Here is a 57671-nt window from a genome sequence, read left to right as displayed (position 1 = left end):
TCAGCAGACCTCCGGCGCTGGCGAACAGAGCCGCGCCGACCATCGGGGCCGTTTTCTTGGCGATCTGGAACACGGGATTGACGCCGAAAAGGATCATCCCCATGGCGAAAAGCCCGGGCAGCTGAAGGTTCAGATAATGGCCGAAGGGGCCGCGATACTGGCTCGGCACGATCAAGAGCTCGATCGAGGGCATCACCAGATAGACCCCGGCGCAGGCCGGCAGCAGAAAGGCTAGCACCACGGCCATGTTGCGGCCGACCTGCCGCCGCGCCCTGTAGTCGCCGTAGTTTTCATGCGCCGCCACGGCGATCTGGAACAGCAGGACGTCCAGAGCCTGCCCCAGCGCCAGAACGGCGCGCATGCCGAGGTCGAAGGCGAGGGCGAATTGCCCCGTCTCGGCGAGGTCGTAGACGCTGGCGACGACCGAACGCGTCGCCAGGGGAATGGCCTGATAGATCAGATGAGCCGCGACGATCGGCGCGCTATAGGCCGCCAGCGTCCTGGCGGTCTTGAAACGGGCGGCGACGAGCGAGGCCCCCGTGTCCGTCAACGAGGCGCGCGCGGCGACGACGGTCCCGAGCAGGCTGAGGATCGCGCCGCCCATCGCCACCGCTGCGGAATGGAACAACAGGGCCCCCCCTCCGGTGAGGATCAGGGACAGCAGGTTCTTGCCGAGCACGAGCCGGCCGTAGAGTTCGTCCTCGAAGCGCGCCCTGACCAAAGCGGTGGAATAATCGAACAGCCCGTTCACAACTGCGGCCAGCAGGGCGAGCAGGATCAGTTCGCTTTCGAAATCGAGGGCGGGGCCGAAAAATCCGAACAGGAAGGTGGAAAGCCCCAGCGCTCCCGTCACCGCGATGAAGGACACGTCGAGGCTCGCGCGCACCACCGGCTGATTGTCCCGCACGCGCTCCGAATAGAAGCGCGTCGCGGAGAGGCGCAGCCAGTCGAACAGCGCGGTCTGAACCACCGCGGTGATCGAGAAGGCGATGGCGAACCGGCCGTATTCCTCGGGGCCGAGATATTTGGCGACCATGAGGCCGATCACGAAATTCGCGACCGAGTTCGTCAAGAATGCAAACAGGACCTTCACTGCGCCGGCGTCCCTGCCGGCGCGGCCTCAGACGCGCCGCTCAAGGCCAAAGCCCCGCCTCTGCGAGTTCGCGCAGCGCCTCGGCGTCGCGCGGAGTGACGTCGGGGTAAGCGGGGTCGGCGGCGGCGGGATCGAAATAGCGCCATGAGCGCGCGCATTTGACCCCCGCCGCCGGCGCAAAGGCGACCGCCACGCCCCTGGTCTCTTCGAGCCGGAAGGCGTCGGCGGGCGCTTCGGATTCGGTATCGAGGACGATGTCGGAAGTGATGCAGACTTCCGCGAAATCGACGCCGTCGAGCGCGAGTCGCAGCTTGGGGTCGGCGATATAGACCACAGGCGCCGCCTCCAGCGAGGAGCCGATGCGTTTTTGCGCCCGCTCCAGCTCCAGCGCGCCGGTGACGACGGCGCGGATCGCGCGAATGTCGCTCCATTTTTGCGCCAGGGCCTCGTCGCGCCAATGCGACGGAACGTCGGGGAAGAGCTCGAGGTGCACGGAGCCGGCGCCGGGATAACGCGACAGCCAGGCTTCTTCCGCAGTGAAGACGAGGATCGGGGCGAGCCAGGTCGTCAGGCAGCGGAAGATCTGTTCGATCGTCGCGAGCGCCGCACGGCGCTTGGCGCTGGATGGCGGATCGCAATAAAGCGCATCCTTGCGGATGTCGAAGTAGAAAGCCGAGAGATCGCTGGTCATGAACGGGGTCAGCAGCGCTACGATCTTCTTGAAATCATAGGCGGCATAGGCGGTGCGGACCTGTTCGTCGAGTTCGACCAGCCGATGCAGCATGAGCCGCTCGAGCTCCGGCGCGTGGAGCAGGTCGCGCTCGCCGGGCGCGTAATGCGCCAGCGTGCCCAGCATCCAGCGAATGGTGTTGCGCAGCTTGCGGTAGGTTTCCACGAAAGTCTTCAGGATTTCCGGCCCGACCCGGAGGTCGTCGGCGTAGTCGAAGGCGCAGACCCAAAGACGCAAGATGTCGGCTCCCGAATCTGAAATCACCTTTTGCGGGGCGACCACATTGCCGAGAGATTTGGACATTTTGCGGCCCTTCTCGTCCAGCACGAAGCCATGGGTGAGAACGGCGTCATAGGGCGCGCGATGGCGCGTGCCGCAGGATTCGAGCAGCGAGGAATGAAACCAGCCGCGATGCTGGTCCGAGCCTTCGAGATACATGATCTCGTCCTCGCCGCCGTCGCGCTTGCGATGGATGCCTTTCAGCGTCGGGAAGGCTTCCGGGTCTTCCAGCACGAAAGCATGGGTGGAGCCGGAATCGAACCACACGTCGAGTACGTCGGAGACTTTTTCATAGTCCGCCGGATCGTGCTCGGGCGCAAGAAAACGCTGCGCCGCGCCGGCTTCGAACCAGGCGTCGGCGCCCTCTTTTTCGAAGGCGGCGACGATACGGGCGTTTACGCGCGGGTCGATGAGCGGTTCGTGGGTTCCTTTCTTCACGAACAGCGCGATCGGCACGCCCCAGGCGCGCTGGCGCGAGACCACCCAATCGGGTCGATTGGCGATCATGCCGGTGATGCGGTTCTCGCCCGCCCGCGGCGTCCATTGCGTGCGCGCGATCTCCGAAAGCGCGAGATGGCGCAGCGTCGGGGCGTTGTGCCCCATCGTAGCCGTCGCCTCACCCCACCCCGCGCTTGCAGCGCGACCCTCCCCCTCGAGGGGAGGGTGGGAAGGGCCGAGCGGCTTGTCCATGGCGATGAACCACTGCGGCGTATTGCGGAAGATCACCGGCTTCTTGGAGCGCCAGCTGTGCGGATATTGGTGCTTGAGCCGCCCGCGGGAGAGGATATTGCCGGCCTCGACCAGCGCCGCGATGACGGCCTCGTTGGCGTCGCCCTTGTCGCCCTTTTCAGTCAGCACGCGTTTGCCCGCAAAACCCGGCGCGTCGGCGGTGTAGAAGCCGTCCTCGTCGACCGTATAGGGAATGCGCGTCTCTATTCCGCGGTCGGCCAGCATGCGCCCGCTGGCCATCCAGATATCGAAGTCCTCGCGGCCGTGGCCGGGGGCGGTGTGGACGAAACCCGTGCCGGTGTCGTCGGTGACATGGTCGCCGTCGAGCAGGGGGACTGGGAAATCATAGCCCAGATGCGCGAGGGGATGAGAACAGGTCAGGCCGGCGAGCTCCGCGGCGGCCACGTCCCGAACGCGCTCGAAGCTTTCGACCCTGGCCGCCTTGAACGCGCCCTCGGCGAGCTTGTCCGCTAAGATATATTCCGCGCCGGTCTTGGTCCAATTGCCCTCGGGGGCCTGGGTCACCCGATAAAGCCCATAGGCGATCTTGTGCGAAAAAGAGATCGCCCGGTTGCCGGGCAGCGTCCAGGGCGTCGTTGTCCAGATGACCACCGAAGGACCCTGGCCCGTGGGAAACGCCACGAACACCGTGTCGCTGACATGGTCCTCATATTCGACTTCGGCCTCGGCGAGGGCGGTTTTCTCCACCACCGACCACATCACCGGCTTGGAGCCGCGATAGAGCAGGCCATTCTCGGCGAATTTCAGGATCTCCGCGGCGATGCGCGCCTCGGCCGGATAGGCCATGGTGGTGTAGGGGCGCTCCCATTCGCCGGCGACGCCGAGCCGCTTGAACTCCTCGCGCTGCTGGATAAGCCATTTTTCGGCATAGGCGCGGCATTCCCGGCGGAAGGCGACCATGGCCTCGGGGTCGGAGAAGTCGGGCTTCTTCTTGCCCTTGGCGCGGTAGTTTTCTTCCTCGATCTTCCATTCGATCGGCAGGCCGTGGCAGTCCCAGCCCGGCACATAGGCGCAATCCTTCCCGGTCATGCGCTGGCTGCGGGTCACGACATCCTTGAGAATCTTGTTCAGCGCGTGGCCGATATGGATGTTGCCGTTGGCGTAAGGGGGCCCGTCGTGCAGCACGAATTTGGGGCGGCCCTCGCCGGCCTCGCGCATCTGCTCGTTAAGGCCGATCTCCTCCCAGCGGGCGAGGATCTTGGGCTCCTGCTGCGGCAGGCCGGCGCGCATCGGAAAATCCGTGCGCGGCAGATAGAGGCTCGTGGAATAATCGACGGCGGCCTTGGAATCGGTGTCGTTCATTGAGGAAACCGGGCTGTTGCGCGCGGCGCGACTAGGACAACGCGCTTAGAATTGCGATGAGCTGGCGAGGAGGCGCTTTTCAAGCGCGAAAACCCGACCCCGCGCGAGTCGTCAACTGCGAGCGCGGGCCGGGCCGGTAATTCGAATGAAGGCGCGTAGCGTCATCCAAAAGCCTTAGCAGGCCAGGGCCGGCGCGAAAAGGGGGAATCGACGAAGCTTAACGCAGCCGCTTGAATTGATTGCCAAAGAGGCCGTAGAGCGCGGCTCCCGCGGCGAGCAGGCCGGCGATCGGCAGAATGAAAAGAAGCGCTCCCCCGATAAAGACGAGGCCCAGCGCCATCGCCAGACAGATGGCGGCGAATACGGCGAGGCTGGAGAGGGGGCCGAGCCTGACGATCTTCACCCGCCCGAAGCCGCTCGAATATTCGAAACCGTCGCCGATGGGGCGGTCTCGCTCCTCGGGGGGAAGTATCTCGATCTGGCCCTTCGGGGTCTCGAAAGGCGATCCGTTATCGCTCGCCACGCGCATTCTCCGGTCTTTGCGGACTGGCTATCATATGGCGGTTGCAAGAGCTTCTGCAAAGGGAGGCGGCGGCTCGCAATCACCCCCTCGCGAGGATTTCCTTCGCCTCCGCCGCGTCGAGCTTCATGCGCGCGACGAGTTCATCCACGCCGGCGAATTTCTCCTCGCCCCGGATGAAGCCGTAAAATACGACCTCGACCCGCTGGTCATAAAGATCGCCGGAAAAATCGAACACGAAAACCTCGAGCAGCGGGGCGCCGTCGTCGAAGGTCGGCCGGCGACCGAAGCTCGCCACGCCCTGATGCACGACGCCGCGCGCCTCCAGCGTCACGGCATAGACGCCAAAACGCAGCCGGTTGGAGGGATCGAGCGCTATATTGGCGGTGGGAAAGCCCAGCTTGCGGCCGCGCTTCTCGCCATGGATGACGTCGCCCTCGATGAAATAGGGGTTTCCAAGCAGACTGCGGGCAAGCCCGACATCCCCCCGCTCCAGCGCTTCGCGAGTCGCGGTGGAAGAAACCGCGTCGAGACTGCCGGCTTCGTCATTGGAGATGCGCTCCACGATCTCGACCGCAAAGCCGAGACGGGCGCCTTCGCGCTGCAGAAACTCCGCGTCGCCCCGCCTCTTGGCCCCGAAACGGAAATCGTAGCCCGCGACCACGGCGGACGCCCCAAGGCGCTGCGACAATATGTCGCAGGTGAATTGCTCGGCCGTCAGCGCCGCAAAGCCGGCGTCGAAACTCATGATGATCATGCCGTCGAGCCCGAGGCGGAACAACAGGGCGGCTTTGGCGTCGAGCGGGGTCAGGCGGAATATGACGCGCCTGCCGGCGAAGAAATCGGCCGGATGCGGCTCGAAGGTGAGGACGGCGCAGGGTTTGCCGAGCCTCCGGGCCAGCGCTTTGGCCCTCGCGATGACCCCTTTGTGCCCGCGATGCAGGCCGTCGAAATTGCCGAGCGCCAGCACCGCCCCTTCGAGGCCGGGCGGCGGCGACGCGGGATCGCGAGCGACAATGAACTGATGCGCGGCGTCGGGCACGGCGTCTTCCCGGAAAGACTAAAGGTTCCGATTTCCCGCGTCCGGACGGAACCGTGCGCGCGGGCAGGCTGATTGCGCGAGGCCGCAGCGCGCCTCGGCCTCGACGAGGCTCAGGCGGAAGCCGGGACCGCCGGGCGGCTGGCCTGTTCGCGGCTCGGAACCATGACGATGGCTTCGCCGTCGAGCACGACCTTGCCGTCGACCAGACATTCGCATTTCAGCTTGGCGCGCCGTCCCTTTTCGACCAGCTCGACCACTTCCACCACCACATTGATGACGTCGCCGATCTTGACCGGGGCGCGAAAATTCAAGGTCTGGGAAAGATAGACCGAGCCGGGGCCCGGCAGATACATGCCGATCACGGTTGAAATGAGCGCCGCCGTGTAGAGGCCGTGAACGATGCGTTCGCCGAAACGGGTCTTGCTGGCGAAATGGTCCGAAAGGTGGATCGGGTTGCGGTCTCCGGAAAGATCCGCGAAAGCGATAACGTCGTCGTCCATCACGGCCTTCATCAGGGTCTCGCGCATCCCGAGGCTGAGATCCTCGAAATAGTAAATCTTGAACGGCGTGGACATGGTTTCACCGGTGGGGTTGGCCAGGATGGGCGGTTGCTTTTATTTTTCCTATTACCACACAACGCGGCGCGCCAAAGCCGCCGGCTTGGTTTTTGCGGCGGCGATCAGCCGCTCGAGAGCCGCGCAGTCGAGAGCGCCGTCGGTGCGATAGAGTTCTTCGCGGTGGACGCCCTGCGTGATGAAGAGACAATCAAGACCGGCGCCGCCCGCTCCCGCAAGATCGGTTTCGGCTCCGTCTCCGATCGCGAGAACGCGTGATTTGTCGATTTTTCCCTTCAAAGCTGCGATACGATCGAGGGCAGCCCGATAAATCGGCGCATGGGGCTTGCCGAACATGACGGCTTCCCCGCCCATCTCCTCGTATCGCCGGGCCAGCGCGCCTGCGCACCAGTAGAGGCGGCCGCCCACGCCCACGACAATGTCGGGATTGGCGCAAAGCATGGGGATGCCGCGGCGCCTGAATGTCGCGAGTCGATCATCGTAATCCTGCGGCGTTTCATGGTCTTCGTCGACGAGGCCGGTGCAGACGACATAATCGGCCTCCTCCGGGCCGACCAGCCGCAGCGCGCCGCGTAGCCGCCTGTTCGCCTCTTTGAACAGGCCGTCGTCGCGAGGCGGGCCGAGATGACAGCAGGCCTGATTTTTACGCGCGACGATCTCCTGCAGGGTCAGCTCTCCCGCCGAGACGAGATCGTCGAAGCAATCCTGCGGCAGGCCGAGGCCAAACAGCTGGCGCCGCACTTCGTCGTTGGGGCGCGAAGCGTTGGTGACGAGGACGACGGTTCCGCCACCGGCCCGAAAGCGCTTCAGCGCGTGGGCCGCCGAGGCGAAATGAGAAATCCCGTCGATCAGCACGCCCCAGACGTCGCATAGAATGGCGTCGTAGCGGGAGGCCATCTCGGAAAGACCCGCCGCCATGGGAATCGGGTTCACGGCCGATCCTTTGGTTGGAGAGTTCAAAATCTCGCGCTTCCTATCGCTGCGGCATGGGCCGCGCTCGCCACCGGCTCGAAAGCCCCGCTCGTCTCGTCGAGCGCGAGCAGCCGGCCGTCCATCACGCCGAAATAGGCGCCGTGGAGCTGCAGCCGGCCGCTTTCTTCGACGGCGCGAATCCAGGGGAAGCTGCGCAGATTGCGCAAGCCCTGCTTGATCGCCTCGCATTCCAGGCGCTCGAGATAGGCGCGGCCGGGGGCGGCAGGCGGCTGCCCGGCGCGTTCCGCAGCCGGGGCGAGAAGCTTGATCCAGCGGCCGATGAAATCGCCCTCCGACAAGGGCGGGCCGCCGGGATTGGCGAGGCTCTCGGCGAAAGCCGCCACGCCGCCGCACTGGGCGTGGCCGAGAACCACGATATGCTGCACTTTGAGCGACATCACCGCATATTCCAGGGCCGCCGACGCGCCGTGATAATGGTCGTCGGGCTCGAAAGGCGGGATGAGATTGGCGACATTGCGCAGCACGAAGAGCTCGCCCGGCCCCGCGTCGAAAATCACCTCGGGGGAGACCCGCGAGTCGCAGCAGCCGATGACCATGGTGGCGGGGCGCTGCCCTTTTTCGGCGAGATCGCGGAAGCGCTCGTGCTCGCCCGGAAAACGTCCGGAAAGAAAAGTTTCGTAGCCCGCCACGAGATGGCTCGGCAGGGGCGCGGCGCGGGATCCGCCGGCGTTCTTGTCATGGGTCTGCAAAAGCTCAACAACCTCCGCCGCGCCGCGGCTCCTCGAAGACGATGCGCCCCGCGCAAACCCATGTTGGCGTCGAGGCGGCGGCTACCTTATTGTGGAGCGAGCGCCCGCAGGCAAGAGAAGAATCCATCGCCTTCGTCGGGCCATTGAAAAGACGCGCCGTTCGAAAGCCGGAGCGCTCCAGCGAGCGATACGCCGGCGGGCGCGAAAGGGGAGGGGCATGATTTCGAGGTTGAAACGCAGCATGCTGGCGATGCCGGCGTCCAACGCGCGCGCTCTGGAAAAAGGCAAGACGCTGAAAGCCGACGTCCTGATGTTCGAGCTCGAAGACGGCGTGGCCGAGAACATGAAGTCTCTGGCCCGGGAACAGGCCGTCGCGGCGGTGAGGGACGGCGGCTATGGCGAGCGTCTGGTCGTGATCCGGGTGAACGCCAGGGGCTCGGAATGGTATGCCGAGGACATGGCGGCGGTCGCGCCGGCGGGGCCGGCCGCGATCGTGATCCCCAAGGTCAATTCTCGCGAGGACGTGCTCGCCGCCGCCGCGGACGCCGCCGCCGCCGGGGCGCCCGCGCATACGCGCATATGGGCGATGATCGAGACCCCCCGGGCTTTGTTCGATATCGAGAAAATCGCGAGCGCGGCCGACGACCCCGCCTCCCGGCTGGAGGTTCTGGTGCTGGGGCCGAACGACATCGCCAAATCCACCCGGGCGCGGCTCACGCCGGGCCGGCCGGCGCTTTTGTCCTGGCTTTCGGCCGGCGTTCTGGCGGTGCGGGTTCACGGCATCGAGATCATCGACGGCATATACAACGATTTCAACGACGAAGCCGGCCTGCGCCGCGAGGCCGAGCAGGGCCGCGATCTCGGCATGGATGGAAAAATGCTGATCCATCCGTCGCAGATCGGGCCGGTGAACGAGATTTTCGCGCCCGACGCGGAGGAGGTCGAATTCGCCAGAAAAATCCTGGCCGCATTCGATTTGCCGGAAAACGCCGACAAGGGCGTCGTGCAAATCGACGGGCGGATGGTCGAGCGGCTTCACCTCGAAGGCGCGCGCCGCACTCTCGCCCTGATGGCCGCCGCCGGCTGATCCCAAACGTTGGGAAGCCGACAAGAGCGCTCTGAAAATCCCGTTCAATGCGGGCCCCGCGACCGTTTCAACCGGGGCCCGGCTCGTTTATAAGGAGCGCAGGCGAGGAAACGATAATGTCTAAAAACGAACATATTGATCCGAACGCCCCGCACGGGGTCGAGGATGCTGCGCCCCTGGAGCCGCATCGCGAGGAGCGCGGCGACGACCATGAGCTGTTCGCAGAGGAGAGCCTGAGCGCGCTGCCCGAGGCGGCCGAGGCCCCGCCCGCCGTCGCCGAGCCTGAGCCGGAGCCGGCGATCGCCCCTCCGCCGCGTAAAGGCGGAGGATTCCTCCGGAAACTGTTCGTTTCGACGGCGGCCGTCGCGCTGCTGCTGGGCGGCGTCGGCGCTGCGGCTGTCGCGTTCAAGGACAAGGACGCGCGGCTCCGCGCCATCAGCGACATGATCGACGACGCGGTCAAGGATCCGCGCGCCTTCGCGATCGGAGCCGACGTTAAATTCTCGGCCCTGATCAGGAAGCTCCGCGGCCAGGAGGAGGCCGAGCCCGTCCGCGTCGCGAGCTTGAAAAGCGACCTCAAGTCGGCCGAAGCCCAAAAGGCTCCCGCAGCCGAAAAGGCCGCGCCCGAGCCGCCCGCCCCCGCCAAGGCGGCGCCGGGATGGGCCGCTCCCCAGGACATGAAGCCGGTCCCGGGCCCCAGGGCGGAGCGCGCCGCGCCGCCCGCGACATCGCCCTCCACGCCGGCTACGCCTTACGTATCGGGGCCGGGCGCGGAACCGCCGGCTCACGACGCTCAAACCCAGGGCCTCCTGAAAAGGATCGAACAGCTGGAGGCGGCCGTGCGCGACGCGGCCGAGACGGCGCGCCAGGCCCAGGAGCGCGTGGGCAAGCCTGCGACCGAGAAGTCTTCGTCCGAAATCGACGCCGCCGGCTATTACGCCGCGCTGGAGGGGCGCATAGACGAACTCGCAAGCGAGATAAAAGAATTGCGGGAGCGGCTCGACCAGCCCAAGAGCGAAAGCCGGGTCGCGCCCGAAGCGGCCGAGGCGGCTGCGCCGCCGCCGGCGAAAAACGCGGTCGGGGTCGAGGTGCTCTCGCTCGCTCACTCGCTGCAGCAATCCTTCGAGCGCGGCCGTCCCTATGCGGCGCAGCTTTCGGCGCTCGGCGAGCGCGGCGTCGATCCGCAGCTGCTCACGCCGCTTTCCCCCTATGCCGAGAAAGGCGCCCCCACGGCGGCTCATCTGCTGGCGGAGTTCAAGGGCGCGGCGCAGCGTCTGCGCGCGGAGGAAAGCCATCCCGCGCCTTCGGGATCCCTCGCCGGCCAGCTCCTGCACGACGCCGAGAAACTGGTCCGGGTGCGCCCGGTCGGCGAGGCCCAGGTCGCCGCGGCCGTCAATGAAGTCCTGCAGAAGGTGGAGAGCGCGCTTGCGCGGGGAGATTTCGACGCCGCAAGCGAAGCCCTGGCCAAGCTCCCGGAGAAGGAGCGCGCCGAGACGCAGGATTTCGCCGAAGCTCTGAACAAGCGCCGGGATGCGGAAGAAGCCGTCGCCTCTCTCGTCGCCGGAGCGGTCGCAGGGCTCGGACACAACAAGAATTAAAGCGGGAAACGCTCGATCATGTGGTTCATTCTGCTTTTCATCGTCGCGCTCGCGGCCCTGGCCTACGGGCTCGAATGGGTCATCGATCAGCCGGGCTCCCTGACGCTCGACTGGGGCGCTTATCACATCGACACCTCAATTCCGGTCGCGGTCGGAGCCGTTCTGCTTCTCGCCGCCGGACTGATTCTCGGCTGGACGATACTTTCTGCGGTGTTCCGGCTCCCCTTCCGCCTGCGTGAAGGTTCGATCGGACGCCGGCGCGAGAAAGGGTTCCGGGCGCTTTCGCGCGGCATCATCGCCGTCGGCGTCGGCGACGCCGCTTCGGCCCGCAAGGCCGCCGCCGAAGCCGAACGCCAGCTGCCCGACGAGCCGCTTGCGCAATATCTCAAGGCCCAGGCGGCCCAGCTCGAGGGCGACCGCAGGAAGGCGGAAGCCGCTTTCCACGAAATGACCCTCGCTCCCGAAACCAAGCTGCTGGGGTTGCGCGGTCTTCATATCGAGGCGCGCCGGCGCGACGATGTCGAAGCCGCCCATCATTTCGCCAAGGCGGCGCATGAGATCGCGCCGCTGCCATGGGCGGGCGCGGCGGTGCTGGAGCATCACGCCGCCCAGGGCGACTGGGACAAAGCCCGGGCCGCGTTGGAAGACAATCTAAAGAGCAAGGCGATCGACGTCGTCGCCGCGCAAAGGCTGCGCGCGGTCATAGAGACCGCCATGGCGATGCAGAAGCAGGACGAACATCCGCACGAGGCCCTGCATCTCGCGCGTCTCGCCCTGAAGCGCCGCCCCAATTTCGTGCCCGCGGCCGGCGTCGCGGCGAAAGTGCTGGTCGGCCACGGCGACAGGAAGCAGGCGACGAAGCTGATCGAGACGGTGTGGCCGAAGTCGCCGCATCCCGATCTCGGAGCGGCCTATATCGCGGCGGTCCCCGCCGAATCCAACGCCCAGATCCTGAGCTTCGTCGAGAAGCTGGCGCAGCTCGCCCCGGCTGCGCCGGAAAGCCGCCATCTCATGGCGCAGGCGGCCCTGTCCGCCCGCAATTTCACCAAGGCCCGCGAGGCTCTGGCGCCTTTGATCGCCGAGGGCCAGCACCCGACGGCCCATACCTGCCTGCTCATGGCCGAGATCGAGGACGCCGAACACGGGCCGAGCGGCCCGGTGCGCGAATGGCTGGCGCGCGGCTCGCGGGCGCCGCGCGATCCGGTCTGGATCGCCGACGGGGTCGTCTCCAGGTCATGGGCCCCGATTTCGCCGAAAAGCGGACGCCTCGACGCCTTCGAATGGGCTCCGCCCCCCGACGGCGGCCATGGCGTCACGACCGACGGCCGCCCCAACATCCCCGCGGCTTTCATCGGAACGGGCCGCGCGGCGCAGGCGGAGATCGCGGCCGTCTCCGCCCCTCCGGCGGAAGCCTCGAGCTGAGGCTGCGCGGCTTCGATACGGCTTCCGCGAGATCGCTTCGCGATCCGCAGAAGCGAACGTCGCGAAAAATCACCGATCTGCATCGATTTTTGCGGCGAACGCATATGAAACGCCGCTCCAATCGAGCGGATTTCATTTGACCCCGGAGAAGCCTGATTCGCCTTTAGGCGCCTGAGCCTGAACGCGGAGGGCGTGCAGCGATGCAGACAGTGTAAGAGCGATTCTTTTGGGAGCGTTCTCTATCGCCGAAATGTGTCGGCAAGGGCCTTGCGCCCCTTCTCCAATCTGCGGATACGCACATAAAGCGCGCCTTCGCCGCCGTGGTTGCGCGACGCTTCGCCAAATCCCACCACCACATCGCGCAGGTTGGGCGCTTGCAGCCAAAGCGGGGTCATGCGCCGCAGGACGCCGCCCTCGTCGTTGGAGCGGCCCTTTCCGGTCACGACGATCGCCACTTTGGCTCCGTTCGATTGGGCGCGGCGCAGGAAGGCGACCAGCGTATTGTGGGCTTCCTCCTGGCGCATGCCGTGCAGATCGAGTTTGGCGTCCACATCCAGCCGGCCGCGTCGGATTTTCTTGCGGGTCTGATAGTCGATGTCGGTCAGGGGCGGCGCGGAGCGGGGCGCGGGCGGCGCGTCCCGATGCGCTATGAGCGTCGCGATCGGGCGGGGCTCCGCCGGCTGCGCCGGGGCCTTGGGCTTTTGCTGCGTGGGCCTTGCGCGAAAAGGGCGGACGTCCGCGGTCACCGCCGACCATAGCTCCAGATCCTGGGCGGTAGGCGTCTTGAGGCGCGAGTAGGTTTTTGTCTGCTCGGTCATGAAGATTTCCGCGACTGGCGCCCTTTCCGCTCCAACACTCCATCCGAGCGATAAAGAATCGCGCCGCATTCGTAAATTGGCGCGCGCTGCGCGAGCCCGCTTCAATTTTACGCGGGGTGCGCGAGCGGCAGAAGCGCGGTGAATTCGGCGCCATGGCGCAGGCCGCCCGCAAGGCTCCCGGCGTGAGGGCCGGTCCCGAAATAAAGGTCGGCGCGGGCCGGGCCCAGAATCGCCGAACCGGTGTCCTGCGCGATCATCAGCCGCGCAAAGGCGGTCGGCGTCCCGCCCTCCCAGGGAACCGTCGCGCGAATGAAAAACGGCAGGCCGTAAGGCCAAAGCCCGCGGTCCACCGCTATGGAGCGCAGCGGGACCAGCGGCGCGCCCTGGCCGCCGATGGGACCGAGAGCGCGTTCGGAAGACGTGTCGAGCCGAAAGAAGACATAGGATTTGTTCTGCTGCATGAGCAGTCGGCCTTCTTCTCCCGGCTTCTGGCCCAGCCTCCTCAGGGCCTCCTTGAGCGTTTCGAGCGACATGCGCTCGGCCGGCACGGCGCCGCGCTCGATCAGAAGGCGTCCGACCGAGGAATAGGGATGGCCGTTGCGCCCGTCATAGGTCAGCGCCGCCGCCGGGCCGTCCGGGAAGCGCAGCCGCGCGGAGCCCTGCACCTGGATGAGGAAAAGCTCGACCGGATCGCGCAGCCAGGCGATCGGCTCGCCAAAGCGCGAAGGGTCGGATTGTTCGATTTCGCTTCGCTCCTCGAACGGCTCCAGCCGGCCGTCGGAACGCCGTCGGGCGCTGGTGAGGGCGACGCCGGAGGAAAGGAGCGGCGCTTCGTTGAGGGTCTCGAGGTCGCGCGGACGCGGCAGGACCGGGGTGGCGAAACCGGGCTCTCGGGAGCGGCGCGCCTCGACCTCGACCTCGTAATAGCCGGTGAGGAAACCGTCTCCCTTCACGCGGAAAGGGGCGAACCAGTCCGTGAAGAACCCGCGGGCGTCGCCTTTGTGAGACAGGGCGGCGCGGGAGGCCGCCAAGAGGCTCGGGGGAGGGGCCAGCGCGGGCCGCAGCTCCGGCGCGCCCTCCAGGTGGATCTTCGCCGAGCGCAGGAATGTCTCAAAGGCGCAATCGAGATCGTCGTTTTCGAACCCTTCGAGCGCGGCGAAGGGCAGGGGCTCGCCGTCGACCCAGGGAGGCGGCTTCACGGGTCAGCGCGCGGCTTCGGTCGCGACGAGCTTCCAATTGGGGTCGCGGCTTCCCGGGTCGCGCGCGAACGTCCACAGGTCGACGATCGGCGCGGCGCGCTCGAGATCGCCCTCGATGACCGCGCCGTCCTTGTTCTTGCGGGCCGTGATGAGTTTGCTGGAAAAGCGCACCGTTATGCTGTTGGAGCGGGGCAGCGCGCGCGCGTCTTCGACGCTCGCCTGGTCGATCGAGACCAGCACGGACTCCATCGTTTCTCCCCGGGCTTCGCGGGAGTTTATCTCGACCAGGAAATTATTGCAGACCTCGTCGGAAAGCAGGCGGCGCAACGTGTCCCGATCGCCGACGGCGAAGGCGTGAACGACCATTTCATAGGCTTTGCGGGCCCCTTCCATGAAGGCGGGACCGGAAAATCCGGGGTCTGCGGCGGCGATCGCCTCCAGTCCGTTCCAGGCCTCGCCGCCCTTCTCGGCCATGCCCCGCCAGCGGTCGGCGTTCTCGGCGGATGCGGCGGCGCCCGCCGGCCGCGGCTCGAACTGCGGGTTGCGAGAAGGAGCGCCGAGCGGCTGGAAGCGGCTGGGCTCCGCCGAGTCGCGGTCCGAGCGCATGCCGAGCACCGAGCGCAGCTTCCAGATCACAAACACCGCAAGCGCCGCGAAGACGAGGAGGGAAGGGTCGAAGGATCCGTCGTTGGGCAAAGAGGTCACTCCCTCGGGTTGGGATTTTGCGGTAGCATGTCGGTAGTTGCAAGTCACGAATCAATGCCGATCTATTCGACGGGAAGCTGGCGGAGGCTCGCTGAAACGATTGACACGCGTGAACAGGTCGAAAATCGTCGCCTATGCGGTAGGCGGATGGCTCTTTATCGAAGTCGTCGCCTTCGTGCTGGTGGTGCAAATCCTCGGACTGCTGGCGGCGATCGCCCTCGGCGCCGGCACGACCCTGCTCGGCCTGCTCGATATCAAGCGCTTGATCGAATATCTGCGCCGCAGGATGGGCAAGAGCGAAACCAAGCCCGGCGCGAGCCCCAATATGATGGACGGCGGATTGCAGGCGCTCGGTTCGCTGCTGCTGATCCTGCCCGGCTTCGCCTCCGATCTCGTCGGCCTCGCGCTCAAGGCGCCCTCGATTCGCGCCGACATCGCCCGGCGTCTGCGCCCCGACCCGCGCAGAGGGCCCCGGACCATAGACCTCGCGCCCAATGAATGGAAAAGCATAGGCGTGCGCAAGCCGAGGCGCCGGCGCGCCGCGGCCAAGCCCACCGAAACCCCGCCGGCGGCCTGAGTCGGCGGATAGGCCGCTTTTTCACTAGACATACTCCCACAGAGCCTGATCGGCCGGGCGTGGCTTGGCGCGCCCGTGAAATTTCGTCCGTCCTCCAAGGCGCTTCGGCCCCCGCTCGACGGCGCCAAGCTGTTGACAGCGCCGAAACTGTTCGCTAAATGTTCTTTTGTTCGGTGTATGTTCTGTCAGGCGGTTAACCGTCGTCGTGCGTGAGCGGTGTGCGCGTAGGTTAGTTCGGCTTGCGGCCCGGGTCCGCCGTGGCGGTCCCCGCGGCGTGGCTTCGGGCCGCAAGCCGGGCGTCAAGAACGGCAACGGGGTTGAGGAGGCGGCGTCGCGATGAGCGCTCTCGAAAGTTCCGTAAATCATGCGGCCTCTCGGGCGCCGGACGGCAGGTCTGCGCGCCGGTCGCGGGAATCTTCTTCGTCCGCGCCCGAAATCGTCGCGGCGGATGTCGTCGCAGCCGAGCGCCGTCGCGGGCGCGGCGCGATCTCGAAGCGGAGCGGCCGCTACGAGCCCAGCGTCCGGGAGCAGATCGACGACGGCTGGGGTTCGCTGGAGACTCTCGATCCCTTAAAGACCAACATCCATATCGAACGCCCGCGCAGCGTCATCACCCGCAACGATTCCCCGGATATCGCCTTCGACCGTTCGATCAACCCCTACCGGGGCTGCGAACACGGCTGCGTTTATTGTTTCGCGCGTCCGACCCACGCCTATATGGGCTGCTCTCCCGGTCTCGATTTCGAGACCGAGATTTTCGTGAAGGAAGGCGCGGCGCAGCTTCTGGAGCGCGAGCTTTCCGCGCCGGGCTATGCGCCGAAGACCATCGCCATCGGAACCAACACCGATCCCTACCAGCCGACCGAAAAACGCTTCCGCGTCATGCGCGGCGTGCTGGAGACGCTGCAGCGCGCCGATCACCCTGTCGGCATCGTCACCAAATCGGCGCTGGTGACGCGGGACATCGACATTCTGGCGCCCATGGCGCGCAAGGGCCTCGCCAAGGTCGCGATCTCCATTACGACGCTCGACGGCGCGCTCGCGCGCAAGATGGAGCCCCGCGCCGCTTCGCCGCGACTCCGGCTGGAAACGATAGAAAAGCTCAGCGCCGCCGGAATTCCCACGGCGGTCATGGTGGCTCCCATCATTCCGGGGATCAACGATCCCGAAATCGAGACTATATTGACCCGAGCCCATGCCGCGGGCGCGCGGGAGGCCGGCTATGTGATGCTGCGCCTGCCGCTCGAAGTGAGGGAGATATTCACCGAATGGCTCGTCGCGCATTACCCGGATAAGGCGCGCCATGTGCTTTCGCTGATCCGCTCCACCAGAGACGGCAAGCTCTATGACGCCGCGTTCGAGAGCCGCCTGAAGGGCGAGGGCCCTTATGCCTGGATGATCGGCCGCAGGTTCGAGGTCGCGGCTTCCCGTCTCGGCTTCGGCGCGACACGTCTGCGCTGCGATCTGTTCCAGAGGCCCAGGCGCGAAGGCGAACAGCTTTCGCTGTTTTGACCTGGGCGGGAAGAAGCGCCGTTGCGCCGGCTCGCCGGGGCGGCTTAACCTCATGAAAAGGTTCGAGCCAGGATTTGCGACATTGAGCGGCCCAAGGAAAACGGAACTCGATTTCTCCCACGACAGCCGTTTTCGCGGCAGGGGATTATGGCCGCTCGCAGGCATCGACGAAGTCGGCTGCGGGCCGCTCGCGGGCCCGGTCTGCGCGGCGGCCGTCATTTTGAACCCGGACCAACCTCCGCAAGGGGTCAATGATTCCAAAGCATTGACCGCCAAAGCGCGAGAAACCGCCTTCGCTCTGATCTGTGAAAGCGCCCTTTCGGTGTCCTTCGCCTTTGCAACCGCAGCCGAAATAGACGCGCTCAACATCCGCAGGGCGGCCTTGCTGGCGATGACGCGGGCCGCTGCCGGCCTCTCGGTCCGGCCCGCCTACGCGCTGGTCGACGGACGGTTTCTTCCCGATCTTCCCTGCCGGGGCGAAGCCATCGTCAAGGGCGACGCCATTTCTTTATCGATCGCCGCGGCGTCCATCGTCGCAAAAGTGATGAGGGACGCCATGATGCGTCGATTGGCGGAGCGACACCCCGAATATGGCTTCGCGGAAAACGCCGGTTACGGGGTTCCGCGTCATCTCTCGGCGATCGAGAAGTTCGGTCCAACTCCTTATCACCGCATGAGTTTTTCACCCCTTCGGAAGCCCTCCGAGGAACTCTGAGCCGATGCGGCCACGCCGAAACGACGGAATCTTAAGCTCTTGGTAAGGTTGAATTTTTCTTAACGAAGACGTTCGAAAAAGAGACGTTGAGGATACCCCTCGTTAAACGTCGCTTTTACTCCGATCCGGCATAGTCGCGCTTGTAGTCAAGCGTAACCGGTATCGAGTCCATGAGTAGCGCACGCGTCGGGGCGGCCCGCCTCAGCACCCAGATAAAGGTCACGCGTACTGGGTCAACTATCGCCGGGCCGACCCGCGCGGGGTCGCCACGCAATCACATCCTGCGCGGCGATTGCGCCGCCTTGCTGGGCGATCTTGCGCCCGAGAGCGTCGATCTGGTCTTCGCCGATCCGCCCTATAATCTTCAGCTCGCCAACAAGCTCACGCGCCCCGACCAGAGCGTCGTCGACGCCGTGGACGATGATTGGGACAAATTCGACAGCTTCAACGACTATGACGCCTTCACGCGGGAATGGCTCGCCGCCGTAAGACGGGTGATGAAGCCGCAGGCGACCGTCTTCGTCATCGGCTCCTATCATAATATCTTCCGGGTCGGCGCGATCATGCAGGACCTCGGGTTCTGGATCCTCAACGACATCGTCTGGCGCAAGAACAACCCGATGCCGAATTTCCGCGGGCGGCGCTTCACCAATGCGCATGAGACGATGATATGGGCCGCTCGCGACAGCGGGGCGAAGCATTACACCTTCAATTACGAGGCCCTGAAGGCGGCCAATGAAGATTGCCAGATGCGGTCCGACTGGCTGCTCCCGATCTGCACCGGCAACGAGCGCCTGAAGGATGAGGCCGGTCGCAAGACCCATCCTACCCAGAAGCCTGAAAGTCTGCTGGCGCGGATCATTCTCGCCGCCTCGAACCCGGGCGACCTCGTGCTCGATCCGTTCTTCGGCAGCGGCACCACGGGCGCCGTCGCCAAGCGGCTGCGTCGCGATTACCTCGGCATAGAGCGGGAGGCAGCCTATGCCGAAGCGGCGCAGGCGCGAATCCAGGCGGTCGAGCCGCTCGGCGCCGAAGCGGTCGCCCTCGCGCCGACCAGGCGAAGCGAGCCGCGGGTGCCTTTCGCCAGCGTGGTGGAGGCCGGCCTGATCGCGCCCGGCGCCGTTCTTACCGACGCGAAGAGGCGTCACAAGGCGCTGGTGCGTGCCGACGGCGCACTCGGAATCACAGGCGGAATCGTCGGATCGATCCACAGAATCGGCGCCCTGGCGCAGGGACTACCCGCCTGCAACGGCTGGACTTTCTGGCATTACGAGCGCGAGGGCGCGCTGGCGCCGATCGACGATCTGCGCTCGCAGGTTCGCGCGCAAATGCGCGCGGCGGAATAGGCTCCAAATACCGACATAGAGCGAGGATCGATTGATCAAATTCCGTTCGGTCGTTTCGCTCCTTCTCGGCCGCAGCCCCCCTTCCCATCCGCCACATACGCGCGCCGACCCCGAGCCGCGGCCGGTGGTGCCCGAGCCGCCGGCCCAAAAGGCGGAAGATTTGATCGACGCGACGCCCGATAGGCCTGTCGCATTCGGCTTCAAGATGATGTGGTTCGCCATTCGCGACGCCACGCCGGAAGCCGTCCTGAAGGCGCTCGGCTTTGCCGACTCAAAGCCAGCCAATTGGGCGACGGGCCTACATCTTGCGGCCGGACGTGAACACTGGGTGTTTATCTCACCCCCGTTAGACCGATGGGTCTTCATCGCCGGCGGGATCTGGATGCCGCATCCGGCGAGAGGCTCGGAGTGGCTCGACGGAACAGGACGAAAATTCGACGCCCTGATCGGACGTCTCCTCCCCCATTTCAGCGACGTTCAATTCTTCGGCAGCTACCGTGTCACGGGCTTCGTGGCCTGGATGCGGGCCATCGACGGGAAAGTCTTCCGTGCCTCCGCCTTCAATGATTCAGAATGTTGGGAAAATGTCGGGGCGCAAACCCCCGAGGAAGCGCAGTTGCAGTTCGCCGATCTCTCCGCCCTCCCCCTTTCGGAAGTGAACGACGCGCTCTTTTCGGAGGAGGAGGCGCGCGAAGAGCGCCGCGAAGCCTTGCAGCAACAGGGATTATCCCACGCCGAAACAAGAAAGCTTGTACCCTACGCGACGCCCGATGAAATAGATCTTCTGCGCCTGGCGGCTCTCTGGAGCCTGGATCCGAGCAGCCTGGAAGAAGAAGATCACGAGGCAGGAACGGGCTTTCTCGTGCGTTTTCCGCCCGAGTGGGTATCGTAGATTTTTCCGCGCCGTTCGAGAACAATTCTATAGGCGCGAGCTTTGGACCGACGCACCGTCTATTTCGGATCCTCGATCATGTCGCTGGTCTTGCGCCCAAACAGGATTGTGGTTCTCGCTCAGCTTGGCCTCGCAGCAGCCTGCATCGCCGTCTGCGCCGCCGTCATTGTTTGGTGGCCTCGTCCAAGCGCCGGCTTGATCCCAAAACCGGTCTTCATCGCCGCCTTCACGGCGCCGGCGTTCGTTTTCGCCGCAACCCTCTATGTCCTGCGATTGGCGCGGCGCGCTCCCTGCCTGATCGTCGACGCCGACGGGTTTTTCGACGACAGCCCGGACAAGGCGGGTTTCCTGCCCTGGTCGGCGGTCGAGCGCGTCGAACTCGGCGTCGGAAAGCACGGGTTCTTCGACCAGAAGACACCCTTCATCGTCGTCTTTGCAAAAGATGCGGCGATGCTCCGTTTCGTGACGAACCCGTTCTGTCAAAACGCCCGGTTCACAAACCGAAAGCAGTTCGGAACCCCGTTGGCCATCCCCGCCCAGTTCATCGACGCGCCGACCGAAGAAGTCGTCGCGAAGATGAACGCTTATCTCTCGGCGTCGCGTGCGTGAGGCGTGGCTTTCTCAATTCCAGCCCCTGCCGCCCCGGCCCCATTTTCTGGACAACAGACTCCTCCCATGGCAAGTCTGGAGTTTCACCTTGCAGGACCCGCCAGATGACTTCCTTCCCTTTCAACGACATCAACCTCGACGATCTCAAACAGGGCGTCGAAAACGGCTCCCTCATCCTCGTCGACGTGCGCGAGGCCGACGAATACGCCTCCGGCCATATCAAGGGGGCCCAGTTCAACCCGCTGTCGAAATTCGACCCCGCCAAAATCCCGGTCGCGCCCGAGGGCAAGAAAGTGATCATCTATTGTCGCTCGGGGCGCCGTTCGGTCTCTGCGATGGAGATGGCGCGGCTCGCGGGCCGGCGCGACCTCGACACCCATTTCGGCGGCGGCATTCTCGGCTGGCTCGGCGCCAATCTCGAGGTCGAAAAAGGGCTCTGACTTTCCGGCGTCAGCCCCAGAGATCGGGAAGCGGCGGCCAGACCGCGGAGCCTTCGTAGCGCAGGCCCGGCTCCCGGTCGCGGGCGAGGAGCAGCGGTCCGTCGAGATCGACGAAATCGGCGAGCTGTCCGATGAGGACGGCGGGCGCCATGGCGAGTGAGCTTCCGACCATGCAGCCGGCCATGACCTTAAAGCCGAGTTCCTTGGCCTTTTCTGCGACGGCGAGGGCCTCGGTCAGCCCCCCGGTCTTGTCGAGCTTGATGTTCACGGCGTCGTAGCGGTTCCGCAACTCGGCGAGGCCGGCGCGATCATGCGCGCTTTCGTCAGCGCACACCGGCACGATGCGGTCCATGCGGCTCAGGCCCGCGTCCTCGCCCGCCGGCAGGGGCTGTTCGATCAATATGACCCCGGCTTTTGCGCAGGCCTCCATGTTGTAGAGGAGATTCTCCTCCCGCCAGGCCTCATTGGCGTCGACGATCAGCTGCGCTCCCGGCGCTCCCGCCCGCACCGCGGCGAGACGCTCGGGATCGCCGGCGCCGGCGAGCTTTATTTTCAGCAGGGGGCGACCCGCGGCGGCGCAGGCCGCGGCGAACATTTCGTCCGGCGCCCCGACCGAAAGCGTATAGGCCGTCGTCAAGGGCTTGGGTTCGGGGAGACCGGCGGCGCGAAACGCCGGAATCCCGGAAAGCTTGGCGTCGAGATCCCACAGGGCGCAATCGACCGCGTTGCGCGCCGCGCCGGGGGGCAGCAGTTTTTGCACCGCCTCGCGGTCGGCGCCGGCTTCGATCGCGGCGCGCACGCCTTCGATCGCGGCGGTCACGCTTTCGACGCTTTCCCCATAGCGCCCATAGGGCACGCATTCGCCCCAGCCTTCGGCCCCGCGTCTGCGCAGCCGGACCGTGACCACCTCGGCCTTTGTCTTGGCGCCCCGGGAGATCGCGAAAACGCCCCTTATGGGAAAGGCTTCGGTAGCTATCGCGAGCTTGGTCGGCATTTTGTCTCCAACAAAAAGCGGGTCTGGCGCATTGACCGCAGCGCGGCCGCCCTCGACATTGGGGATCGGCGAGCTTAAGACGATTCGCAAGCTTTTTGGCTTCCTCCCGGGAATTTAGGCGATTTCGCAGCCCTTTCCGCATGGCCGCGACGAGGCGATATGGCGTCAGACCTTTTGGCGAACCGACCAGACGTCGCCCTCTCCGCAAGCGGCGACGTCAAGCGGCTTTCCCTGACCGGCGACTGGACCCTGGCGGCTTCCCGGGGGCTGGAGCGCGCCGGGAAATCAATCCTGGCGAAGGGCGGCAAGGCAGGCTCCGTGGTCATCGACATGAGCGCGGTCGCCCGGCTCGACACGGCGGGAGCGCTGCTGCTCAACCGCGCAAGGGAAACCCTGACCCGCGCGGGCGCGGCCGTCGCGTTCGAAGGAACAAGAGCGGAGCAGCGGCTGCTGCTCGATGAAACCGCCTTCGCGGCGGTCGCCCCCGCGAGGGCCGCGCCCGGCTTTCTGATCGTCGATCTTTTGGCCGATCTCGGCGCCTCGGTGGTGAACGCGGCGCGGGAGTTTTATCGGGGAACCGGCTTCCTCGGCGAATTCGTCGTCGCCCTGGGACGCACGATGCTGGCGCCGCGTCTCTTTCGCGGCACGTCGCTGGTCTATCAGATGGAAATGTTCGGCCTGCGCAGCATTCCGATCATTCTGCTGATCAATCTGGCGGTGGGGTCTATCGTCGCCCAGCAGGGCATCTTCCAGCTCATGAGATTCGGCGCGACCAGCTATTCGGTCGATCTCATCGGCATATTGGTGCTGCGCGAGCTCGGCGTGCTGCTCACCTCCATCATGATCGCCGGACGATCGGGTTCGGCCATCACGGCGGAGCTCGGCTCGATGAAGATGCGAGAGGAAGTCGACGCACTGCGCGTCATGGGCCTGTCGCCGATCGAGGTTCTGGTGGTGCCCCGGGTTCTGGCTCTCGCGGTTTCGCTGCCGCTCCTGACCGTCATCGCGGACATGGCGGCCCTGTTCGGCGGCCTGCTGGTTTCCTGGGGATACGCCGGAATCAGCCCGGCGGCGTTCATCTCGCTCCTTCAGGAGGCGATCGGCGTCAACACATTCATGGTTGGAATCATAAAGGCGCCGTTCATGGCCCTGGTCATCGGCGTCATCTCCACGCAGGACGGGCTGGCGACCATGGGCTCGGCCGAATCGCTCGGACGCCAGGTCACCGCCGCCGTGGTCAAAAGCATCTTCATGGTCATCATAGTGGACGGACTTTTCGCTATGTTTTTCGCCTCGATCAGCTACTGACCAGAATCATGAACGCCGTCGCCGCCATCAACGGGCCCTCTGCGGGAAACGATCCCGAAATCCTGATTTCCGTCCGCGGCCTGATCGTCGAATTCGGCGCCCACAGGGTGATGGACGGCCTCGATCTCGACGTGCGCCGGGGAGAGGTCCTGGGCTTCGTCGGCGGTTCGGGGCAGGGCAAATCGGTGTTGATGCGCACCATCCTCGGCCTCGTGCAGAAAAAGGCGGGCTCGATCAGACTGTTCGGGCAGGATCGCGACGCCTTGCCGCCGCGCGAGCTGCGCCTGCTGGAGCAGCGCTGGGGCGTCCTGTTCCAGAACGGAGCCCTGTTTTCCGGGCTCACGGTCAAGCAGAACATCCAGATGCCGATGCGCGAGAACAGGGATCTCTCGCAGAGCTTCATGGACGATCTCGCCCTGCTGAAGCTCAAGCTGGTCGGCCTGCCCGCCGACGCCGCTGAAAAGCTTCCGTCCGAGCTGTCCGGCGGCATGATCAAACGCGCCGCGCTCGCAAGGGCGCTCGCGCTCGATCCCGAGCTCCTCTTTCTCGACGAGCCCACTTCGGGACTAGATCCCATCGGCGCGGCCGACTTCGACGAATTGATCGCCACCCTGCAGAAAACCCTGGGGCTTACCGTATTCATGGTGACGCATGACCTCGACAGCCTATACTCGATCTGCGACCGCGTCGCTGCGCTCTCCCAGGGCAAGGTGATCGGCGTCGGTTCGCTTCAGGAACTGTTGGCCTCGGATCAACCCTGGCTGCGCGCCTATTTCCACGGCACGCGCGGCAACAGGCTGATAGGGACTCTGGAACGCAAACCGGACGGCTAGAGCCTTTTCATGTTCCACGGAACATGAAATGAAAAGGCTATAGGTTATTGTTCTCAATGCGTTTCCAGCGCCGAACCGGCGTCTGCTTCGGCTGGAAACGCTCAAGGCGCCGCCGCAATAAGGACGAAAAATGGAAACCCGCGCCCATTTCGCGCTCATCGGCCTCTTTACTCTCGCGGTGGCGATCGGCGGCTTTCTTTTCGTCTTCTGGATCTCGGGACCGAGCAAGCTGGCGCTCTATCAGACCTATCAGCTCGTCGTGCGCGGCTCCGTCGAAGGGCTGACCCGCGGTAGCGCCGTGATGTTCAACGGCCTCAAGGTCGGCGAAGTCACGAGCCTCGAGATCGACCCGGACGATCCCAGCCAGGTCGACGTTCTCATCAATATCGACAGAAAGACGCCTGTTAAGGCCGACACCCGGGCGAGGCTGGAACAGCGCGGCTTCACCAGCGTCGGCGTCGTCTCGCTCGTGGGCGGCACGCCCGGCGCGCCCGAGATCGTGAAGAAGCCCGGCGAGGCCTATCCGCGAATCACCGCGGAGCGCTCCGAGATCGCCAACCTCCTGGAAAATGTGCAGCGCCTTTCGGGCAGGGCCATCGAGATGGTCGACAAGCTCGACAAGCTGCTCGACGCCAATTCGTCCAACATCACCGCGACGCTGAAAAACGTCGAAGCCTTCACCAAGACGCTCGCCGACAACAGCGCGCCGACCGGCGCCTTCATCCGCGACGCCGCCGACGTCGTTCACTCCCTCAAGCCGGTCGCGTCCCATCTCGACGGCCTGATCGCCGACGCCGACAAGGCTATCAAGGCGCTCGACCCCAAAACCATCAAGAGCATCGCCGGCAACATCAATAAATTCTCCTCGACCGGATTGCGCCAATATGAGGAGCTGGCTGTGGATGCGCGCAAGGCGGTGGATTCGCTCGATCGCGCGGTTCGCAGCATCGAACGCGATCCCTCTCAGGTCATCTTCGGCCCGTCGCAAGCGGTGCCGGAGGTGCAGGGCCGCTGAGCGCTTCCTTTCGGGAGCCTGTCGGCTTGTGCGCGGTTTTCACCGCAATCTTCACGCCGATCGCCATTTGAGGCTTCCCGTAGAAATACGGCCTCGCCAATCCGCCGTCTCCCTTGTCAGCCGGCCCGAGGGAAACGCCGGCCTTGGCGATTTCCGCTGCGGGCCTATTCTATTCCTGCAGTCGCCGCGGATCTTTTGCGAAAAGCGCGAATGGCGGAATGGTCTCGGGAACCCGAGCGGAGGGATGACGTCCGATGTCTCTGCGTTCCGAGACGCTGCGGTATCTTTGCTCTCGCGGAGGCCGCCCGCCGTCGTTGCGCCTCGTCTTCCGGGACGGCGAGGCCGTCGATTTCGTTCCGTCGCCGCAGGTCACGGTCTTTCTTCGCTCGCCGAAACTTTTGAGAGCGCTGATCGGAGGGGACTTCGGCGCTTTGGCCGACGCTTACATCCAGGGGGAGATCGTCGTCGACGGCTCGGTCGAGGAAATCCTCCAGGCCGGAGTCGTCCTCGCCGAGCGTCTGGAGAGCGCGCCTGTGCTGCAGGTTCTGACACGCTTCATGGCGATGCTGGCGCGCATCGGTTCGACCGGCGTCGACGCCTCGCATGTCCGCTACCAATATGACGCCTCGAATGATTTCTACCGGCTGTGGCTCGACGAGCGCATGATCTACAGCTGCGCCTATTTCCGCAGCGGCAGCGAGGACATCGACACGGCGCAGGAGCAGAAGCTCGAGCATATCTGCCGCAAGCTGCTGTTGAGGCCGGGGGACCGCCTGCTCGATATCGGCTGCGGATGGGGCGGGCTGCTTCGCTGGGCCGCCCAGCGCCGCGGGGCGGTCGGGCTCGGCGTGACGCTCAGCGAGCCCCAGAGCCGATATGCGCGAGAGCGCCTCGTGGACGACGATATCGAAATCAGGCTGCAAGACTATCGCGACGTCGAGGAGGCCGCTTTCGACAAGATCGTCTCGGTCGACGTCTACGAGCATGTCGGATCGCGCAATCTCCCGGCCCATTTTCAAAAGGCGTCCGACCTTCTGCGGCCGGGCGGCGTCTTCCTCAATCAGGGAATGGTGGCGCGGGATAGCTCGCGCGAGGCGCGGCCGGCCCCGGGCGGCCGGATAGACAAATATCTGTTCCCGGGCGGCGCTCTTGCGCCGCTTTCCCGCGTCGTTTCGGAAGCTTCGGGCGCAGGTTTCGAAGTCGTCGACGTGGAGGACTTGCGGCCGCATTACATTCGCACGCTGGAGCGCTGGTCGCGTCGCCTCGAAGCGCGCGAGCAAGAGGCGATCGAGGCCGCGGGCGTGGAGCGCTACCGGATCTGGAAAGTCTATCTCGCCGCCATGGCCGCGGCCTTCGAGCGCGGCTCTCTGTCGGTCGCCCAATTGCTGCTCTACAAGCCCGTCAAAAACGGCTGGGGCCGCCGCCCCTGGACGCGGGATTATCAATATGACGGCGACGCGGATCCGCCGTCGCCGGGCGCCTCCGTCAAAAGCCGGGTGGAGCCGGAAAACCCCGCGCCGTAGCGAATGGCGCGAGCTCGCCGGCTCTTCGGGTTCGATTAAGACGCCGGGCGTATCTTCCGCGCAACCGCCGCCCGCCGTTTTGATCGGAGTCCCAATTGCCTCTGGATGTTCGCAATCTCAACGTCGTGATCCTGGTGGATCACGGCTACGTCAGCGGCGGTCAGTCCAAGGTTGCGATAGAAAGCGCGCTCGGACTCGCCGCGGCGGGCGCGACGCCGGTGTTTTTCTGCGCCTGCGGCCCGGTCGACGAGCGCCTCTCCGCGGCCGGGATAAGAACCGTCTGTCTCGGCCAGCGCGACATTCTGGAAAATCCCTCGCGCGCCGCCGCGGCGATGCAGGGAATCTGGAACCTCGAGGCGGCGAAGGCGCTGAGCGGGGTGTTGCGGGGCCTGCCGCGGGAAAACACGATCATTCATGTGCATGGCTGGGCCAAGGCCCTGTCGCCTTCGATCGGCCGGGCCATCGCGGCCTCCGGCCTCCCGGCGGTCTACACCATGCACGAGTATTTCCTGTTCTGCCCCAATGGCGGATTTTACGACTATCGCAGCGATCGCGTTTGCCATCGCGAGCCGATGTCGGCCGCCTGCTGGGCGACCAATTGCGATTCCCGCAACTATCCCTTCAAGCTGTGGCGCAACGCCCGCCTGACGATCGCCGAGCTTTCCGGCTTCCCCTCGGTTTTTCGCGATTTCATTCTGATCTCGCCTTTGCAGGAAAAGCTGCTGCCCTCTTTCCTGCCGAAAGGCGCGGCGGTTCACCGGGTTTGCAATCCGGTCGAAGCCGAGCCGCTCGGACCCAAGCCGGCGCCGGCCACGGGAGACTTCCTCTTCGTCGGGCGTCTTTCGGCCGAAAAGGGCGCCGCGCTGTTTGCGCAAGCAGCCGAGGCGGCCGGCGTCGCCGCGGTCTTTATCGGCGACGGACCGGCGGCGGGCGAGCTGCGCGCGAAATATCCCAGGGCGCGGCTGCTCGGCTGGCGCAGCCCCGCGAAGGTGCGCGAGGCGATGCGCGCCGCGCGCGCGCTGGTGTTTCCGTCGCTATGGTACGAAGGGCTGGGTCTCACGGCGCTGGAGGCCAAGGCGATGGGAACGCCGGTGATCGTTTCCGACATCTGCGCCGCGCGCGATGAAATCGCGGACGGAAGCGAGGGCCTGTGGTTTGCGAGCGGCGACGCCGCTTCCCTTTCGCAGGCCCTGCGCCGCATGGCGGACGACGCCCAGGTCGCCCGGCTGGCGCAGGGGGCTTACGAGTCCTACTGGCGAAATCCTCCCACCCTGTCGCGGCATGTCGCTGAGACGCTCGTGGTCTATGAAGCGGCGCTGGCGCGGAAGGTTGCGATTACTGCGGATTCTCCAGGCTGAAGGACTGGGTGCTTTCGTCATAGGCGAAGATCTCCCCATAGCGGCCCCAGGTGGTGACGCTTTTCAGGGTCGTCTCGGCATAATCCTCGCTCATGTAATCCTCGAGCTCCTCGCGGAAGCGGGTCGCCGGCGCGTGGTGGGACGGGCGTTCGTCCAGCACGCGGCGGATGCGCTGCGCGAGCGGCACATAGGACAGGAGATGGTCGCCGAACAGTTTCTTGCGCTGGTCGACGTCCATCTCGGCGAAGCGCCTGCCCGCGAGCGTCAGCTTGATGTCGCCTTCGGCGAGCTCGGCGAAACGCAAGAGCTGCAGGGTTTCGGCGACCGGGAAGAGATCGTCGATCTCGAGTTGCAGGCTGTCGGCGAGAGCGGGCAGGTCGGCCTTGCCGTCATAGGGCGGGGCGGCGACCTCCTCGATCATGCCGGCGAGAGTATTGGTCGACACGGTGGGCAGGGCCATGCCGATGCCGAGGCCGGGGAAGGAGCCGGAGTTGGTTTTGACGTCGGCGCGGCGCGTCATCAGCGCATAGATCTGATCGACGAGCTGGCGGAATTCGGGATCGAGGCGATTGCGGGGATGCTGCAGCGTGACCCTGATTTCGGCGGCGATGCGGCCCGGGTTGGACGACAGCACCACGATGCGGTCGCACATCAGCACCGATTCCTCGATGTTGTGCGTGACCATCAGGATCGATTTGATCGGCATGCGGCCTTCGACCCAGAGATCGAGAAGGTCGGTGCGCAGCGTCTCGGCGGTGAGCACGTCGAGGGCGGAGAAAGGCTCGTCCATCAGCAGAATGCTCGGCGCCACCACCAGGGCGCGGGCGAAGCCGACGCGCTGGCGCATGCCGCCCGAGATTTCCTTCGGATAGGCGTTTTCGAAGCCGTCGAGGCCGATGATGTCGATGGCCTGCAGCGCGCGTTTGCGGGCCTCGGCTTCGGGGACGCCCTTGGCGCGAAGCCCGAGCTCCACATTGGCGAGCACGGTGAGCCAGGGAAACAGGGCAAAGCTCTGGAACACCATGGCTATGCCGTCGACCGGGCCAGCGACCGGCTCCCCGCGATAGATCACTTCGCCGTCGCTCGGCCGGTTGAGGCCCGAGACGATGCGCAGCAGGGTCGATTTTCCGCAGCCGGAGCGCCCGAGCAGCCCGACGATTTCGCCCTCGTTCAGCGTGAGCGAGATCTTGTCGAGAACGGTCGCGCCTTTATCTGCGCCGCGGACATAGGTCTGCGAGACATTGTCGATGGAGAGAAGGGGAGGGTTGCGCGAAGAATTGTCGATCATGCGAAAGCCTCACAAAAGCCGCAGACGGCGCTCGCCGATCGAGGCGAGCCGACGCCAGAACAGTCGGTTGATCAGAATGACGACGATGCTCATGGCGGCGACGCCGAGAACGATCTTGGGATAGTCGCCATCCGCGGTCGCCCGCGCGATATAGGCTCCGACCCCGTTGGCGGATACGGTGTCGTCGCCCCATTTCACATATTCCGCGACGATCGAGGCGTTCCACGAGCCTCCCGAGGCCGTGATGGCGCCGGTGATGTAATAGGGGAAGACCGCGGGCAGGATTACGTTCTTCCACCAGCTCCAGCCCTTGATGCCGAAATTTTGCGCCGCCTCGCGCAGATCGTTCGGGAAGGCGCTGGCGCCGGCGATGACATTGAAGAGAATATACCACTGGGTGCCGAACACGATGAGGACGGACAGCCAGATGTCGGGATTGAGGTGGAACCGCAATATGGCGATCACCGCGATCGGGAACAGCACATTGGCGGGAAAGGCCGCGAGGAACTGCGCGAAAGGCTGGGCTTTTTCGGCGATGCGCGGCCGCAGGCCGATCCAGACCCCGATCGGCAGCCATATGGCCGTCGCGATGGCGATCAGCGCCATCACGCGCAGCAGCGTGTAGAAGGTCAGGGTCGCGACGGTCTTCACCTCGTCCACGCCGACGCCCTGGCGGATGAAATTGACGATCATCGATACGCTGGCGAAAAGCGCGGCGCCGAGGATCGCATACCAGACGAGGTCGAGAACAAGCTCGATCCTGGGGTTGGGCGGGCCCTTGCGCCGCGCCGCGGCGGGCCGCCGCATTTTAAGCAGCGACGCGGCGTGCAGCAGCCTGGCGGGGCCGGTCATGATCCGCTGCATCCAGCGCGTCCTCAAGAAAAGATCGCGCACCCAGGAATCCGCCGTGGTCTGCGAGGCCGTCAGCTCGACCCGGAATTTGTCGGCGAAGGCGACGATCGGCCGGAACAGCAGCTGGTCGTAGGCGAGAATGATGAGCGCCACCGCCACCACCGCCGCCGCGACGCAGTCGATGCGCCTCTGGTCGATGGCGAGGGCGAGATAAGAGCCGACGCCGGGAAGGCGGACATTGACGTCGCCGACCGAGATCGCTTCGGACGCCACCACGAAGAACCAGCCGCCGGACATCGACATCATCATGTTCCAGATCAGGCCGGGCATTGCGAAGGGCGTCTCCAGCTGCCAGAACTTCTGCCAGGGCGTGAGGCGGAAATTGGCGGCGACTTCCTCGAGGTCGCGGGGCACGGTCCTCAGCGATTGGTAGAAGGAGAAGGCCATGTTCCAGGCCTGGCTGGTGAATATCGCGAATATGGCGGCGCATTCGGCGCCCAGCGTCGATCCGGGAAAGAGCTGGAGGAAAAAAGTGACCGTGAAGGAAAGAAAGCCGAGGATCGGCACCGACTGCAGCACGTCCAGCAGCGGAATCAAAACCATCTCCGCGCGCCGGCTTTTAGCGGCGAGCGTCGCATAGGTGAAAGTGAAGACCAGCGAGACGACGATCGCCGCGAACATGCGCAGCGTGGTGCGCAGCCCGTAATAGGGAAGTTTCCAGTAGTCGAGCGAGAGAGCGGCGGTTTCGGGAGCGCTCAGCGGCGAGGTCATGCCGCGCGAGCCGTAGCTCATGAGCACGAATACGCCCAGCACCAGAATGAGCGCCGCGGCGTCCCAGAGATTTGGCAGATTCGCGCGCCGGCCGCCGGCGAAAGCGATAAGAGGTTGCTGCGTCATGCGATCTTTTCGCTGGCTAGGCTGTTTCGGGCGGGCGCAGCCGGGCGCCGCGACGCCTTCCCCTTTGGAGATGCGTCGCGCCGTCGGCGTCGTTCAGGTTTTGAATGCGCGGAGACTTTCCCGGCCGCAGGCCGGGTCGTCCAGGCTGGCTCTCTACCATTGCGTCAGCACATGGCCAATAGATGTGACAGACGGATGTCAATATCCCGAACCGGCCCTCGGCTGGGGGCCGGCGCGACCCGATAATGAAATAGCTGAAGCGCGTTCTGGTCGCGAAAGTCTCTCGATTCCTGAGGAAATGCGCTCGAGTCGAACGCGTGGTGGAGCGGCTCAGCGCGCTTTTTTCATTCCCGTCTTTCCCGGCTGGGGAAGAGGCTCGTTTCTCCCGGTGGCGCCGACGGGGGTGAAATCGACTCCCGCCCGCACCAGCCGGGTGAGGCGGCGGTCGATGTCGTCGACGCGGGAGGTCAAGGCCGCTGCGGCCTTCTCGAGCGTCTGGGTCGCCTCCTGGCCGGCGTTCTGCGAGGCCTCCAGCGCTTTGAGCCTTTCCGTCGCTCTCTGGTTTTCGACGAGATGGCGCATTTGTTCGATCTGGGCGCGGAGGGCTCGCAGCTCTTCGGTGAGGCTCGCGGCGTCTTCGCCGCCGCCGGCGCGGACGGATCTGGCGGCGTCCGGTCGCGTTCCCGCCTCGATCGCCGGCCTCACGCCCGTGCGCTCGCCGAACGAGAGCCCCACCCCGCAGCCAGCGACGATCGAGGCCGCCAGCGCGATCCAGAACTGCCTGCGCAGGCCGGAGCCGCTGTGGGATTCATCGGCGGCTTCCTCGATGCGCGACCGCATCTCTCCATAAACCTTGCCGCCGCTACGGGGCGGTAGCGAAAGGTCGTTGTCGGCCATCGAATTCTCTCCCTCGGACGCCTGCGCGTTTGCGACGATCCTCGGTTTCCGCGGTTAATGGGCGGTTAAGGTTGATAATTTGCGACAATTCCCGCGCGCGAGCCTCGATCTCGATTGACGCTGCCGCGCAATCGTGTATCGGGTCAGCCAAGAGCGGCTAACGGATAAAAAAATCATGTGCTGGAGTGGGGAAGCATCGACTGTACTCGCGGCGACAGGCATCGCGGGGGCCGCTTATTCGGCGTTGAAGCGCGATCCGGAGCCTTTGGCTCTCTGGGTGTGCCTGCTCTACTTCGCCAGCATGGAAGCGTTGCAGGCGGTAAGCTATCGGGTTCTCGATCAATGCGACTCGCCGCTAAACCAGATGATGACCCTGTTCGGTTATCTCCATATCGCCTTCCAGCCTTTCTTCATTAATTCCGTGGCGCTGTATTTCATGCCCAAGGAAGCCGCGCGCAAGGCGGCGCCATGGGCTTACGCCGCCTGTTTCGTCGGCTCGATCGCGATGCTGGTCCAGCTCTATCCCTTCTCCTGGGCGGGCCATTGCCAGATCGGGCGTCCGCTGTGCGGGGAATATCTCTGCACCGTTCACGGCGAATGGCATCTCGCCTGGCTCGTGCCCACCAACGGCATCGGCAACAGCATGGCGGACAACGCCTGGCTCGGCCGCGGCTTCCTTTCCTATCCGCTGACGGCCTTCGTGCTGCCCGCGCTGATCGGCAGCTGGCGCTTCACGTTGTTTTCCTATGTGGCGGGGCCGTTCGTGGCCGCGCTGACCACCAACAACATCAACGAATGGCCTGCGGTCTGGTGTCTTTTCAGCATCGGCCTCGTGCTGGCGATCATCAAGACGCCGCTGCGCCGCCATCTGCATGTGGGCGAGCCGTGGTGGGCCTATGTCGCCGGGCGTTGGGCTCAAAGAAAGGGCGCTTCTTCTTCGGGCGCCGCCGAAGTCGCAAAAAGCGCCGCCGAGGCGCCTCCTGCGGAGTGACGGCTTCGCGCAACATCGCGATCCAGAGCGTTTCAGGCGCTCTGGATCGCTCGACGCGAACCGATTTTTTCAGGCTTTCACCTGCACATATTCTCCGGGCGCATCGCAGACCGGCGCGAGCTTTCCCGAGCCGGGCTCGCGGGCGGGAACCTTCTTGGGCGCCTGTGATTTCATCCATTCCAGCCAGTCCGGCCACCATGAGCCCTTGGTCTCATGGGCCTTCTTCAGCCAGTCCTCATAGGCGCCGACGGGCGGGCCGCCTATCCAATATTGATATTTGCGCTTGTCGGGCGGATTGATGATCCCCGCGATGTGACCCGCGCCGCCGAGCACGAATTTCACCGGGCCGCCAAAATATTGCGCACCGATGAAGACCGACCGGGCCGGCGCGATATGGTCCTCCCTGGCGGCGATCTCATAGATCGGAACGGTCACTTTCTTGAGGTTCAGCTTGACCCCGTCGATGACCATCTCCCCGCGGGTGAGGTTGTTTTCGAGATAGCAGTTGCGCAGGTAGAAGGAATGGTTGGCGCGCGGTATGCGCGTGCTGTCCGCGTTCCAGGCCAGAAGGTCGAAAGCGGAGGGGGATTCCCCTTTCAGATAATTGTTGACGACATAGTTCCAGACCAGCTCGTTCGGCCGCAACATGTTGAAAGTGTTGGCCATCTTGACGCCTTCGAGATAGCCGGTCTTGGCCATCGTCTCCTCCAGGGCGGCAAGCTTCGCCTCGTCGACGAAAATCTGCATGTCGCCGGCTTCGGAGAAGTCGACCTGGGTGGCGAAGAAGGTCGCGCTGTCGATGCGCTTGTCGCGCTTGGCCGCCATATAGGCGAGTGTCGAGGCGAGCAGCGTGCCGCCGACGCAATAGCCTGCGGCCGCGATGCGTTTTTCCCCCGTCGCCTGCTCGATGGCGTCGAGCGCGGTCAGTATCCCCATATGCATGTAGTCTTCGAAGCCGAGGTCGGCTTTGCTCACGTCCGGATTGACCCAGGAGATGATGAAGACCGTCAGCCCCTGCGCCGCCGCCCAGCGCACGAAGCTTTTCTCGCGATTGAGGTCCATCACATAATATTTATTGATCCAGGGCGGCACGATCAGCAGCGGCCGGGCGTAGACCTCGGGAGTGGTCGGAGCATATTGAATGAGCTCCATGACCTCGTTGCGGAAAATCACCTTGCCGGGCGTCGTCGCCATTTCGACGCCGAGGCGGAACTTGCTCTGGTCGGTCTGGCGGATTTTCAGCGTGCCGCCGCCGGCCGAAAGATCTTCGGCGAGCATTTCCATTCCGCGGACCAGATTTCCGCCGCGCGCGGCCAGGGTGGCCCGCAGCAGCTCGGGATTGGTGGCGACGAAATTGGACGGCGACAAGGCGCTGGAGATCAGCCTCGTATAGAAGGCCGCTTTGGAGCGGGTCTGGGAATCGAGGCCCTCGCTATGCTCCACCATGTCGTTCGCCCATTGCGTGGTGAGCAAATAAGACTGGCGCAGGCAATCGAAGAACGGATTATTGGTCCAGTCCGCCGAGGCGAAGCGCTTGTCGGAGGGATCGGGCGGCACCACCGGAGGCCTGTCCTCCCCGGCGAAGCGCCGCAGCGTCTGGCTCCAGATGTCGTTGAGCCCGCTCAGCAAGGCCGCCTGCGCCTTGGCGGTGCGCTCCGGCTGCAGCATCCAGTATTCCGCAACTGAGCCGAGCGTCCTTGTGGCGTCCGCGATTTCCAGCGCCAGTTCGCTGCGGGTTTCGTTGAGGTCGGGCGCGCTCATCGCCGCGGCCAGAACGCGGCGTCCCTGATCGACGAGCTTGGCGAGGTTTTCCGCTGCGGCGTCGAATTCTCCCGTCGGGGCGTGAGGGGCGTGGTTCTCGCGGGGCTCGCGATCGGCGTCGGGGTTCGGCGCGGCGCCGATCGCTTGGGGAGGCCCGGCGTCCGGGGTGCGAGGAGGCTCGGCGGCTTGCGCCGGAGCCGCCTTGGCTCTGGGCGTTTTGGCCTTTTTCGCCGGGGCGCGGCGAACCCGGGGCGCGGGTTCGGGCGTCGTCGCCTCCGGGGCTTCGGGCGGCAATTCGATCGGCGGGGCGAAAGGCGCGACGGCGGAGACGGATTCCTTGAGCGCCGTGCGAGAACGCAGCCTCGCCGCGGCCGGAGCTTTGGCGCTCTCTTCCTTAACGGCTGTCTTTTTGATTTTGTTGCTCCAGGAAACAGTTTGCGCGACGCTTTTCGCCGGCTTATTGACCGGTCCAGGCTCCCTGCCTGGTTCGTGATCGGCGGCCATGCTCATTCCTGTCCATCGATCCTGACACGCGGCCGGTGGCCAAGCGGTCCGGATTCTGTTATCTCAACACTATGCCCCTAGCGACGCACGCCGTCACTGATCAATCAATTGTGCGGATGCGAATGCGCTCCGGTTCCGACCCAGCATTTAGTGCCCTACGCACGCTAACGCAATGTGACATAAGCGGCGCGGGCGCGTCCAGGTTATTTTGCACTGCAGCAAAATTGGGCCTCGCCTGGGCTTTTCTGTGGTTTGGCGGGCAAGCTCTGGCGCAGGAGTCGCCGCAGAGCGGCGGCGAAGCGGTGGGCAGGGCGCTGGACGCCCTTCATCTTCGCGCCGAACCCGCCCCGTCGGCCGATTTCGTCGAGAAGGCGCGGCCCGATTCGTCCTCGCTCGACTACAAGCCGCTGGCTCCGACCGACAAATCCTCAAACAAGAAATCCGCGGCCGAGCTGGACGCGCTGGGAGCGGACCTCGAAAAGGCTTTGGAGCGGAACCGGAAGGCCGCGGCCCGCGTCAAGACGCCGGATTCGCCCGCCGCGCGCCCTTCGCCCAAAAAAAATCGCGACTAGCGCGCAAACACGACGACGGCGCGCCCGCGGCCGGGGGAATTTCGGGTTTTCCTCCCGGGGCAAAAATGCTCTAGAGTCGTTCCGATTCAGATTGAACCGGAAAGACGCCGGCTTTCCCTGTTCGATCGTGTTTTCTTGACGCGAGCTTTATCCACGTCGCTCGAAAACACACTGGAGCGTTTCCAGCCGAAAGCGGACGCCGGTTCGGCGTGGGAAATGCGTTGAAACAAAAGCTTGGAGGGCGTTCATGTTTCCCTGAAACATGAACGCGCTCTGGAACGCCAACTTGGTTCTCAACCCTCAGCGGACTTCGTTAATGTCGGATTTCTATCGCATCAAGCGCCTTCCTCCTTATGTCTTCGAGCAGGTCAACCGGCTCAAGGCGAAAGCGCGCGCGGGCGGCGCCGACATCATCGATCTCGGCATGGGCAATCCGGACCTGCCGGCGCCCAAGCATGTGATCGAAAAACTGGTCGAGACCGCGGGACGGCCGCGCACCGACAGATATTCCGCCTCCAAGGGCATCGCCGGCCTGCGGCGCGCGCAGGCGGGATACTACCGGCGCCGCTTCGGCGTCGAACTCGATCCCGACACGCAGGTCGTCGCGACGCTGGGCTCGAAAGAGGGCTTCGCCAATATGGCGCAGGCGATCACGGCCCCCGGCGACGTCGTGCTGGTGCCCAATCCTTCCTATCCCATCCACGCTTTCGGATTCCTGATGGCGGGCGGCGTGATCCGTTCGGTCCCGGCCGATCCCACCCCGCAATATTTCGAGGCGCTCGAGCGCGCGGTCAAACATTCGATCCCCAAGCCCATCGCGGTGGTCGCGTGCTATCCCGCAAATCCCACGGCCACGGTGGCGTCGCTCGATTTCTACAAGGATCTGGTGGCCTTCGCGAAAAAGCACGAGATTTTCGTGCTGTCCGATCTCGCCTACGCCGAGGTCTATTTCGACGACGACCCGCCGCCCTCGGTGTTGCAGGTTCCCGGCGCCTTCGACGTCACCGTGGAATTCACCTCCATGTCCAAGACCTATTCCATGGCGGGCTGGCGCATGGGCTTCGCCGTCGGCAACGAACGGCTTTGCGCGGCGCTGGCGCGGGTGAAGAGCTATCTCGATTACGGCGCCTTCACGCCGATACAGGTGGCCGCGGCTGCAGCCCTCAACGGCCCCGACGACTGCATCAAGGAGATGCGCTCAATCTACAAGAAGCGCCGCGACGTGATGGTCGAGAGCTTTGCGCAGGCGGGGTGGAACATCCCGTCGCCCACCGCGTCGATGTTCGCCTGGGCCCCGGTGCCGGAGCGCTTCGCCGGACTGAGCAGTCTCGAATTTTCCAGCCTGCTGATCGAAAAGGCCGACGTGGCGGTGGCGCCCGGCGTCGGCTTTGGCGAGCATGGCGAAGGTTTTCTGAGACTGGCGCTGGTCGAGAACGAACAGCGCATTCGTCAGGCGGCGCGTAATCTGCGGCGCTTCTTCGATTCCGCCGACCACAGATTGCACAATGTGGCGCCGAGAGTCGCGCGGGGGTGAGAATCCCATAGGGGCGCTCTCGCCCGGACGGATTCGTCCGGGCGTCGAAGCCCTGCGTCGCGCCGGCGTGATTTTCACCTCCAGCCTTTCAACGGAGCGCGGCGGCTATTATCTCCGGCGCCGGCGCAGCCGTACCGGCATGAGGATTCGGCGCCAGAGCCGACCGGGCCGGATCTTCGGCGTTTCGGCGCAACGCCTTGATGTCCCGTTTCGGCGACGCCCCAAAGAGGCGGTTGTAGTCCCGGCTGAAATGCGATGGACTTTCATAACCGACATGGAACGCCGCCTCCGCGGCGTCCCGGCGTTCGTTCAGCATCAACCGGCGCGCTTCATTGAGCCGCAGCCACTTCTGGTATTGCAAGGGGCTCATGGCCGTAAGTTGCCGAAAGTGGTGGTGGAAGGTCGACGGGCTCATCAGGGCGCGGGCGGCCAGATCCTCGACCCGGAAGGGCGAGGCGTAATTCATCTTCAGCCAGTCGATGGCCCGCGCGATCCGATGGCTTTGGCTGCCGACCGAGGCGATTTGCCATAGACGCGCCGCCTGATCGCTCATCAGCAGGCGGTAATGGATTTCTCTCTGGATGAGCGGCGCAATTACCGGAATGGCGGCGGGTTCGTCGAGCAAATCCACCAGACGCTTGATCGGCCCCAAAATGGCGGGGGTGAGCGTGCCGATCACCAGCCCTCTGCCGCTCGGCGGATCCTGCGGCGGCGGCAGGCCGCCTTGCGCGATCAACTCCGCCACGATGCGCAGATCAAGCGTCAGGGCCAGCCCCAGACAAGGGCTCTCCCGGCTGGCTGCGATCGTTTCCGAATTGGCGGGGATATCGAGCGATGTGATCAGAAAGCGCTCGGTGTCGTAAGGAAACGCTTCGCCTCCGACAAAAATCTGCTTTTTCCCCTGAGAGACGAGCACGACGCTGGGCTCGATCAGGCAGACTGCGGGCGGAACCGGCGCTTCGCGGCGAAAGAAGCCGAGGTTGCGGATCGCGGTCGAACAATCCGAGACCCCTCGGGTCCAGCGATCGATAACCCGGGCCAGCATCTCATGCAGCGCGGCGATGTCCTCGTTCGGCATGTCGCCCTCCTCGGTCCGGCGGAGAGTAATATGGACGCCGCCAATTTTTCCATAAAAGAACAGCGCGTCGGAGGATCGGGCAAGAAATCGGGCGGGACGTTATACCGCCCGCAGGCCCAATGTTTTTAAAGGATAAGTCGCATGGACTTTACGGCCGGGGATCGCGGCGATCCCGAGAGAGCGGCGTCGGCAATCCTGGGGGCGAGCACGTGGAAAATTTTACATTCTTCAATCCGACCAAAATCGAATTCGGCCTCGGCAAGGAGCAAACGATTGGTCGGCATCTTTCCGAGCATGGCGTCAAGAAGGTTCTGCTCTGCTACGGCAGCGAGCGGATCAAGCGCGAAGGCCTTTTCGACGTCGTCGCGCGGAGCCTCGCGGAAAAGGGCGTCGCTTGGGTCGAACTTGGCGGCATCGTCAGCAATCCTGTGATTTCCAAGGTGCGGGAAGCCGTCTCGCTGGGACGCGCCCATCAGGTCGACGCCATATTGAGCGTCGGCGGCGGCTCGGTCCTCGACAGCGCCAAGGCGATCGCCGCCGGCCTTCGCTATGACGGCGACGTCTGGGATCTTTTTGTCGGGAAAGCGGGCATCGAGTCGGCGCTACCTTTGTTCGCCATCCTGACTTTGGCTGCGACCGGCAGCGAGATGAACGCGGCGGCCGTGGTCACAAATGAAGAGACCAGGGAAAAATTCTTCATCATGTCTCCGGCGCTGTTTCCCGTGGCGTCCATCGTCAACCCCACGCTGATGCGGAGCGTTTCGCGGGAATATCTGGTTTATTCGGCTTCGGACGTCATCGCTCATTTGATCGAGGGCTATTTCACGGCGGCGGAGCATCCGAAGTTGCAATCCCGGCTCGTGGAAGCTCTCATCAACACGGTGATCGAGACCACCGAGGCGCTATTGGTCGATCCCGAGGACGACGACGCCCGCGGCCAGTTCGCCTGGGCGGCGACGCTGGCTCTGAACGGCCTCACCTCGGCCGGCGTTTCGGGCTCCAGTTGGCCCAACCACGCCATCGAGCATGCGATCTCCGCCCTTTTCAACGTGCCCCACGGCGCCGGTCTTTCCGTGGTGATGCCGGCATGGATGAAATGGAGCCTGAGCCGCAATCCGGCGCAGTTCAAGCGATTTGCCGCGACCGTGTTCGGGGTCGACACCGCCGAGCAGGGCGTCGCCGCTCTGGAAGCCTGGTTCGACAAGATCGGCACGCCGACGCGCCTTTCGCAGTTGGGCCTTGGGGAAACGCAAATCCCGGCCATCGTCGAAAATGCGCTGGGCAATGTCGGCGCCTTTGGAATCGCCGATGTCTATACTCGGGAAACGATCGCCGACATCCTGACCAACGCGTTGTAATCGCCTCATTCAGGATTGCCGCCGGAGGAGACGGAAGCTTCGCTCCCGGCGGCGATTTACCAGGAAATTCGGCCTCTGCGACCATTTTTCTCTTTGGGGGCGAATTGCGCCGGGCGCGGTTGGAGTTTGTCTTCGCCGCTTGCCGATTATGAACCGCGCCGGTATCGTTTTCGCTGTGGCGGGCGGCTCGCTCGCCCTGTTACGCCTTCGCCACGAACGAGCGATAGGCTGCTTCTTTATAAAGTCCTTATACGGTATCGCGCGTTCCCTATAGAAACCTGATGCGGACGAGTTCATTTTCCGGCCCGAAACTCAAGGGGGATCGCAAATGCTCGACCTCGCCTATCTCGGCCTCGGCCTGGCGCTTTTTATCGTCGTCGCCGCTTATGCGCGCGGCCTGACGCGTCTTTGACGGGAGAGTTCCATGCTGGAGCCGCTTATCGGTCTCGTCGTCGCGGCGCTGCTTTGCGCCTATCTTCTCTACACTCTGCTTCGTCCTGAAGAATTCTAGCGCTCCCACATTCGAACGGAATCGTTCGAGCGCGAGAGACATATGGAATTCGAGCGGCCTCTCACGTCGCCTGAAAGCGCGTCAGCGGGCTCCTCAGGGTGAGGGGATCGGGTGTGTCGAGAGAGCCGCTCTCGAGCCGATCAATCACATCATTACATACAGCGCATTGCCGTCGCGCGAAAACTTTTGCGGCTATGCGCTCTAATCGCGGTCCAATCGCGGGAGCGTTTCATGTCACTGGCAGGCTTTATCCAGATAGCCGTCACCTTGTTGCTCGTCTTCGCGGCCGCGGCGCCGCTCGGCGGATATATTCGCCGCGTCATGGAAGGCGAGCGGACGCCCTTGTCCGCCCTCGGCGCGCCGGTCGAGCGCGCCTTCTATCGGCTCGCCGGCGTCGACGCCGGACGGGAGCAGGGCTGGCTCGCCTACGCCATGTCGATGCTGGCGTTCAGCGTCGCGGGTTTTCTCTCCCTTTACGCGTTGCAGCGGCTGCAGAATTTTCTGCCGCTCAACCCGCGCGGATTCGACGGCGTGGCGCCGGACCTTTCCTTCAACACGTCGCTGAGCTTCATCACCAACACCAACTGGCAGAACTACAGCGGCGAGACGACCATGAGTCATCTCACGCAGATGCTCGGCCTCACAGTGCATAATTTCGTGTCCGCGGCGACGGGCCTTGCGGTGGCCTTCGCGCTGATCCGCGCTTTTTCGCGCGCGGAATCGAAGACGCTGGGGAATTTCTGGGTCGATATGACCCGGGCGACGCTCTATCTCCTGCTGCCGATGGCGATCGTCTTTTCGCTGGTTCTCGTCGCGCTCGGCGTTCCGCAAACCTTGCAGGGCGCCCTCGAGGCGACGACGCTCGAAGGCGCAAAGCAGGTCATTTCCATTGGTCCCGTCGCCAGCCAGGAAGCCATCAAGGAGCTCGGCACCAACGGCGGCGGCTTCTTCAACGCCAACGCCGCGCATCCTTTCGAGAACCCCAACGCCTGGACCAATCTCCTGGAAATATGGGCGCTGCTGGTCATTCCTTTCGCGACCGTCTTCGCCTTCGGGCGCGCTGTGCTCGATCCGCGCCAGGGCCGGGCCATCGTCATCGCAATGTCGATCGTTCTGATAGCGGGCGTTGCGGTCGCCTATTGGGCGGAGGCCGCTGGCAACCCCCTGCTTTCGGAAATGGGCGTCGACGCCGCACCCGGCAATATGGAAGGCAAGGAGGTGCGTTTCGGCGTGGCCATGAGCGCGCTCTACGCAACGGCGACGACGGGCACCAGCACCGGCTCGGTGAACGCGATGCATGATTCCTTCACGCCCCTCGGCGGACTGGTTCCGCTCTTCAACATGCTGCTCGGCTGCATCTCGCCCGGCGGCGTCGGAGCGGGGCTCTATGGCTTCCTCATTCTCGCGGTCATCGCCGTCTTCGTCGCGGGGCTGATGGTCGGGCGCACGCCGGAATATCTCGGCAAGAAGATCGAGGTGCGCGAGATGAAGCTCGCCATGCTCGCAATATTGATCTACCCGGCGACGGTCCTCGGCTTTACGGCGGCTTCGGTCATGCTGAAGCTCGTGACCGACAATTATCTCGGCAATTCGGGACCCCACGGATTGTCGGAGGTGATCTACGCCTTCGCCTCCACCACCGCGAACAACGGTTCGGCTTTCGCGGGCCTCAACGGCAACAACCAGTGGTTCAACGCGACGCTGGGAATCGCCATGTTCGTCGGCCGCTTCGCCTATATCGCGCCCGTGCTCGCGCTCGCCGGCTCCTTCGCCGCAAAGAAGAAGATCGCGGCGTCGAGCGGCACTTTCCCCACCCACGGTCCTCTCTTTGTCGGACTGCTGCTGGGGGTGATCGTCGTGCTCTACCTGCTGCAATATTTCCCGGCGCTCGCGCTCGGGCCGATCGTCGAACATTTCCTGCTGCAGGCCGGAAAGAGCTTTTAAGGAGCTGGTAGAATGTCCAGGAAATCCACCGCCGCCGGCCTGCTCGATTGGCCGATCGTCAGAGGCGCCGCCAGGGACGCTTTCGTCAAGCTGGATCCGCGGAAGCTCGCCAAAAACCCGGTGATTTTCGTCACCGAGATGGTCTCTGTCGTCGTCACCGTTTTTTTCGTTCGCGATCTTCTCGCCAATACGGGAACGGCCGGCTTCACCGGCCAGATCACGGCGTGGCTCTGGTTCACCGTGCTTTTCGCCAATTTCGCCGAGGCGGTGGCGGAGGGACGCGGCAAGGCGCAGGCCGACTCGCTGCGGCGCACCCGCACCGAGACGCACGCCAAGCGCCTCATCGACCCCGCCGGCAAAAGCGGTATGAAAGATGTCGTTCAGGGGGTCTCGGCGCTCGATCTCAAGCTCGGCGACGTGGTGCTGGTCGAAGCCGGGGATGTGATCCCTTGCGACGGCGAAATCATCGAGGGCGTCGCTTCGGTAAATGAATCGGCCATCACCGGCGAATCCGCGCCAGTCATTCGCGAGGCCGGCGGCGACCGTTCGGCCGTGACCGGCGGCACCACCGTGCTTTCCGACTGGATCAAGGTCAAGGTGACGGCCGAGCCCGGATCCACTTTCATCGATCGCATGATCGCGCTGGTCGAAGGCGCGCAGCGGCAAAAGACGCCGAATGAATTGGCGCTGTCCATCCTTCTCTCGGGGCTCACGATCATCTTTCTGATCGTCTGCGTGACGCTGTGGCCGCTCGCCGCCTATTCGGGAACGACGCTCTCGGTCAGCGTCCTCATCGCTTTGCTGGTCTGCCTCATTCCGACGACGATCGGCGGCCTTCTTTCCGCGATCGGCATCGCCGGAATGGATCGGCTTATCCGCTTCAACGTCATCGCGACTTCGGGCCGCGCCGTGGAGGCAGCCGGCGACGTCGATACGCTGCTGCTCGACAAGACCGGCACGATCACTTTCGGCAATCGCATGGCGGATGAATTCATCCCCGTGGGCGCGGCGACCGAACGCGAGCTCGCAGAGGCGGTTCTGCTGGCGTCCCTCGCCGACGAAACGCCGGAAGGCCGCTCGATCGTCGCTCTGGCGCAGTCCCGCTATGATGTGCGCGCGCCATTTTCTGTCGAAGCGCCCGAGCCGGCGCTCGAAGGAGCGGGCGCCGCGTCCGATCCGGACCCGTGCGCCGAAATGACGGTGGTGCCTTTTTCGGCCCAGACGCGCATATCCGGCGTCAATATCGCCGGCCGCGCGCTGCGCAAGGGCGCGGTGGACGCCATCCTCGCCCAGATCGCGGAAACAAAGATCCCGGACGGCTTCCACAAAACCGTCGAGCGGATTTCCCGGGCGGGCGGCACGCCGCTCGCCGTCTCCGACAACGGCCGTCTGCTCGGCGTCGTCTATCTCAAGGACATCGTGAAGCCCGGCATCAAAGAGCGTTTCGCCGCCCTGCGCGCCATGGGCATCAAGACGGTGATGGTGACGGGCGACAATCCGACCACGGCCGCCGCCATAGCTGGAGAAGCCGGCGTCGACGATTTCATCGCCCAGGCGACGCCGGAGGACAAGCTCGCCTATATCCGCAAGGAGCAGCAGGGCGGGCGGCTGATCGCCATGTGCGGAGACGGCTCCAACGACGCTCCGGCCCTGGCCCAGGCGGATGTCGGCGTCGCCATGCAGACCGGAACCCAGGCGGCGCGCGAAGCCGGCAATATGGTCGATCTCGATTCCGATCCGACCAAGCTCATCGAGGTCGTCGCCATCGGCAAGCAGCTGCTGATGACCCGCGGCGCCTTGACGACCTTCTCGATCGCCAACGACGTCGCGAAGTATTTCGCGATCATTCCCGCACTGTTCGTCGCCGCCTATCCCGAACTCGAGGCGATGAACGTGATGCGGCTGGCGTCGTCCCAATCGGCGATCCTGTCGGCGGTGATCTTCAACGCCCTCATCATCGTCGCCCTCATCCCGCTGGCGCTGCGCGGGGTGGAATACAGGCCGGTGGGCGCGGCCGCGCTGCTGCGGCGCAATCTTCTCATTTACGGGGCAGGCGGGCTGATCGCGCCTTTCGTCGGCATCAAGCTCATCGACCTCGTCGTTCAAGCGCTTCGCTTGGCCTAAAAGGAGTTACCGGCATGTTGAGCCAAATTCGTCCGGCTTTCGTCCTGCTGTTCCTGCTCACTCTCGTGACGGGCCTCGCCTATCCGCTGGCGATCACAGGCGTGGCGCAGATCGCTTTTTCCGCCCAGGCCAATGGGAGCGCCGTCGAGAGAGGCGGCGTCGTGGTGGGCTCGGCGCTGATCGGCCAGAATTTCGTGGGCGACGGGTATTTCCACGCCAGGCCTTCCGCGACCAGCGCCCCGGACCCCGCCAATCCCGACAAGAGCGTGGACGCGCCCTATAACGCCGCCGCTTCGTCCGGCTCCAATCTCGGACCGACGTCGAAGAAACTGATCGAACGGGTCAACGCCACGATAGAATCCGAATTCGCCGCGGGGCGCATCGATGTGGTGGCCGCCGACGCTGCGACGACTTCGGGCTCGGGCCTAGATCCGCATATTTCTCCCCAATATGCGCTGGCGCAGGTCGCCGGCGTCGCCAGGGCGCGCAAGCTGAATGAGGCGCGGGTGCGGGCGCTGGTCGAGGAGCATGTCGAGGGACGGGCTCTTGGTCTCTTCGGCGAGCCGCGGGTAAATGTGCTAATGCTCAATCTGGCGCTGGACGCGCTGCAATAGCGAGAGGAAAGCACAGGTTTCGTCTTGCCGCCGCCATTGAACCGAAATTTCGACCGCCGTCCCGATCCGGACGCATTGCTCGCCGCCGCGGGCTCAGAAACCCGCGGCAGGCTGCGCATTTTCCTCGGCGCTGCGCCCGGCGTCGGCAAGACCTATGCGATGCTGGAGCGCGCCCGGGCCGTCAGCGCGGACGGCGCGGATGTGGTTGTCGGTCTCGTCGAGACGCATGGCCGCCAGGAGACGCAGGCGCTGCTGGAGGGGCTCGAGATCCTGCCCCGGCGCGAGGCGCATTACCGCGGCCATGTCATAGAGGAGTTCGACATCGACGCGGCGCTGGAGCGCAGGCCCAAGCTGATCGTCGTCGACGAACTCGCTCACACCAACGCGCCCGACAGCCGCCACCCCAAGCGCTGGCAGGACATCGAGGAACTGCTGGAGGCCGGCGTCGACGTCTGGACCGCGCTCAATATCCAGCATCTCGAAAGCCTCGCCGACGTCGTGGCGCGCATAACGGGCGTAAAGGTCCGCGAGACCGTGCCGGACCGCGTGTTGAGTTCGGCTTCGGATGTAATTCTCGTCGATGTCACGCCCGACGAGCTGATTCAGCGCCTGCACGACGGCAAGGTCTATTTTCCACAGACCGCGCGGCTGGCTGCGACGAATTTCTTCACGCCGGGCAATCTGACCGCCTTGCGGGAGCTCGCCTTGCGCAGGACCGCGGAACGGGTCGACGATCAGGTCGTCGACTATCTGCGCCAGCACGCCATCGAGGGTCCCTGGCCCACGGCCGAGCGTCTGCTGGTCTGCGTCGGAGCGGACTTTTCCTCCGAGATCGTGGTGCGCGCGGCGGCGCGCCTCGCGAGCGGCCTCAACGCGGAATGGACCGCGGTTTTCGTCGAGCGGCCGGGAGAGGAAGAGGCCGACGCCGCGCGGGTCAAGCGCGTGGATGACGCCTTGCGTCTCGCCGAGCGGCTCGGCGCCTCGACCGAGCGGCTTTCTGCGCAGGATCTCGCAGGCGAACTGCTGCGCTTCGCGCGCCGGGAGAATTTCACCCAGATCGTGCTCGGCCGTTCGCGCGCCGGACGCTTCGCCGGCATGTTGCGGCCATCGCTGACTCAGGAGCTGGTGAGGCGCTCGCGCGACATCGCGGTTCACGTCGTGATGGACGAAGCGGTCCCGCCGGCGCCGGGCAAACCGGCGATCGCTTCTCCCGTGTCGCTCGCAGGGGGGATCGCGGCGGCTGCGGCGACGGTTGGCGTTGCGGTCGGTCTCGGCTTTGTGCTCGATCACTGGCTGCATTTGCCGAATCTGTCGATGATCTTTCTCGTCGCGGTCATTTTATGCGCGGTGCGTTTCGGTCTCTCCTCGGCGATCGCGGCGTCGTTTTTCTCTTTCCTCGCCTTCGATTTCTTCTTCGTCGAGCCGCTCTATAACTTTTCGATCTCGCAGCCGCAGGAATTCCTCGCCCTGCTGATGTTCCTGGTCGTCGCCGTGATCACGGGGCTTCTCGCCGGCCGCGCACGGGAACATTCGCTCCAGATGACGCAGCGGATCGACGCGGGACGGGCCTTGTTCGAATTCTCCCGAAAAGTTTCGGCGGCGGCGGCCTTGGAGGATGTCGCCTGGGTGGCGACCGCCCAGGCCCAGAAAGCCCTGGGCGCGCAATGCGTGGTTGCGCTCGCCCCGCAGGAGGGCGAGTTGCGCCTCGCCGCCGCCTGGCCTCCGCTGGATGCGCTGGAAGTCGGCGAAATGAGCGCCGCCCGCTGGGCTTTCGAAAAGGCGGAGGCTTCGGGCTGGCGAACGGGAACATTGCCCAATGTGCGTTTCCAGTTTCGCCCGCTGACCACCCCGCGCGGGGTGGTCGGGGTTTGCGGGGTTCATCCCAAAAATCCCGACGAGCCGCTGTCTCCGCAGGACGACAGGACCCTGTCTTCCATTCTCGATCAGACCGCGATCGCGGTCGACCGCGCCCAGCTCATCGACAAATCCATCCACGCCGCGGCTCTCGAAGAAAACGAAAAGCTGCGGACGACGCTGCTTTCGTCGCTTTCCCACGATCTGCGCACGCCGCTCGCCTCCATCACCGGGGCGGTGACGAGCCTGCGCGAACTCGGGGACAAAATGTCCGGGCCCGAGCGGCAGGATCTGCTGGCCTCGATCGAGGAGGAAGCGGGCAGACTTTCGCGCTTCGTCAAGAATCTTCTCGACATGTCGCGGATCGAAGCCGGAGCGCTCGAAGTCCGGCGCGACTGGGTGGAGGTTCCCGACGCCATTCGGGCGGCCGCCCAGCGCATTCGAAAAGTTTTCGCGGACGGCAAGATCACGATCAGCGTCGCGCCGGATCTTCCCTTCATCCGCGCCGATGCGAATCTCCTCGAGCAGGTGCTGTTCAACCTGCTGGACAACGCTCATAAATATGGCGGCGGCGGACCCGTGAGCATTCACGCGCGGCAGGAGGGCGGGGATGTCGTCGTGACCGTCACCGACGAAGGGCCCGGGGTGAAGCCCGGCGATCTCGAACGCATTTTCGAGAAATTCTACCGCGGTGGGCGTCCCGACGGGCGCAAGGCCGGGACGGGCCTCGGACTTTCGATCTGCCGCGGCCTCGTCGAGGCGATGGGCGGAACCATAACGGCGCAGAGTCCGGCGGCGCGCAGGCGCGGCGCGCGCATGGTGTTGCGCTTTCCGGCCGCTCAAACCAAAGGGAAGATAGGATGAGCGGAGAGAGAATTCTCGTCGTCGACGACGAAGCGGAGATTCTCCGGTGCCTGCGCCCCGCCCTCACCGCCTGCGGTTATGAGGTGCTGTCCGCGGAGAGCGGCAAGGAGGCGCTTCGCGCCATCGCAGCCCGCGCGCCCGACGTCGTTCTGCTGGATCTCGGCCTTCCCGACATGGACGGCAAGGAAGTGATCGCCCAGGCCGGCGCTTTCTCGAAGACCCCGATCCTCGTTCTCTCCGCCCGCGACCGCGAAGCGGAAAAGATCATGGCGCTCGACGCCGGGGCGGTCGATTATGTGGAAAAGCCCTTCGCGATCGGCGAACTGATGGCGCGGCTGCGCGCGGCGCTGAGGCACGCCTCGCGCGACGGCGTCAAGGTGGAGCGGATCGAGCGAGGCGATCTCGTGATCGATCTCGGGCGCAGGCTGGTCGCGCGCGCCGGGATGCCGATCAAGCTGACGCCGAAGGAATACGACCTCCTCGCGCATCTCGCGCGGGGCGAAGGGCGTCTCCTGACCCATCGGCAATTGCTGTCGGCGGTCTGGGGGCCTGCGCATGTCGACGATTCGCAGTATCTGCGCGTCTTCATCGGCCAGCTGCGCGCCAAGATCGAGGAGGATCCGGCCAATCCGAAGCTCATCCTCACCGAGCTCGGAGCGGGATATCGCTTTGCGGAGGCCGGGCTCTGAGCGACGCGCGCTTCAGATTGCTCTAAAAATCCCGCTTGCCCTGGGTCAGGGCGATCTTGCGCGCGTCGAGAACGATTTTCACGATCAATCCCGCGACCGTCACGCTGCCGAGAGCGATGACGACCTCGTCGAGCTTCGTCAGTCCGCTCGCGCCGCGCTCGTCTATGCCGAGGGCGATGGCGATGAAAGGCCACACCGCCAGCATCGCCCGAAACTCCGTGGTGCCGATGCCGATATAGGCCATTTGCCCGGGTACGCGCGCGGTCGCCCTGATATAGGTATAGCTCGAGTAGAGCAGGTAGCAGGCCAGCACCACCGCCGCCGAGGCCAGCGAAAAGAACGGCGAGAAGCCGAAAGCCAGAATGATGAGAAGCTGGGTGCCGAGATCGGCGCTATGGTCGAGCAGGCCCTGGCTGGGGCGCTCGAGATGGCGCGCCCGGGCCAAAGGGCCGTCGAGCGAGGTGCCGAGCCAGTTCAGGAAGACCCCGATCGGGATGAGAGGCGTCCAGGCGAAAGATTGCCGGCTCGCCAGCAGGGCGACGGCCGCGACGATCCCTCCGCCGACGCCGAGCCAGGTCAGATGCCGCGGCGAGACGGCGTCCGGAAGCCTCGCGACGATGGCCCGGATCGCCTTTTCCGCGGAGGACCCGAAGAAGCTCTGGAAATGCCCTTTGGGCGGTTGAGCCACCTTGCTGAGGATGTCCGCGAGGTTCATACGCCAAAATTCCACCGGGGGCCCGTGTCTGCGACAGACAATCTCACAACTCCGCACATTTTCACATAGCGAGCTCGACGAATAATGCTAAAGCCCGCGAACAGGGGTTTTGTGTCTGTTCGGCGCCGGGCCGGCTTATTCCCGCGTGGACAGAAACCGATCGCGCACCCTATAAAACCCTTGGGCGTTTGCGCTCGTCTTTTTCGGCTTCGGGCTCATGCTGCGACTGTTGATCCGCCTCGCGGGGGTTGTTTTTCTTGGCGCGGGCTTCGTCGCGCTCGTCGTCGACGGAGCGCGCTCCCTCGCCGGGGGCAATTTCTACATTATCACGCTGGCAAGCATGTTGCAGGGGGCAAATCCGTCGGCCAGAGCGGATATCGACTCTTCTCTCGGGTCGATCGCGTCCGGCGCGCTATTCTATCTGCTGGCGTGGATTCCGCTCAGCGTCGCTTTCTGCGTCGCCGGCGGCGCGCTTTTCGTGGCCAGCCACAAGGAACGGACCGAGGTCGGCCCACTGGCCGAATGAACCGGCGCTAGGGGAATCCGAAACATGGCGCTCTATCCTGGAATTTTCGGCGGAGCGGCCCCGACCCCGCTTCCCGATCGGACGACGCCGGTCTTTCATGGCGAGCGGCATTTTGTCACAGGCAGGCCGCTGGACCCGCCTTTTCCGCCCGGGATGCAGACAGTCCTGTTCGGCATGGGATGCTTTTGGGGCGCCGAGCGTAAATTCTGGCAGGCGGGGGAAGGCGTTCATGTCACGGCCGTCGGCTACGCCGGCGGAACCACGCGCAACCCGACCTATGCCGACGTCTGCACCGGAAGAACCGGACACGCCGAGGTCGTCCTGGTGGTCTACGATCCCCTCGTCATGCCCTTCGAGCGGCTTCTGAAGCTGTTCTGGGAGAGTCACGATCCCACCCAGGGGATGCGGCAGGGCAACGACGTCGGAACCCAGTATCGCTCGGCCGTCTTCGCCTCCTCTCCCGGCCAGCTTTCGGCCGCCGAGGCTTCTCGCGGCGCCTTTCAGGCGGCGCTGTCGGATCGCGGCTATGGCGCGATCACAACGGAGATCGGCCCCACGCCGCCATTTTATTACGCCGAGGAGGGACATCAGCAATATCTCGCCAAAAACCCCGACGGCTATTGCGGCCTGGGCGGGACCGGGGTCGCCTGTCCGGTGGGCCTTCGCGCCTGACCTGACGCAAGGGGACGCCCCGGCTGTTGCAAGCCATAGCCAAATCCCGCTATTCCACCTGAAACGACTGGCGATCGCCCGACTGCTGGAGACGCGCGGCGAATGGACAGACACCCGCAACTGCGGCCCCTTCTCTTGCGGGCAGGCCAGCGAGCATGAGCGAATCGAAAGACCTGGATCCGGCCGATTGGGAGGCGTTTCGCGCCGAGGCCCATGGCGCTCTGGACGCCATGATCGACCACATCCGCGATATTCGCGAGCGGCCGGTTTGGCGCGAAGCCAGCCCGGAGGCGAAAGCGCGCTTCCGGCGCGAGCTGCCTCTCGAGGGCAAAGGGCTAGCGCGCACGCTTCAGGACTTCGACCGCTACATCAAGCCCTACGCCATCGGAAACGCCCACCCCATGTTCATGGGCTGGGTGCAGGGGGCCGGCACGCCCGTCGGCATGGTGGCCGAAATGCTGGCCGCCGGGCTCGACTCCAATTGCGGCGGACGCAACCACATCGCGCTCGACGTCGAGCGCCAGATCGCCCTGTGGATGGCGCAGGCTTTCGGCTTTCCGCCCGAGGCCTCGGGGATTTTCGTCACCGGCGCCTCGATGGCCAACTTCCTCTCCCTGCTGGTCGCCCGCGAGCGGGCGGCGGGCGCGCGGAATGTCCGGCTCAACGGGCTGAACGCGCTCGATTCGGTGCTGGTCGCCTACGCCTCGCGCGAGGTGCATAATTGCGTGCGTCAGGCGATGGAGCTTTCGGGGCTCGGCGCCCGCCATCTGCGGCTGATCGCCTCCGATGAACGCCGCGCGATGCGCATAGCCGACCTCCAGCACGCCATCGCGGCCGACCGCGCCGCCGGGCTGACGCCCTTCATGGTCGTCGGCAGCGCCGGGACGGTCGACACCGGCGCGGTGGACGACCTCGACGCTGTCGCCGACGTCGCCCAGGAAGAAGACATCTGGTTTCACATCGACGGCGCCTTCGGCGCGCTGGCGGCCTTGTCGCCCAAGCTCAAGCCGCTGGTGAAAGGGCTGGAGCGGGCCGACAGCATCGCCTTCGATTTTCACAAATGGCTGCATGTTCCCTATGACGCCGGCTTCATCCTGGTGCGCGACCCGAAGCTTCACCGGCGCGCCTTCGCCGCGGACGCAGCCTATCTCTCGCGGGCGCCGCGAGGGCTCGCCGCCGGCGAAACCTGGCCCTGCGACCTCGGCCCCGACCTCTCCCGCAGTTTTCGGGCCCTCAAAACATGGTTCACAATCGAGAGCTATGGGGTCGAGCGGCTGGGGGCCTGTATAGAGCAGACCTGCCGCATGGCCCGCCGTCTCGAGGGGCTGATCCAGGCCTCGCCGAATTTCATCATGCGGGCGCCGGTGACGCTGAACATTGTTTGCTTCGGCGCAGCCGACGATCCGGACGGAAGCCTCGCCCGCGAGATCGTGATGGATCTGCACGAGAGCGGCGAGGCGGCGCCCTCGCTGACCATATTGGACGGCGTTCCGGCGATACGGGCCGCGATCATCAACCATCGCACCCATGAGGCCGACATCGACCGTTTCATGGAGCTGCTGGAGGCGATGCGGCGGCGGGCGCTGAGGGAGCCGCATCCAGAGCCGCTCGCCGAGGCGCCGAAGGGACCGGGGCGGACCCGATTGTCGCAGGATTAGGCGGGGCGACCGATCAGAACACCGGCTTGCAATCGCCGCTGTTGATGGTCCGGTCGACGCCTGCCACGGGCTGGTCTCCATAGGGCCGCGGGCTCACGACGCCGAAGCCGAAACTATAGCCGCCGCCCTCGGGAATCGGCGTCGCGACGACGAGGGCGCTGTATTCGCCGAGGTCGGTGGCGATCTTGAGCTTCACGAACATGGGCTTGTTCACGACGGCCGGGGATGTCTCGACGATCCTGATGGGCCAGCGCCTGGAGATGTTTTTGGCGTATTCTTCGCCGACGCTCGCCGTGTTGTCGGCGAAGTTGAAATTGAAGGCCTTGGAGCTCAGGCCGACCTTGCCGCCGGTTCCGGTGCTTTCTCCGCGTTTCGAGTCATAGCAGAAATCCCCGGCGCAACGGTCGTAGGCGCGCATTTCGCAGCTCAAATCCTTGACCACGCCGCCGAGCGGCGTCTGCGACTGCGCCAGCGCGGGGGAGACGATGGCTGCGCCGACGATGGCCAGCGCGCGGTTTGCGCCAAGCATAATGCGCCTTGTTGCTCGAATGCCGACAAGGAGAGCAACCGCTCAGGCCGCCGAAAGTTGCAGGGGCGCTCACTCACGGAGGCGAGGTCTTCAGCCCTTTTTGCCAGCGCTCGCTTTTTGATAGTCCTTGACGTCCGAAAACACGATCTTCGTGTTCCGCTCGGCGTCGTAGTTCAGCGAATAGGCCGATGGCGCCATGAAGACCGGATCGCCGTCGATGTCGTCGGCGATGGCCGAGCCATGCGACTCGATGAAGCTCTTCAGCACCGCCTTGTCCTCGCTGGAGATCCAGCGGCACAGCGTGAAGCGCGAGGTTTCATATTTGGTGTCGAGGCCATATTCGCTGGAAAGCCGCGTCGCCAGCACGTCGAGCTGCAGCGCGCCCACCATGCCGACGATGGCGCCGGAGCCGTCATGCGGGATGAAGAGCTGCACCACGCCTTCCTCGGCGAGCTGAGTCAAGGCTTCGCGCAGCTTCTTGGCCTTCATGGCGTCGCCGATCACGATGCGGCGTAGGATTTCCGGGGCGAAGCTCGGCACGCCGCGGAAGACGAGGTCTTCGCCCTCGGTCAGCGTGTCGCCGATGCGCAGCAGGCCATGATTGGGCAGGCCGACCACGTCGCCGGCGAAGGCTTCGTCGGCGATCGAGCGATCGCGGGCGAAGAAGAACTGCGGCGCGTTGAGCGCGGTGGTCTTGCCGGTGCGGACCAGCTTGGCTTTCATGCCGCGCTGGAGACGGCCCGAACAGATGCGCATGAAGGCGATGCGGTCCCTGTGGTTGGGGTCCATATTCGCCTGAATCTTGAAGACGAAGCCGGTCATTTTCGGCTCATTGGCCTCGACCAGCCGCTTGTCGGCCTGCTGGCCCCGCGGCGAGGGCGCATAGGCGGCCATGGCGTCGATGAGGTCGCGCACGCCGAAATTGCGCAGCGCGCTGCCGAAGAACACCGGGGTCAGATGGCCTTCGCGGAAGGCGGCAAGATCAAACGGTTTGCTGCCCTCCTCGGCCAGCATCGCCTCCTCGCGCCATTGGTCGGCCTCGAAGGGCGGCAGCAGCGCGGTCAGGGCGGGATCGTCCAGCCCCGAGACCTTCAGCTCCTCGTCGTCCTTGTCGAGCTTGCGGACGGATCTTGTCGCAAAGCAATAGGTGCCGGCGAAAGTCTTGCCCTTGCTGATCGGCCAGGTGATTGGGGTGGTGTCGAGCGCCAGGGTTTTTTCGATTTCGTCGAGCAGCTCGAAAGGATCGCGGCCCTCGCGGTCGAGCTTGTTGATGAAGGTGACGATGGGGATGTCGCGCAGGCGGCAGACCTCGAACAGCTTGCGCGTGCGCGCCTCGATGCCCTTGGCGGCGTCGATCACCATCACCGCGGCGTCCACCGCCGAGAGCGTGCGGTAGGTGTCTTCCGAGAAGTCCTCATGGCCCGGGGTGTCGAGCAGGTTGAAGACGCAGTCGCCATATTCGAAGGTCATCACCGAGGTGACGACCGAAATGCCGCGCTCGCGCTCGATGCTCATCCAGTCGGAGCGCGTCTGCTGGGCGTTGCGCTTGGCCTTCACCGCCCCGGCGAGCTGGATCGCGCCGCCGAACAACAGCAGCTTTTCCGTCAGCGTGGTCTTGCCGGCGTCGGGATGCGAGATGATCGCGAAGGTGCGGCGCCGGGCGATCGGATCGGCGAGTTTTGCGTTGGGGGCGGGGGCGTTCATGGCGCCGGTCATAAACCTTTCCGCGGTTTGAGGCGAGAGGCCAGGGGAATCGCATTTGACGAAATGAGGTAGCGCCGGGCTGTTGAATGGATTCTGTCATTGGTTCCGATTCGCGAGGAGCCGATGAGCCTGTTGATCACGATCTTGCGGGATGTTCCCGATCCGCGCAGCGGCAACGCCACGCGGCACGAGTTGCTGGATATTCTGATGATCGCGCTGACGGCGTCGATCTGCGGCTGCGAGGGCTGCGTCGAATTTGCCGACTTTGCCGAGGACCGGGAAGAGCTGTTTCGTGAAGTCCTGAGCCTCGAGAACGGCTTGCCGAGCCACGACACGTTTTCGCGTCTGTTCCGGCAGATCGACCCGGAGGCGCTGGCGGCCTGTTTCGGGCGCTTTCTGGAGGCGCTGGGCGAGGATGGCGCGGGCGTCGTCGCCATCGACGGCAAGACGCTGCGCCGCTCCTTCGACAAGGCCAAAGGCGCCTCGGCGCTGCATGTGGTGACGGCCTTCGCCGCCGATGCGAAGCTGGTCATCGGCCAGAAGGCGGTGGAGGACGGCGGCAACGAGATCACTGCGGCCCGGGCGCTCATCGATCTGCTCGACCTGACCGGCGCGCTGGTGACCGCCGACGCCATCCACTGCAACGCTCCGACGGCGCAGAAGGTGCTCGACCGCGGCGGCGACTGGCTGTTCGCCCTGAAGGCCAACCGCCCGGCGACACTGAAAGATGTGGAGACGTTTCTGGCCGACCCCGAAGCTTGCATCGCCGGGACATTCGAGACGACGGACGCCGATCATGGCCGGGTGGAGACGCGTCGCCACGCGGTCGTTCACGATGTCGGCTGGCTGTTTCCAAAGGGCGACAAGGATCGCCCGGCGATGCCGCAGCTTTCGACCATCGGGCGGATCGAGACAGAGGTCGAGCGCGACGGCAGGATCACGCGGTCCTGCCGCTACTATCTTTCTTCCGCAAAGCTGTCCGCCGAAGCCTTCGCCAAGGCGGTTCGCGCCCACTGGAGCATCGAGAACGGCGTCCACTGGGTGCTGGACGTGACCTTCGACGAGGACAGGGCCCGCAACCGCAAGGATCACGGCGCCGAAAATCTCGCGACCATCCGAAAGCTCGCCCTCAACGTCCTCAAGCGAGCAAGGCCGGAAATCTCCATCCGACGGAAGCGCAAGCGCTCCGGATGGTCCGACGCCTTCGCCAGATCCGTCCTCGGTCAAATGCGATAGCCCTGGGCGAGAGGCGCAGCGCCCTTTACATCGGGCGCGCGCATCCTTAGGTTCCGGCCATGTTCGCGCCGCGCCCCGGAGGGGATGCGGCCAACCGGAAAGCTTTAGGAAACCATGCGCGCCGAACCCCAAGCGCTTAAAGACGACATCGAGCGGTCCATGGGACTGCTGAGGAGGCATCTTTGACGTCGAACAATCGACGCGCCGCCTCGCGGAACTGAACGCCAAGGTCGAAGACCCCGATCTCTGGAACGACGCGGAGCAGGCGCAGAAAATCATGCGCGAACGCAACGAGCTCGAAGAAAGGCTCGGGGCTCTGCAAAAGCTCGACCGGGATGTCGACGACGCCGTGACCCTCGTCGAACTCGGCGAGATGGAGAACGACGCCGCGACCGAGAGCGAAGGCGTCGCCTCCCTGAAAGCCGTGCTCGCGGAAACGCACAGGCTGCAGATGGAGGCGCTGTTCTCGGGAGAGGCCGACGGCAACGACACTTATCTCGAAGTGCATTCGGGCGCCGGCGGCACCGAAAGCTGCGACTGGACGCGCATGCTGTTCCGCATGTACGCCCGCTGGGCCGAGCGCAAGAAGTTCAAGGTCGAGGTGATCGAAGAGACCGCCGGCGACGAAGCCGGGCTCAAATCGGCGACACTTCTCATCAAGGGCCACAACGCCCACGGCTGGGCCAAGACCGAATCGGGCGTGCACCGGCTCGTTCGCATCTCGCCTTTCGACTCCAACGCAAGGCGGCACACCAGCTTCGCCTCGGTCTGGGTCTATCCCGTCGTCGACGACAGGATCGAAATCGAGGTCAACGAAAGCGATTGCCGCATCGACACCTACCGCTCCTCCGGAGCGGGCGGACAGCACGTCAACACCACCGACTCCGCGATACGCATCACCCATATTCCTTCGGGAATCGTGGTGGCCTGCCAGGCCGAGCGCTCCCAGCACAAGAACCGGGCCACCGCCTGGAACATGCTGCGCGCGCGACTCTACGAGAAAGAACTGGAACGCCGCGAGGCCGAGGCCAATGCGGTCGCCGCCTCCAAGACCGAAATCGGCTGGGGCCACCAGATCCGCTCCTATGTGCTCCAGCCCTACCAGCTGGTGAAGGACCTGCGCACCGGCCATACCTCCGGCACGCCGGCGGAAGTGCTGGACGGCGAGCTCGATTCCTTCATGCAGGCGTCCCTCGCCCAAAGGGTTTATGGCGGCGGGCCGGAGAAGGTCGAGGATGTGGAATAGCCGGGGCTCCGGCGCGCCTTCGGGCAGCGCCTGGGTGCGGTGCGACATAAATATGAGAATGGGAGTTGTCAGGGCGTCCGCCCGAACATAGTATGACATTATGAACTCGGAGCCTTGCAACATCACGCTCGACGACAGCTCGGCCGAAACCCGCGGCGACCTCCCGCAGGCGTTGGCGGCGCGTCTCAACGCGGCGGGACTGCGGCCGACCCGGCAGCGCGTCGCGCTCGGAGAGCTGCTTTTCGGCAAGGGCGACCGGCATGTCACAGCCGAACGGCTGTTCGAGGAGGCGACCGCCGCGCAGATGCCGGTGTCGCTGGCCACCGTCTACAATACCCTGCACCAGTTCACCGCCGCCGGGCTGCTGCGCGAAATCGCGGTCGACGGAGCGCGGGTCTATTTCGACACCAACACCTCGGAACATCATCATTTTCTGTTCGAGGACGACGAAGAGCTCTACGATATTCCCGGCTCCAACATCGCAGTCGCCAATCTTCCGGCGCCGCCCGCCGGGCTGAAGGTCGCCCGGGTGGACGTGATCGTCCGGCTGCGGCGCGACGACGCCTGAATCGAGGCGTCGGGAACGCCTCTCAATTTCAATAATTTTGCGAAGTTTCCAATTGCCGGGCCCGAGGTCGCGGGCGGGCGCAGAACGCCGGATCAGTCGACCTTCTCGCCCGGATAGACGCCCCACAGGTTTTCCTGCTTCATATAGCCGTCGAAGCCCTGGCCCATGATGCGGCACCACTGCCCATCGCAGCGTTTGAGCATGCCGATGACGCCGGGCGCGAGCCTCGCCACCGGGGTCGTGTGATCGCTGGCGGTGAGCGTTTGCGGCTCTTTCTTCCAGGGCGCGACCAAAGCGGTGCGGCGGCCCGAGAGCAGCGAGTGCAGCACCCAGCCCTCCGTACCCTCGGAGTCCCTGATTTTGCGCCAGATTTCGAACTCCGCGGTGATTTCCACCGGCAATCCCGCGCGCTCGAAGAGCCACAGCGTGCGATGGTCCTTGCTGGGCCCCTCGTGCAGATTGACGCGGTCGGATTTCAGGCTGACGTAGCGCGGCAGCGGCAGTTTGCTGACCGGCCCCAGTTGGGCCTGCTGCGCAAGGGCGGGGCGCGACGGCGCAAAC

Annotated in this window: 51 protein-coding genes (2 of these 51 only partly in view); 31 read left to right on the top strand and 20 right to left on the bottom strand. The window is 64.8% G+C overall.

The genetic code is table 11. From position 1 onward, the window contains the following. The 7 genes from H2LOC_RS15230 to H2LOC_RS15200 form a co-directional block, all read right to left on the bottom strand. On the bottom strand, positions 1–1093 hold the 5' portion of the coding sequence (locus H2LOC_RS15230) for a lipopolysaccharide biosynthesis protein (protein ID WP_136497822.1). Its footprint begins 341 nt before the window's first position; the window shows 1093 of its 1434 coding nt (coding positions 1–1093); it begins with the start codon at positions 1091–1093; its stop codon lies beyond the left edge, outside the window. Positions 1094–1133: 40 nt separating this feature from the next. After that, a complete protein-coding gene (ileS, locus tag H2LOC_RS15225) occupies positions 1134–4154 on the bottom strand; it encodes an isoleucine--tRNA ligase (RefSeq protein WP_136497821.1) in 3021 nt (1006 codons plus the stop codon). 217 nt (positions 4155–4371) lie between these two features. After that, positions 4372–4677 (bottom strand): hypothetical protein, encoded by a 306-nt coding sequence (locus tag H2LOC_RS15220; protein ID WP_136497820.1) that lies wholly within the window; start codon positions 4675–4677, stop codon positions 4372–4374. Positions 4678–4756: 79 nt separating this feature from the next. Beyond that, positions 4757–5716, bottom strand: coding sequence for a bifunctional riboflavin kinase/FAD synthetase (locus H2LOC_RS15215; RefSeq protein WP_136497819.1), 960 nt, complete (start codon positions 5714–5716; stop codon positions 4757–4759). A 110-nt stretch (positions 5717–5826) separates the two neighbouring features. Next, positions 5827–6291 (bottom strand): MaoC family dehydratase, encoded by a 465-nt coding sequence (locus H2LOC_RS15210; protein WP_136497818.1) that lies wholly within the window; start codon positions 6289–6291, stop codon positions 5827–5829. A 51-nt stretch (positions 6292–6342) separates the two neighbouring features. Then, positions 6343–7224 carry a TIGR01459 family HAD-type hydrolase gene (locus tag H2LOC_RS15205; protein WP_246206851.1) on the bottom strand — a complete coding sequence of 294 codons (882 nt, stop codon included), beginning with the start codon at positions 7222–7224 and terminating at the stop codon, positions 6343–6345. Between the two features lie 23 nt (positions 7225–7247). Continuing rightward, on the bottom strand, positions 7248–7973 hold the full coding sequence (locus tag H2LOC_RS15200) for a carbonic anhydrase (RefSeq protein WP_136497817.1): 726 nt from the start codon (positions 7971–7973) through the stop codon (positions 7248–7250). Between the two features lie 217 nt (positions 7974–8190). On the opposite strand from H2LOC_RS15200, the gene H2LOC_RS15195 reads away from it, so the two are divergent. From H2LOC_RS15195 to H2LOC_RS15185, 3 genes are all read left to right on the top strand, one after another. Then, complete coding sequence (locus tag H2LOC_RS15195) at positions 8191–9060, top strand: HpcH/HpaI aldolase/citrate lyase family protein (RefSeq protein ID WP_136497816.1); 870 nt, start codon at positions 8191–8193, stop codon at positions 9058–9060. Positions 9061–9176: 116 nt separating this feature from the next. Next, positions 9177–10658, top strand: coding sequence for a COG4223 family protein (locus H2LOC_RS15190; RefSeq protein WP_136497815.1), 1482 nt, complete (start codon positions 9177–9179; stop codon positions 10656–10658). A gap of 18 nt (positions 10659–10676) precedes the next feature. Further along, positions 10677–12080, top strand: a complete 1404-nt coding sequence (locus H2LOC_RS15185) for a heme biosynthesis protein HemY (protein WP_136497814.1) — start codon at positions 10677–10679, stop codon at positions 12078–12080. Between the two features lie 239 nt (positions 12081–12319). Here the strand turns inward: H2LOC_RS15185 and H2LOC_RS15180 are convergent, their stop codons facing one another. From H2LOC_RS15180 to H2LOC_RS15170, 3 genes are all read right to left on the bottom strand, one after another. Beyond that, entirely contained in the window at positions 12320–12898 is a 579-nt protein-coding gene (locus H2LOC_RS15180; RefSeq protein WP_136497813.1) for a Smr/MutS family protein, read from the bottom strand. A 107-nt stretch (positions 12899–13005) separates the two neighbouring features. Further along, on the bottom strand, positions 13006–14097 hold the full coding sequence (gene mltA, locus H2LOC_RS15175) for a murein transglycosylase A (protein WP_136497812.1): 1092 nt from the start codon (positions 14095–14097) through the stop codon (positions 13006–13008). Positions 14098–14100: 3 nt separating this feature from the next. Next, a complete protein-coding gene (locus tag H2LOC_RS15170; protein WP_136497811.1) occupies positions 14101–14793 on the bottom strand; it encodes a Tim44/TimA family putative adaptor protein in 693 nt (230 codons plus the stop codon). A gap of 118 nt (positions 14794–14911) precedes the next feature. Between H2LOC_RS15170 and H2LOC_RS15165 the strand changes: the two genes are divergently transcribed. The 7 genes from H2LOC_RS15165 (at position 14912) to H2LOC_RS15135 (ending at position 20893) form a co-directional block, all read left to right on the top strand. Continuing rightward, positions 14912–15379 (top strand): FxsA family protein, encoded by a 468-nt coding sequence (locus tag H2LOC_RS15165; protein ID WP_136497810.1) that lies wholly within the window; start codon positions 14912–14914, stop codon positions 15377–15379. Between the two features lie 336 nt (positions 15380–15715). Beyond that, positions 15716–16891 (top strand): PA0069 family radical SAM protein, encoded by a 1176-nt coding sequence (locus tag H2LOC_RS15160; RefSeq protein WP_136497809.1) that lies wholly within the window; start codon positions 15716–15718, stop codon positions 16889–16891. Between the two features lie 82 nt (positions 16892–16973). After that, positions 16974–17606, top strand: coding sequence for a ribonuclease HII (locus tag H2LOC_RS15155; RefSeq protein WP_246206850.1), 633 nt, complete (start codon positions 16974–16976; stop codon positions 17604–17606). Positions 17607–17776: 170 nt separating this feature from the next. Beyond that, positions 17777–18952, top strand: a complete 1176-nt coding sequence (locus H2LOC_RS15150; RefSeq protein ID WP_136497807.1) for a site-specific DNA-methyltransferase — start codon at positions 17777–17779, stop codon at positions 18950–18952. A 160-nt stretch (positions 18953–19112) separates the two neighbouring features. Continuing rightward, the gene (locus H2LOC_RS15145; RefSeq protein ID WP_136497806.1) at positions 19113–19844 is read left to right on the top strand and encodes a hypothetical protein; all 732 of its coding nucleotides are present in this window, start codon (positions 19113–19115) and stop codon (positions 19842–19844) included. Positions 19845–19886: 42 nt separating this feature from the next. Beyond that, a complete protein-coding gene (locus H2LOC_RS15140) occupies positions 19887–20453 on the top strand; it encodes an STM3941 family protein (RefSeq protein ID WP_136497805.1) in 567 nt (188 codons plus the stop codon). Between the two features lie 104 nt (positions 20454–20557). Further along, positions 20558–20893, top strand: a complete 336-nt coding sequence (locus H2LOC_RS15135) for a rhodanese-like domain-containing protein (RefSeq protein ID WP_136497804.1) — start codon at positions 20558–20560, stop codon at positions 20891–20893. A 10-nt stretch (positions 20894–20903) separates the two neighbouring features. On the opposite strand, the gene dgcA is transcribed toward H2LOC_RS15135, so the two are convergent. After that, a complete protein-coding gene (gene dgcA / locus H2LOC_RS15130; RefSeq protein WP_136497803.1) occupies positions 20904–21887 on the bottom strand; it encodes an N-acetyl-D-Glu racemase DgcA in 984 nt (327 codons plus the stop codon). Positions 21888–22046: 159 nt separating this feature from the next. On the opposite strand from dgcA, the gene H2LOC_RS15125 reads away from it, so the two are divergent. The 5 genes from H2LOC_RS15125 (at position 22047) to H2LOC_RS15105 (ending at position 27924) form a co-directional block, all read left to right on the top strand. Beyond that, positions 22047–23195, top strand: a complete 1149-nt coding sequence (locus H2LOC_RS15125; RefSeq protein WP_136497802.1) for an ABC transporter permease — start codon at positions 22047–22049, stop codon at positions 23193–23195. Between the two features lie 8 nt (positions 23196–23203). Continuing rightward, positions 23204–24028 carry an ABC transporter ATP-binding protein gene (locus tag H2LOC_RS15120; RefSeq protein WP_202620473.1) on the top strand — a complete coding sequence of 275 codons (825 nt, stop codon included), beginning with the start codon at positions 23204–23206 and terminating at the stop codon, positions 24026–24028. Positions 24029–24158: 130 nt separating this feature from the next. Next, positions 24159–25043 carry an MlaD family protein gene (locus H2LOC_RS15115; protein WP_136497801.1) on the top strand — a complete coding sequence of 295 codons (885 nt, stop codon included), beginning with the start codon at positions 24159–24161 and terminating at the stop codon, positions 25041–25043. 254 nt (positions 25044–25297) lie between these two features. Continuing rightward, positions 25298–26566, top strand: a complete 1269-nt coding sequence (locus tag H2LOC_RS15110) for an SAM-dependent methyltransferase (RefSeq protein WP_136497800.1) — start codon at positions 25298–25300, stop codon at positions 26564–26566. 95 nt (positions 26567–26661) lie between these two features. Then, positions 26662–27924, top strand: coding sequence for a glycosyltransferase family 4 protein (locus H2LOC_RS15105; RefSeq protein ID WP_246206849.1), 1263 nt, complete (start codon positions 26662–26664; stop codon positions 27922–27924). On the opposite strand, the gene H2LOC_RS15100 is transcribed toward H2LOC_RS15105, so the two are convergent. The 3 genes from H2LOC_RS15100 to H2LOC_RS15090 all read right to left on the bottom strand — a co-directional run bounded on the left by H2LOC_RS15100 (position 27902) and on the right by H2LOC_RS15090 (position 31858). Next, positions 27902–29212 (bottom strand): ABC transporter ATP-binding protein, encoded by a 1311-nt coding sequence (locus H2LOC_RS15100; RefSeq protein ID WP_136497799.1) that lies wholly within the window; start codon positions 29210–29212, stop codon positions 27902–27904. The genes H2LOC_RS15105 and H2LOC_RS15100 overlap by 23 nt on opposite strands. Before the next feature lie 9 nt (positions 29213–29221). After that, positions 29222–30961, bottom strand: a complete 1740-nt coding sequence (locus tag H2LOC_RS15095; protein ID WP_136497798.1) for an ABC transporter permease — start codon at positions 30959–30961, stop codon at positions 29222–29224. 330 nt (positions 30962–31291) lie between these two features. Then, positions 31292–31858 (bottom strand): hypothetical protein, encoded by a 567-nt coding sequence (locus tag H2LOC_RS15090; protein ID WP_136497797.1) that lies wholly within the window; start codon positions 31856–31858, stop codon positions 31292–31294. A gap of 175 nt (positions 31859–32033) precedes the next feature. Between H2LOC_RS15090 and H2LOC_RS15085 the strand changes: the two genes are divergently transcribed. Beyond that, positions 32034–32849 carry a DUF5765 domain-containing protein gene (locus H2LOC_RS15085; protein WP_136497796.1) on the top strand — a complete coding sequence of 272 codons (816 nt, stop codon included), beginning with the start codon at positions 32034–32036 and terminating at the stop codon, positions 32847–32849. Between the two features lie 69 nt (positions 32850–32918). Here H2LOC_RS15085 and phaC read toward each other — a convergent pair whose 3' ends face one another. Then, on the bottom strand, positions 32919–35114 hold the full coding sequence (phaC, locus tag H2LOC_RS15080) for a class I poly(R)-hydroxyalkanoic acid synthase (protein WP_154331678.1): 2196 nt from the start codon (positions 35112–35114) through the stop codon (positions 32919–32921). Between the two features lie 224 nt (positions 35115–35338). Between phaC and H2LOC_RS15075 the strand changes: the two genes are divergently transcribed. Both H2LOC_RS15075 and H2LOC_RS15070 read left to right on the top strand, forming a co-directional pair. Beyond that, positions 35339–35686: a hypothetical protein gene (locus H2LOC_RS15075; protein WP_136497795.1), complete on the top strand. Its 348-nt coding sequence runs from the start codon at positions 35339–35341 to the stop codon at positions 35684–35686. Between the two features lie 316 nt (positions 35687–36002). Continuing rightward, positions 36003–37220, top strand: a complete 1218-nt coding sequence (locus H2LOC_RS15070; protein WP_136497794.1) for an LL-diaminopimelate aminotransferase — start codon at positions 36003–36005, stop codon at positions 37218–37220. Between the two features lie 88 nt (positions 37221–37308). On the opposite strand, the gene H2LOC_RS15065 is transcribed toward H2LOC_RS15070, so the two are convergent. Next, positions 37309–38298, bottom strand: coding sequence for an AraC family transcriptional regulator (locus H2LOC_RS15065; protein ID WP_136497793.1), 990 nt, complete (start codon positions 38296–38298; stop codon positions 37309–37311). 209 nt (positions 38299–38507) lie between these two features. On the opposite strand from H2LOC_RS15065, the gene H2LOC_RS15060 reads away from it, so the two are divergent. The 7 genes from H2LOC_RS15060 to H2LOC_RS15030 all read left to right on the top strand — a co-directional run bounded on the left by H2LOC_RS15060 (position 38508) and on the right by H2LOC_RS15030 (position 48256). After that, positions 38508–39656: an iron-containing alcohol dehydrogenase gene (locus H2LOC_RS15060; RefSeq protein ID WP_202620472.1), complete on the top strand. Its 1149-nt coding sequence runs from the start codon at positions 38508–38510 to the stop codon at positions 39654–39656. A 424-nt stretch (positions 39657–40080) separates the two neighbouring features. Next, positions 40081–40167: a K(+)-transporting ATPase subunit F gene (gene kdpF / locus H2LOC_RS22120; protein ID WP_136497857.1), complete on the top strand. Its 87-nt coding sequence runs from the start codon at positions 40081–40083 to the stop codon at positions 40165–40167. Between the two features lie 231 nt (positions 40168–40398). Next, the gene (gene kdpA, locus H2LOC_RS15050; RefSeq protein ID WP_136497791.1) at positions 40399–42111 is read left to right on the top strand and encodes a potassium-transporting ATPase subunit KdpA; all 1713 of its coding nucleotides are present in this window, start codon (positions 40399–40401) and stop codon (positions 42109–42111) included. 12 nt (positions 42112–42123) lie between these two features. Further along, complete coding sequence (kdpB, locus tag H2LOC_RS15045) at positions 42124–44235, top strand: potassium-transporting ATPase subunit KdpB (RefSeq protein ID WP_136497790.1); 2112 nt, start codon at positions 42124–42126, stop codon at positions 44233–44235. A 14-nt stretch (positions 44236–44249) separates the two neighbouring features. Then, positions 44250–44849: a potassium-transporting ATPase subunit KdpC gene (kdpC, locus tag H2LOC_RS15040; RefSeq protein WP_136497789.1), complete on the top strand. Its 600-nt coding sequence runs from the start codon at positions 44250–44252 to the stop codon at positions 44847–44849. A 36-nt stretch (positions 44850–44885) separates the two neighbouring features. Beyond that, positions 44886–47567, top strand: a complete 2682-nt coding sequence (locus H2LOC_RS15035; RefSeq protein WP_162009781.1) for a sensor histidine kinase — start codon at positions 44886–44888, stop codon at positions 47565–47567. Next, complete coding sequence (locus tag H2LOC_RS15030; RefSeq protein ID WP_136497787.1) at positions 47564–48256, top strand: response regulator; 693 nt, start codon at positions 47564–47566, stop codon at positions 48254–48256. Before H2LOC_RS15035 ends, H2LOC_RS15030 begins: the two co-directional genes overlap by 4 nt. A 22-nt stretch (positions 48257–48278) precedes the next feature. Here H2LOC_RS15030 and H2LOC_RS15025 read toward each other — a convergent pair whose 3' ends face one another. Further along, complete coding sequence (locus H2LOC_RS15025; RefSeq protein ID WP_246206848.1) at positions 48279–48971, bottom strand: CDP-alcohol phosphatidyltransferase family protein; 693 nt, start codon at positions 48969–48971, stop codon at positions 48279–48281. Between the two features lie 217 nt (positions 48972–49188). On the opposite strand from H2LOC_RS15025, the gene H2LOC_RS15020 reads away from it, so the two are divergent. The 3 genes from H2LOC_RS15020 (at position 49189) to H2LOC_RS15010 (ending at position 51827) form a co-directional block, all read left to right on the top strand. Continuing rightward, positions 49189–49497, top strand: coding sequence for a hypothetical protein (locus tag H2LOC_RS15020; RefSeq protein ID WP_136497786.1), 309 nt, complete (start codon positions 49189–49191; stop codon positions 49495–49497). Between the two features lie 24 nt (positions 49498–49521). Further along, positions 49522–50169 carry a peptide-methionine (S)-S-oxide reductase MsrA gene (gene msrA / locus H2LOC_RS15015; RefSeq protein ID WP_136497785.1) on the top strand — a complete coding sequence of 216 codons (648 nt, stop codon included), beginning with the start codon at positions 49522–49524 and terminating at the stop codon, positions 50167–50169. Positions 50170–50324: 155 nt separating this feature from the next. Further along, complete coding sequence (locus H2LOC_RS15010; protein ID WP_136497784.1) at positions 50325–51827, top strand: pyridoxal phosphate-dependent decarboxylase family protein; 1503 nt, start codon at positions 50325–50327, stop codon at positions 51825–51827. A gap of 13 nt (positions 51828–51840) precedes the next feature. Here H2LOC_RS15010 and H2LOC_RS15005 read toward each other — a convergent pair whose 3' ends face one another. Both H2LOC_RS15005 and H2LOC_RS15000 read right to left on the bottom strand, forming a co-directional pair. Then, positions 51841–52356 carry a hypothetical protein gene (locus H2LOC_RS15005; RefSeq protein WP_136497783.1) on the bottom strand — a complete coding sequence of 172 codons (516 nt, stop codon included), beginning with the start codon at positions 52354–52356 and terminating at the stop codon, positions 51841–51843. Between the two features lie 90 nt (positions 52357–52446). Beyond that, on the bottom strand, positions 52447–54072 hold the full coding sequence (locus H2LOC_RS15000) for a peptide chain release factor 3 (protein WP_246206847.1): 1626 nt from the start codon (positions 54070–54072) through the stop codon (positions 52447–52449). Between the two features lie 111 nt (positions 54073–54183). Between H2LOC_RS15000 and H2LOC_RS14995 the strand changes: the two genes are divergently transcribed. The 3 genes from H2LOC_RS14995 to irrA all read left to right on the top strand — a co-directional run bounded on the left by H2LOC_RS14995 (position 54184) and on the right by irrA (position 57110). Next, positions 54184–55296, top strand: a complete 1113-nt coding sequence (locus H2LOC_RS14995) for an ISAs1 family transposase (protein WP_136494500.1) — start codon at positions 54184–54186, stop codon at positions 55294–55296. Positions 55297–55410: 114 nt separating this feature from the next. Next, a protein-coding gene (gene prfB / locus H2LOC_RS14990) for a peptide chain release factor 2 (RefSeq protein WP_136497782.1) occupies positions 55411–56542 on the top strand; the annotation gives its coding sequence in 2 pieces (ribosomal slippage) (positions 55411–55479 and positions 55481–56542; 1131 coding nt in all). A gap of 100 nt (positions 56543–56642) precedes the next feature. After that, the gene (gene irrA / locus H2LOC_RS14985; protein ID WP_136497781.1) at positions 56643–57110 is read left to right on the top strand and encodes an iron response transcriptional regulator IrrA; all 468 of its coding nucleotides are present in this window, start codon (positions 56643–56645) and stop codon (positions 57108–57110) included. A 92-nt stretch (positions 57111–57202) separates the two neighbouring features. Here irrA and H2LOC_RS14980 read toward each other — a convergent pair whose 3' ends face one another. Beyond that, on the bottom strand, positions 57203–57671 hold the 3' portion of the coding sequence (locus H2LOC_RS14980) for an SH3 domain-containing protein (RefSeq protein ID WP_136497780.1). Its footprint extends 74 nt past the window's final position; the window shows 469 of its 543 coding nt (coding positions 75–543); its start codon lies beyond the right edge, outside the window; the stop codon is at positions 57203–57205.

The sequence above is a fragment of the Methylocystis heyeri genome (assembly GCF_004802635.2).
Classification (GTDB): domain Bacteria; phylum Pseudomonadota; class Alphaproteobacteria; order Rhizobiales; family Beijerinckiaceae; genus Methylocystis; species Methylocystis heyeri.
Note: the sequence above shows the minus strand (reverse complement) of the source record. Positions and strands in the feature narration are given on the sequence as shown.

Excerpts from the sequence above, each read along its gene's own strand:
- ileS (WP_136497821.1), bottom strand. The coding sequence starts at position 4,154 with ATGAACGACACCGATTCCAAGGCCGCCGTCGATTATTCCACGAGCCTC.
- H2LOC_RS15210 (WP_136497818.1), bottom strand. The coding sequence starts at position 6,291 with ATGTCCACGCCGTTCAAGATTTACTATTTCGAGGATCTCAGCCTCGGG.
- H2LOC_RS15195 (WP_136497816.1), top strand. The coding sequence starts at position 8,191 with ATGATTTCGAGGTTGAAACGCAGCATGCTGGCGATGCCGGCGTCCAAC.
- H2LOC_RS15190 (WP_136497815.1), top strand. The coding sequence starts at position 9,177 with ATGTCTAAAAACGAACATATTGATCCGAACGCCCCGCACGGGGTCGAG.
- H2LOC_RS15185 (WP_136497814.1), top strand. The coding sequence starts at position 10,677 with ATGTGGTTCATTCTGCTTTTCATCGTCGCGCTCGCGGCCCTGGCCTAC.
- H2LOC_RS15180 (WP_136497813.1), bottom strand. The coding sequence starts at position 12,898 with ATGACCGAGCAGACAAAAACCTACTCGCGCCTCAAGACGCCTACCGCC.
- H2LOC_RS15160 (WP_136497809.1), top strand. The coding sequence starts at position 15,716 with ATGAGCGCTCTCGAAAGTTCCGTAAATCATGCGGCCTCTCGGGCGCCG.
- H2LOC_RS15150 (WP_136497807.1), top strand. The coding sequence starts at position 17,777 with ATGAGTAGCGCACGCGTCGGGGCGGCCCGCCTCAGCACCCAGATAAAG.
- H2LOC_RS15135 (WP_136497804.1), top strand. The coding sequence starts at position 20,558 with ATGACTTCCTTCCCTTTCAACGACATCAACCTCGACGATCTCAAACAG.
- dgcA (WP_136497803.1), bottom strand. The coding sequence starts at position 21,887 with ATGCCGACCAAGCTCGCGATAGCTACCGAAGCCTTTCCCATAAGGGGC.
- H2LOC_RS15125 (WP_136497802.1), top strand. The coding sequence starts at position 22,047 with ATGGCGTCAGACCTTTTGGCGAACCGACCAGACGTCGCCCTCTCCGCA.
- H2LOC_RS15120 (WP_202620473.1), top strand. The coding sequence starts at position 23,204 with ATGAACGCCGTCGCCGCCATCAACGGGCCCTCTGCGGGAAACGATCCC.
- H2LOC_RS15115 (WP_136497801.1), top strand. The coding sequence starts at position 24,159 with ATGGAAACCCGCGCCCATTTCGCGCTCATCGGCCTCTTTACTCTCGCG.
- H2LOC_RS15110 (WP_136497800.1), top strand. The coding sequence starts at position 25,298 with ATGTCTCTGCGTTCCGAGACGCTGCGGTATCTTTGCTCTCGCGGAGGC.
- H2LOC_RS15100 (WP_136497799.1), bottom strand. The coding sequence starts at position 29,212 with ATGATCGACAATTCTTCGCGCAACCCTCCCCTTCTCTCCATCGACAAT.
- H2LOC_RS15095 (WP_136497798.1), bottom strand. The coding sequence starts at position 30,961 with ATGACGCAGCAACCTCTTATCGCTTTCGCCGGCGGCCGGCGCGCGAAT.
- H2LOC_RS15090 (WP_136497797.1), bottom strand. The coding sequence starts at position 31,858 with ATGGCCGACAACGACCTTTCGCTACCGCCCCGTAGCGGCGGCAAGGTT.
- H2LOC_RS15085 (WP_136497796.1), top strand. The coding sequence starts at position 32,034 with ATGTGCTGGAGTGGGGAAGCATCGACTGTACTCGCGGCGACAGGCATC.
- phaC (WP_154331678.1), bottom strand. The coding sequence starts at position 35,114 with ATGGCCGCCGATCACGAACCAGGCAGGGAGCCTGGACCGGTCAATAAG.
- H2LOC_RS15070 (WP_136497794.1), top strand. The coding sequence starts at position 36,003 with ATGTCGGATTTCTATCGCATCAAGCGCCTTCCTCCTTATGTCTTCGAG.
- H2LOC_RS15065 (WP_136497793.1), bottom strand. The coding sequence starts at position 38,298 with ATGCCGAACGAGGACATCGCCGCGCTGCATGAGATGCTGGCCCGGGTT.
- kdpF (WP_136497857.1), top strand. The coding sequence starts at position 40,081 with ATGCTGGAGCCGCTTATCGGTCTCGTCGTCGCGGCGCTGCTTTGCGCC.
- kdpA (WP_136497791.1), top strand. The coding sequence starts at position 40,399 with ATGTCACTGGCAGGCTTTATCCAGATAGCCGTCACCTTGTTGCTCGTC.
- kdpB (WP_136497790.1), top strand. The coding sequence starts at position 42,124 with ATGTCCAGGAAATCCACCGCCGCCGGCCTGCTCGATTGGCCGATCGTC.
- kdpC (WP_136497789.1), top strand. The coding sequence starts at position 44,250 with ATGTTGAGCCAAATTCGTCCGGCTTTCGTCCTGCTGTTCCTGCTCACT.
- H2LOC_RS15030 (WP_136497787.1), top strand. The coding sequence starts at position 47,564 with ATGAGCGGAGAGAGAATTCTCGTCGTCGACGACGAAGCGGAGATTCTC.
- H2LOC_RS15025 (WP_246206848.1), bottom strand. The coding sequence starts at position 48,971 with ATGAACCTCGCGGACATCCTCAGCAAGGTGGCTCAACCGCCCAAAGGG.
- H2LOC_RS15020 (WP_136497786.1), top strand. The coding sequence starts at position 49,189 with ATGCTGCGACTGTTGATCCGCCTCGCGGGGGTTGTTTTTCTTGGCGCG.
- msrA (WP_136497785.1), top strand. The coding sequence starts at position 49,522 with ATGGCGCTCTATCCTGGAATTTTCGGCGGAGCGGCCCCGACCCCGCTT.
- H2LOC_RS15010 (WP_136497784.1), top strand. The coding sequence starts at position 50,325 with ATGAGCGAATCGAAAGACCTGGATCCGGCCGATTGGGAGGCGTTTCGC.
- H2LOC_RS15005 (WP_136497783.1), bottom strand. The coding sequence starts at position 52,356 with ATGCTTGGCGCAAACCGCGCGCTGGCCATCGTCGGCGCAGCCATCGTC.
- H2LOC_RS15000 (WP_246206847.1), bottom strand. The coding sequence starts at position 54,072 with ATGACCGGCGCCATGAACGCCCCCGCCCCCAACGCAAAACTCGCCGAT.
- H2LOC_RS14995 (WP_136494500.1), top strand. The coding sequence starts at position 54,184 with ATGAGCCTGTTGATCACGATCTTGCGGGATGTTCCCGATCCGCGCAGC.
- irrA (WP_136497781.1), top strand. The coding sequence starts at position 56,643 with ATGAACTCGGAGCCTTGCAACATCACGCTCGACGACAGCTCGGCCGAA.